Raw genomic sequence first — 45,193 nt, 5'->3', positions numbered from 1 at the left:
TGACACGGCCTCTTCGCGAGCAAGCCCGCTCCCACAGGTTGTATGTCGACTGCAAAAATTGGTGAACGACGCGATCACTGTAGGAGCCGAGCTTGCTCGCGATGAACGAGAGACCACCGCGGGGTATCAGACAGCCAGCGTCATCGTTAACCACCATCGCGAGCATGCTCGCTCCTACAGATGCACGCGATATTCGCCCCCTCGTGAGGCCGAGTGGAGGTTCTGCGGAGTGGGCACCGCGGCAGGGATGCCGCGGTAGCCGCCCCCGGCCATGGATGGCCGATGGCGGCGGGCCCACGGAGCAGGACCGGAACGAGGGCATGCCGAGCCACAGCGAGGCACCGAACGTCAGGGGCACCAGCGCTTTGGTTACTTTCGCGCTCTTCGAAAGTGACCCGCCGTAAGGGCGGAACCATAAGTAGCCGTTACCGCAGAAACGGATATGTCCCCAAACCAGACATCAACCAGATCCAAAAAAACACCTAGACTTCACCAATCCGCCCCCCGAGCAGACACACATGCTCCGTAGTCCGCGTAGTCCAGGATGGTCAGCGCCCCGGCTTCGGTTCGGCGGATTGCTGTTGCTTGCCGGATTTCTGCTGGCCGGGCTCGGCATGGTCCGCGCCGACTGGGATTTCGCACAGATCCTGCAAACCGCCGAAAAACGCTACGGCAACCTCGGCCCGGCGCGAGGGCGGATAGAGGCCTGGAGCCAGATGCTGCAGGGCGAACGCAATGCCCCCGAGCGCGAACAGTTGAATACCGTCAATCGCTTCTTCAATCAGCAACTGAGCTTTCAGGACGACACACGGATCTGGCGTCAGACCGACTACTGGGCCACCCCCGTCGAGGCCTTGGTCAAGGGCGCCGCCGACTGCGAAGACTACGCCCTGGCGAAATATTTCAGCCTGCGCGAGTTGGGGATTCCCAGCGAAAAACTGCGCATCACCTACGTCAAGGCACTGACCCAGAATCAGGCGCACATGGTCTTGACCTTCTATAGCAGCCCCACCGCCGACCCGCTGGTGCTGGACAACCTGATCAGCGACATCCTTCCTGCCTCGCAACGCAAGGATCTGCTGCCGGTGTACGCCTTCAACGCCGAAGGCCTGTACCTGCCGGGTGCCAATGGCGGCAAACGCAGCAGCGACTCGAAAAAGCTGTCGCGCTGGCAGGACGTACTGAAAAAAATGCAGGCCGAAGGCTTCCCCGTCGGCGACGGCTGAAGGCCCGAGCAAGGAGCGTGTCATGAAACTGCGCAATCAGTTGTTCCTCGCCATCTGCCTGTTCCTGGTAGTGGCGTTCAGCGGCAGTTTTTTTGTCAGCCTGGAAAGCTCACGCGAGCAGACCCTCGGTCAGTTGCGCTCCCATGCCCAGGACGCGGCCACCGCACTGGGCCTATCGCTGACCGCACAGGTCGATGACCCGGCGATGATGGAATTGATGGTCAGCTCGATTTTCGACAGTGGCTACTTCAGCAGCATCCGCATCATCGACAACCGCGATCAGCGTGTACTGGTGGAGCGCAATGCGTCGAAGCGGATCGAGGGCGTGCCGGGCTGGTTCATTCGCCTGGTCAACCTGCGCCATGAAGGCGGTGATGCACTGATCATGCGCGGCTGGGAACAGGCAGCGCGGGTCGAGGTTCTGAGCAACCCGCAATTCGCCCTGGCCAAACTCTGGGACAGCACCCTGGGTAGCCTGATCTGGCTGTTGATCTGCGGTCTGCTGAGCGCGGTGTTCGGGGGCTGGCTGCTGCGCCGGCAACTTCGTCCCCTCGACACCCTGGTCAAACAGGCCGAAGCCATCAGCAAGCGCGAGTTCCTGAGCCTGCCGAAACTGCCGCGCACGCCGGAGTTGAAACGCGTGGTGCTGGCGATGAATCAGATGGTCGAGAAGCTCAAGGCGCTGTTCAGCGAAGAAGCGGCGCGCAGCGAGCAATTGCGCGACGAGTCCTACCGGGACAGCCTGACCGGGCTCGCCAATCGACGCTTGCTGGATGAACAGTTGGCCGACCATCTGCTGGTGGCCGAGCACCATGGCGACGGTCACCTGTTGATGCTGCGGCTCAACGACCTGACCGGGCTCAACCAGCGCCTTGGCGGCCAGCGAACCGATGCGCTGATCAGTGCGGTCGGCGAACTGCTCAAGCGCCTGACCGGGCTGCCGGAACGCCGCACCTGGCTGGCGGCGCGCAATCGCGGGGGCGAATTCAGTCTGCTGACGCCGGGGCTGAATGCCGAAGATGCGGCGCGCGTGGCCGCGGAACTGAGCGCCACCCTGGAAAACCTGCGCCAGACCGGCGCCAGCGATTGCCTGCCCGTAGCGCACGTGGGCATCGTCGTCTTTCGTCCGGGTGAACTGGCCAGCGATGTATTGATGCGCCTCGATCAGGCGCTGGCCCAGGCCCGGCTCCAGCCCGAACGCCCCTGGGCACAGCTGAGTCATGAGGACTCTGCAACCCATCATGCCCCACATGATTGGCGCAGCTGGATCGACGACGCCCTGACCCACGACAGGCTGCAGCTGTATTTTCAACCCGTGGTGCAATGCGCCGACACCAGTGAGGTGCTGCATCACAAGGTCCTCGCCCGCCTGCTCGATCCCCAGGGCCAGGCGATTGCCGCCGGACAGTTCCTGCCGTGGATCGAACGCCTGGGCTGGTCCGCCCGCTTCGACCTGGCCATGCTCGAGGCGACTCTCGACTATCTGGCGGTCAATCGCTGGCCGTTGGCGCTGAGCCTGTCTGGCAGCACCTTGCGCGATCAGACGCAGCTGCGGTTGATCCTCGACATGCTCGATTCACTGCCGGAACTGGCGCCGTTGCTGACCCTGGAAATCGACGAACGCCAACTGCCGCCACCCGACGAATTGCAGCGCCTGAGCCACGCCCTGCTCGACACCAACTATCGCCTGGGTCTGCAGCATTTCGGCGGCAGCTTCAGCCAGATCGGCAATCTCACACAACTGGGTCTGGCTTACCTGAAAATCGATGGCGCCTATATCCGGCGTATCGATGAGCAGCGGGATAAACGGCTATTCATCGAGGCGATCTTCAGGGCGACCAACAGCATCGATTTGCCGCTGATCGCGGAAATGGTCGAAACCCAGGGCGAGCTGGAGGTCATCCGGGAGCTGGGGGTGTTCGGGGTGATGGGAAGGTTGATCGGGCCGCCGGAACCCATGTAGCCACGGCACTGCACATCCCCTTATGTAGGAGCTGCCGAAGGCTGCGATCTGATCGTTCCCACGCTCCGCGTGGGAACGATCAATTCGCGAGGGCACGTCAGTGCCGTTCCCAATGCGAACACAGGATGACGCTGCACAGGTTGGTCCGTTCAAACTTCGGATCCTTATAGGCGAGAAAATCATCGTTGAAGGTGCCGAAGGTGCTGCCCGGCCGATGTTTCATTCCTTGGTAAAACGTGTCGATCATCTGGTGAGCAAAATCGGGTTCGCGAGGATAGGCAGCAATCACCGATGTGCGTTGCTCGTCGCTGAACTGCTCGAACCCGCGCCCCGCCACGTCCATCCCGGCGCCGGCCTGCACCAGGGCGATTTCCCCGTGCATGTGTTCGGGAATGCCCGGTGTGGTGTGCAGGGCGATGGCGTTCCAGACCTTGTCCACCTCCGCCTCGCCGATTCCGTGACTGCGCAGGAAATCACGGGCGGCATTCGCGCCGTCCACCTCGAAGCGCAGCTGGCTGTTGCGGTACGCCGACGTCAGGCCGATGTCATGGAACATCGAGGCGACATAGAGCAGCTCCGGATCAAACTTCAGGCCCTTCTGCCGACCGATCAACGCGCCCCAGCAGTAGACCCGGGCCGAGTGGGCAAACAGCAACGGACTTTCGGTGTCGCGAATCAGCTGCGTCGCCTCGCGGGCCAGTTGGCTGTCAGGAAGGGTGATATCGATGTTGGCCATGATGAGCTGTCTCCGCGATAGGCATTCAATACGCTACCGAGCCGAGCACGACGGAAGAAGTGCAAGTTTCAACAAATGAAAATGCATGACATGCATTTAACCGGCATCCATCTGCGCCACATGCCGCGCCGCCTTCGCCAGCAGTTCGCGCAACCACTGGTGCCCGGGGTCATGGCTGTGCCGTTCATGCCAGACCATATGCGCGGGACGCGCCGCTGACGCCCAGGGCAGTTCCGAGAACGCGGCCGTGCCGGCCTGTTGGAAAATCCTCGCGAGGGTGAACGGCACGATCGCGGCCATCTCGGTGCCGGCCAACAGACTGGGAATCGCCAGGAAATGCGGTTGGACCACCTTGATGTCCGGGGTTCGGCCGATCGAACTGAACGCCGCCTTAAGCGCCGCCCGCTCGAACATTTCCGCACGTCGCGACAGCCCGCGCTCGGACAGCAGGCCATCGTCCGTGGTGCCGGTGGAGACCACCAGCAGGCGCAACCGAGTGAGATCCTCGAGGCGGATTTCGCTGCCGGCAAGGGGATGATCCGGGGCGACCAGCAACACATCTCGCGCTTCGAACAGCACCTGTTCGCGCAGTCGATGGGGCACGCTGGCGAACGACCCGAGGGCAATGTCGACCCGTCCGACATCGATCTGCGTGGTCAGGTCGGGTCGGCAGGCGGGCAGTACGGTGACGCTTGCGTGGGGCGCCTGAATCGACACTTCCCGCAGGACGTGGGGCAGCACCACCGAGGAGAGGTAGTCGGTCGCGGCGATGCAGAATTGCCGATCGGTGTTGGCCGGCTCGAATTGTTCATGGCCGAAGGCGCGTTCGATCATGACCAGGGCATCGCGCACCATGGGCGCCATTTCCAGTGCCCGCACGGTGGGTTCCATACCGGTGGCGGTGCGCACGAACAACTCGTCCTTGAGCAAGGTACGCAAGCGGGAAAGTGCATGGCTGACGGCCGACGGGCTGAGGCTGATGACCTCGCCTGCCCGCAGCACATTGCGCTCGCGCATGACCGCGTCAAACACCCGAAGCAGGTTCAGATCGAGATTTTTCATTGCAGGGGCACCGGGAGCGAAAATGGGAAATCGCATGCAGCAAATGCATTTCGACTCTCCAATTCTGCACCTCCCCGACCTTCAAACGAATCCCCCTGTAGGAGCGAGCATGCTCGCGATGGTGGCAAGAACACCGCGGGGCATCAGGCACCCCGCGTTATCGTTGACGTCCATCGCGAGCATGCTCGCTCCTACAGGAAAAGCGTCGGTTACACAGTATCCACCTTCAACGAATGATCATTGAGCATGCCGTTGATGATGGTCGCCGTGTCCGCCCCGGACACCACCCCGCCCGCCCCTGGCGTGACCCCGTAATGGCTGGCCAGGTTGACGCCGGCCAGGTCGATGGTCTGGTTCGGGGCGGCGCCTGCCATGGCGCTGACGTCGATGCTGGTCATCACCGATGCGCCGCTGCCGCTGACGGTGAAGTGCAGGTAGTCATCCAGCGAAGCCGCGGTGCCGTTCTCCCCTTGCAGCAGTTGCGACAGGTCAAGTTTGTCGGTGCCCGGCGTGAAGTCGGTGACCACGTCATGCCCGCTGTTGCCCTTGAGCCACTGGAAGGTGTCGGCGCCGCTGCCGCCGGTCAGGGTGTTGTTGCCCAGGCCGCCGATCAGGAAATCGTCGCCTCCCCCGCCATTGAGCACGTCGTTGCCCAAGCCACCGGTGATGACGTTGCTGTTGTTGTCGCCGGTCAGGTTGTCGTTGAAGTTGGAGCCCACCAGGTTCTCGATCCCCGTCAGGATGTCGGTGCCGGCGCCGAGGGTGTTCTGCGCCGTGGTCACGCCCAGGTTCACCGTCACCCCGGACGTGGCGTGGGCGTAGCTGGCGGTATCGTTGCCGGTACCGCCGTCGAGCAGATCATTACCGATGCCGCTGAACAGCAGGTCATTGCCCGCCCCGCCGTGCAGCTCGTTGTTGCCGGTGCCTGCGGTGAGGATGTCGTTGCCAGCGCCGGCATTGAGGATGTTGTTGCCATCGCCCGCCACTAAGGTGTCGTTGCCGTCGGTCCCGGTAAGTGTGTGGCCGTCCTGGTAGCTGATGGTCACGTTGCCGTTGGCGCTGCCGCCATGGTTGTCGCTGGCGGTGTAGGTGCCGTGGTAGTCCGGGGTGACGTCATGGGCGCCGGCGTAGTTGAGCGTCATCGTCAGCTGGTAGTTTTCAGCCGCGCTGGTATTGGTGCCAGAGGTGTTGACGATATTAGTGATATGGATCTGGTACACACCATCCGCCGTCGCGGTGATGGTCTGGCCATCAGCAATGGCGATCCAGCCGCCACCGTTGATGGAGTACTCCATGGCGATGTGTCCGGGATCCAGATTGTGGTCCAGGTTGAGGGTTTCGCCTTGCTTGAGGTTGACGGTGATCTTGTCCTCATCGTTGGTGTTGGCAGCGTTCACAACCCCCAGATAACCGCCGATCACCAGCACCGCCGTCATGGTGGCGGTGTTGGCGGCGAAAGATCCGCGCACGTTGTCCAGCACCTGATTGGACGGTTTTATGCCGATGCCCGAGAAGTTGATTGCACCGGTGCCGGTGAAGTCAGCGGCCTTGTTGACCCAGCCAGTGTTGAAGGTGGTCGGCGACGCCTTGATCGGATCGCCATCGGCATCCTTGTCGTTGGCCAGCAGTACATCCGCCGGCACCGCCACGTTGCTGGACAGCACGTTGGTGATGATGTGGTCATCGCCCGCCACCGGCGCCGCATTCGGAATGACCTTGACCACCAGGGTGGAACTCGCGAGATCGCCGTCGTTGTCGCTGAGGGTGAAGCCGATGTTTTCGGTGATCAGCACCGACGTGGCTTTCTGCGAGGTGTAGCTGTACTCGCCGGTGTCGAGGTTCACCACCAGGGTGCCCTTGTTGTCGGTGGCGATGCTCAAGGTGTTGTTGACCGTGTTGAAGGTGCCATGGTTGGCGCCGCCGCTGAAGGTCAACGACCCCTGGTTGCTGTTGGCTCTCGGATCGTAGGTGTAGGTGGTGCCATCGACCGTGATGGATTTGATGAAACCGCCATCGGCACCGAAGGTTGCGCCATCGCCCAGCAGCGAACCGGTGACCGGCGCGCCCACCACAGTACCCGACAGTACCGAGTTGAGTTGGTTGAGGTCGGTGACGATCACCGCGTTGGTATTGGTGCCCGTACCGGTGCCGTCATAGGCCAGCGGGTTGAGGTCGCTGCTGCCGACACCCGAGCCCAGGCCGATCGCGTAGTTATTGATCTGCTTGTCGATCAGGAAGTTTTTCCAGGCCGTCTCATCCCCGCCGCCAATCGATCCTTCGTTGGGCTTGCCGTCGGAGAAGAAGTAACCGACGTTCTGCGCCCCCGTCAGCTTGCCGTTGGTATTGAACGCGGTTTGCGCCATCGCCACCGCCGCGTCGTAGTTGGTCCCGCCGCCCGCCGACAGGCCGGCCACGATCGTCTTGGCGGTCGCGACGTCCACCCAGATCGAAGTCTTGTCGGTGGCGTTGCTGCTGAAGGTGACGATCTGCACTTTGACGTCGCCCAGGTCGTCGTACTTGTCGAGCAGTGCGCTGATCGCCTGTTTGGCCAGTTGCAGCCGCGTCAGACCCTGTACGCCGGAAGGGTCGGCCATACTGCCGGACACGTCGATCACCAGCAGCAGGTTGGTGTCGATCTCCACCGCCGCCACCGAGCGCTCCGAAGCCACCGCCTTTGGCACGTCATCGACAATGTTGATCACGATGGTGCTGGTGGTGCTGTTGCCCAGCGCATCGGTGGCCTTGTAGGTGAAGGATTCGCTCAGGGTATTGGCACCATCGTTGGCACCCGGCGAGGTTTTCGGCGCCGAAGTCAGGGTGTAGGTGTAGGTGCCGTTGGGGTTGAGCAGGATCTGTCCGTAGGTGCCGGTGGCGCTGCCGACCAGGGTGTAGCTGATCGCACCGCTGCCGCCGGTCACCGAACCGACCAGGGTTCCGCTGGAGGTTTCGCTGGAGCTGCCCGGGTCGCTGCCGGTCACGGTTCCAGGTGCCAGGTCCTGGCCGTCCTTGGTCAGGTCGAGGGCTTTTTCGTAGACCGTCACATCGGTGTCGGTGACCGCCTTGATACCGCTGTCGGCCACATTGATGGTGATGGTGGTGGTGCTTTCGTCGCCGTCGGCATCGCGCACGGTGTAGGTGAAAGTATCGGTAGCCCCCGCCGGGCTGACCGAGTTCGGGTTGCTGTGATAGACCGCATTACCCGCGGCATCGAGGGTCAGGTAGCCATAGGTGCCATTGATATTGTTGCCCAGGCCGCCGACCGCCGACGTCGAGGTATTGCCGCCAGCGCGCACGCCGATCACGGTCGCCGGGCCATCGGCACCGCTGATGTCGTTACCCAGTACGCTGATGTTGACGGTTCCGCCCTCCGCCACCGAAGAGGTGTCGGCTTTGGCGGTCGGCAAATCGTCAACGATGTTGACGTTGATCTGCCCGCTGGCCGAGCTGCCATCGCCGTCCGTGGCCACCACGTTGAAGTTCTCGGTGATGCTGTTGGCGCCGTTGGCGGTTGGATGCGCTTCGTTGTCCACCAGGGTGTAGCTGTAGCTGACCACGCCCGTGGTCGCGTTGTAGCCGGTGATGGTCAGCGTGCTGCCCAATGGCGTCACGATCGATTGCGGGAAGCCCGCCGCCACACCGCCGGTGACCACGTTGATGCCGCCCACGGTCAGGGTTTGCAGGCCGTCCGGTGCGTTGACGGTGAAGGTGCCGCTCTGAGTCAGCGCCGATGCATTGGGGTTGGTGCCGTCGCTGAGGTTTTTCTCGTAGACGGTGATCTCGCCGCCATACACATCCAGACCGTTAAGCGTGACGCCGTCGTTGTTGTTGTAGACCTTCAGCACCAGGTTGGCGCTGCTGGTGTCGCCGTCGGCATCGGTGAGGGTATAGGTGAAACTTTCGGTACCGCTACCGCCGCCGTGCAGGGCCTTGAAGTCGGCATCGTTGGGGTTGAGGGTGTAGGTGTAAGTGCCGTTGGCATTGAGCACCAGGGTGCCGTAGGTGCCGACGAAGGTCCCCGCGGTGACGGGTCCGCTGCTGGGGCCGGTCGTTACGCGGTCGGCGCCTTGCACGTCGTTGGTCAGCACGTTGCCGTTCAGGGTCAGTTGGGTTTCCGAAGCGGTTGCCGTATTGCTGTCGTTCACCGCCTTGGGCACGTCGTCGACGATGTTGACGTTGATCTGGCCGCTGGCCGAATCGCCGTCGGTGTCGGTCGCGACCACGTTGAAGTTTTCAGTGAGGCTGTTGGCGCCGTTGGCGGTCGGGTGCGCCTCGTTGTCCACCAGGGTGTAGCTGTAGCTGACCACGCCCGTGGTCGCGTTGTAGCCGGTGATGGTCAGGGTGCTGCCCAACGGTGTGGTGATCGATTGCGGGAAGCCGGCTGCCACGCCGCCAGTGACCACATTGATGCCGCCCACTGTCAGGGTTTGCAGGCCATCCGCTGCGGTCACAGTGAAGGTGCCGCTTTGAGTCAGCGCGGGTGTGTTGGGGTTGCTGCCATCGCTGAGGCTCTTCTCGTAGACGGTCAGTTCGCCGCCACACACATCCAGGCCTCTGACGATCACCGGATCATCATTGTTGTGGATGTTCAGCACCAGGTTTGCGGTGCTGGTATCGCCGTCCGCATCGGTGATTGTGTAGGCGAAGGTTTCAGTGCCATTGCCGCCGCCGTGCAGGGCTTTGAAGTCGGCGTCGCTGGTGTTGAGGGTGTAGGTGTAAGTGCCATTGGCATTGAGCACCAACGTGCCGTAGGTGCCGACGAAGGTGCCGGGGGTGATCGGGCCGGCGCTTGGGCCAGTCGGTACGCGATCGGCGCCTTGTACGTCGTTGGTCAGGACGTTGCCGTTGAGAGTGAGCAGGGATTCCGAAGCGGTCGACGCGTTGCTGTCGCTCATCGCCTTGGGCAGATCGTCGACGATGTTCACGTCGAGGCTGCCGTTGGCGGTTGTGCCGTTGTCGTCGACTACGGTGACGGTGAATTGCTCGGACAGGGTGTTGGCGCCGTTGGCCGTTGGATGAGCTTCGTTATCCACCAGGGTGTAGCTGTAACTGACGACACCGGTTGCCGCGTTGAACCCGGTGATGGTCAGCGTGCTGCCCAATGGGGTGGTGATGGATTGCGGGAAGCCTGCGCTCACACCGCCGACCACCACGTTGATGCCACCGATGCTCAGGGTTTCTACGCCATCCGGTGCAGTGATGGTGAAGGTGCCGCTCTTGGTCAGTGCTCCGGCATCAGGGCTGCTGCCGTCGCTGAGGTTTTTCTCGTAGACCGTCAGTTCGCCGCCGTAGACGTTGAGGCCATCGATGTTGATGCCGTCGTCGTTGTTGTGGATGTTCAGCACCAGGTTGGCGGTGCTGGTATCACCGTCGGCATCAGTGAGGATGTAGGTGAAGGTCTCGGTGCCGCTGCCACCGCCGTGCAGCGCCTTGAAGTCGGCGTCGCTGGTGTTGAGGGTGTAGGTGTAGGTGCCATTGGCGTTCAGCACCAGGGTGCCGTAGGTACCGACGAAAGTGCCGGGGGTGATCGGGCCGCTGCTGGGTCCGGTAGCCACGGCATCCGCGCCTTGCACGTCGTTGGTCAGCACATTGCCATTGAGCGTGAGCTGAGTTTCGGACGCGGTGGCCGCATTGGTGTCATTCATCGCCTTGGGCACGTCGTCGACGATATTGACCACGATGGTGCTGGTAACGATGTTGCCCAGCGAATCGGTCGCCTGATAGGTGAAGCTTTCATGCATGACGTTGGGGCCGTCATTGGCATGGGGTGTGGTACTCGGTGGCGTGGTCAGCGTGTAGGTGTAGGTGCCGTTGGGGTTGATCTGGATTTGCCCGTACGCGCCGTTGGCGCTGCCAACCAGCGCATAGGTGATCGCACCGACGGCACCGGTCACCGAGCCGACCAGCGTGCCGCTGGCCGTTTCCGCGGTACTGCCCGGCTGGCTGCCGGTGACAGTGCCCGCCGCCAGGTCCTGGCCGTCCTTGCTCAGGTCCAGCGCTTTTTCGTAGACCGTCACATCGTTGTCGCTGCTGGCTGCCAGGCAGCTGTTGTACACGTCGATGGTGATGGTGGTCGTGCTTTCGTCGCCGTCGGCGTCGCGCACGGTGTAGGTGAAGACGTCGGTGGCGCCGGGGCCGCTCACGGTGTTCGGGTTGCTGTGGTAAACCGCATTGCCCTGGGCATCCAGGGTCAGATAACCGTAGGTGCCGTTGATCTGGCTGTTCAGACCACCGATGGCCGAGGTCGAGGTGTCGGAACCCGCACGCACGCCAACCACGGCGCCACTGGCAGCGGGACCGTCGGCGCCACCGATGTCGTTGTCCAGCACGTTGCCGCTGACGGTGCCGCCTTCCTGCACCGAGTCGGCGTCCGGCCTTGCAGTCGGCAAATCGTCGACGATATTGACGTTGATCTGGCCGGTGGCGGTGCTGCCGTCGGTATCGGTCGCCACCACCGTGAGGTTCTCGGTGAGTGTATTGGCGCCGTTCGCCGTCGGATGCGCCTCGTTGTCCACCAGGGTATAGCTGTAGCTGACGACACCCGTGGTCGCGTTGTAGCCGGTGATGGTCAGGGTGCTGCCCAATGGCGTGGTGATGGTTTGTGGGAAACCGGCAGCCACACCGCCGCTGACCACGGTAATGCCACCCACGGTGAGGGTTTGCAGGCCATCGAGCGCCGTGACGGTGAAGGTGCCGCTCTGGGTGAGCGCCGGTGCGTTGGGACTGGTGCCGTCGCTGAGGTTTTTCTCGTAGACAGTCAGCTCGCCGCCATAGACGTCCAGGCCGTCGAGCGTTACGCCATCGTCGTTGTTGTGGATGTTCAGCACCAGGTTGGCGGTGCTGGTGTCGCCGTCCGCATCGGTGATGGTGTAGGTGAAGGTTTCAGTGCCGTTGCCACCGCCGTGCAGCGCTTTGAAGTCGGCATCGCTGGTGTTCAGGGTGTAGGTGTAAGTGCCGTTGGCGTTCAGCACCAGAGTGCCGTAGGTGCCGACGAAGGTGCCCGGAGTGATCGGGCCGGAATTTTCGCCTACCGTCACGCGGTCAGCGCCCTGCACGTCGTTGGTCAGCACGTTGCCGTTGAGGCTGAGCTGGGTTTCGGAAGCCGTCCCGGCATTGGTGTCATCCACACCTTTTGGCAGGTCGTCGACGATGTTCACGTCCAGGCTGCCGTTGGCGGTGGTGCCGTTATCGTCCACCACCGTGACCGCAAACTGCTCGGACAGAGTATTGGCGCCGTTGGCCGTCGGATGCGCTTCGTTGTCCACCAGGGTGTAGCTGTAACTCACCACTCCGGTCGCCGCATTGAAGCCGGTAATGGTCAGCGTGCTGCCCAGCGGTGTAGTGATCGACTGCGGGAAGCCCGCGCTCACGCCACCGACAACCACGTTGATGCCGCCGATGGTCAGGGTTTCCACGCCATCTGGCGCTGTGATGGTGAATGTGCCGCTCTGGGTCAGGGCACCTGCGTCGGGACTGCTGCCATCGCTGAGGTTTTTCTCGTAAACGTTGAGCTCACCACCCTCGACATTCAAACCATTGATGGTCACGCCATCGTCGTTGTTGTGGATGTTCAGCACCAGGTTGGCGGTGCTGGTGTCGCCATCGGCATCGGTGAGGGTGTAGGTGAAGGTTTCAGTGCCGTTGCCACCGCCGTGCAGCGCTTTGAAATCGGGGTCGCTGGTGTTGAGGGTATAGGTGTAGGTGCCGTTGGCATTGAGCACCAAAGTGCCGTAGGTGCCGACAAAAGTGCCGGGGGTGATCGGACCGGCGTTCTCACCCACAGGAACACGGTCGGCGCCCTGCTCATCGTTGGTCAATACATTGCCGTTCAACGTCAGCTGGGTTTCCGAGGCCGTGCCGTTGAAGTCGTCGATCGCCTTGGGGACGTCATCGGTGATATTGACGTCCAGCGAACCGGTGGTCGTATCGCCGTTGTTGTCGCCCGCCACCACGGTGAAGTGTTCGCTGAGAGTGGTGCCGTCGCCGCTCGAATGGGTTTCACTGCCGTTGAGGGTGTAGCTGTAACTCACCACGCCGGTGGCCGGGTTGTAGCCGGTGATGGTCAGCGTGCTTCCCAGTGGCGTGGTGATCGACTGCGGAAAGCCTGCGGCGACACCGCCGGTGATGACGTTGATCCCGCCGATGCTCAGGCTGTTCAACCCGTCGGGCGCGTTGATGGTGAAGGTGCCGCTCTGGGTCAGGGCCGCAGGGTTGCTCGCCGTACCGTCAGGCAGGTTCGCTTCGTTGAGGTTCAGTTCGCCGCCCTGGACCGACAACCCACCCAGAGTGACCGGGTTGTTCACGACCGGAGGAGGTGGTGGAGGCACAATCACCGGTGCCGTACCGCCATCGTCGGTATTGACCACAGCGTCGTGGCGTTCTTCAGGGAACTCGGGAATGCCGCCGAAGCCGGCGGTAGGAAAGCCGATGGTCGGATCGACCCGACCGCCCACCTCTTCCAGCATCACGAAACTGTGGCCGCCCCCCAGCGCACCGCCCGCAGGTCCGGTCGAGCCTGGCCCCGCCGCCGTGGCTTCGGCGGTCTGCGTCGGGTCGTCACCGGCGGCAATGGCTTTTTGCAGTTGCTCGACATCGCTCAGTTGCGCCTCGCTGGGCGTCACCGATTCATTGGTGTTCAGGTGCGGAGACTCATGGGCCAGCAACTGAGGGGTCATCTGCAGGCTGCTGCCCCGGCCGAGGGTCAGCTCCTGGCCATTTTGCAGGCGCACCGCCACGGCGCCTTCGGCTCCGGTATTGAGCTGATCACCGGCGAACAATCGATCGCCTTCGACCAGGGCGCGACGAGTGCCGTCGGCCGCTACCGCGAACACCTGACCGATGACCTTACTGACGATACCGATGAGCGTAGCCATGTGCATTTCCTCCGCTGCCAACCGCTGTCGGCACCTTTTTTTGTGACGGAGAACATGCGTGTGGATGAACAAGGCGGGTGGCTGGCAGAGCGTTTGCCGGTCAGCGTTTACCTGCGTAAGCCGCTTCCCTGGCGATAATCTCGCCCAGCGTACTGCTCACGGGCGTCATCTACGCCGGTGAAAAATCCTTTGCCATCAATGACATCGGACCTCTCTTCGTGGATGACCGGCCCTGCGAGCGATGCGTAACGGTTGTGAATCACTGGAGTGACAAAAAATTGTCACAACAACCCGCTCCGCGTCCCTCCCCTCCAGCACTTCTCCGCTCCATGTCGATAAGTGGATTGGAACTTTCGCAAAACCCTGATGAGCGCCCTAGAGCTCATAAAACAAGGGCTTCGCAACTGAACAATGTGCTGGATTTTGCAGAGCGCATAAGTTTTTTTCGGCATAACCATTATGAGAAAACCTTCTTAGCTTCTCTCCAGAATGTTCTTAGCTCTGATGTAAAACCCGTGAAACGGTTTTCCTATAAATGTCGTCAATAAATTGGCGACGATAAAGCACCATCAGGACGTCAGGGAGATGCACCATGCGCCGCCTTAACCCCCTCTGTTCCGCAGTTTTACTGGCCATGGCCTGCACCTATCAGGCTCAAGCCATGAACCTGACCGAAGCCATCCAGAGCACTATTGCAACCCACCCGGAACTGGCATCGCGGGTAGACAGCCGTCTGTCGGCTGATGAAGACGTGAAGGTCGCCAAGGGCGGCTTTTATCCGTCGGTCGATTTGAATGCCGCCTACGGGCGCGGCTACAGCGATAACACCAACACCCGGGCGTTCGGCAATCACCACACCTCGATCCTCAATTACACCCAGTCGGAACTGCGGCTGCGGCAGATGCTGTTCGACGGTTTCAACACTGCCAACGAAGTCGAGCGCACCAAAGGCGTGGTCAACTCCCGCGCCTATTACGCTCAAGGCACCGCACAGGACCTGGCCCTGCGCACGATCGAGGTCTATCTCGAAGTCCTCAAGCGCCGCGAACTGGTGACCCTGGCCCAGAACAACCTGCAGGCACACTTGCGGGTCAACGATCAGATCGGTCTGCGTACCGAACGCGGCGTGGGCAGTAACGCCGACGCCGACCAGTCCACCGCTCGTCGAGCCCTGGCGGAAAACAACCTCGATACCGCCCAGGTGGACCTGGCTGACGCCGAGTCGAATTTCGCCGCTGTGGTCGGGCGCCTGCCCGACGAACTGGAAGCCCCGCCTTCGATTCGCGGAGAACTGCCGGCAGGCTTGCATGAAGCCCAGCAGAGCATGGTGGATAACAACCCTTATCTGAAATCCGCCCAGGCCGACGTGCAATCGGCCGAGAGCCAGTACGAAGTGGCCAAGTCGCCGTTCTATCCACGCTTCGACGCCGAAGCTGCGGTGGGCGCGAACAACAATATTCAGGGCGACAAGGGCCATGACAATGAATGGCGGGTCGGTGTGGTGATGAACTACAACCTGTTCCGCGGCGGCAGCGACAAGGCGCGCCTGCAATCGGACGCGCACAAGATCAATCAGGCGATGGACATCCGCAACAATGCCCTGCGCCAGCTAAACGAGAACATCAACCTGGCGTGGAACGCCATGGTCAATGCCAAGAAACAGACGCCGACCGCCCGTGAATACGCCGATACCAGCAAACGCGTACGCATGGCCTACCAGGACCAGTTCGGCCTCGGCCAACGGACCCTGCTCGACCTGCTGGACAGCGAAAACGAACTCTACAACGCCAACCGCCGCTACACCGAAGTACGCTACACCGAGGAATATTCGATGTACCGTGTACTGGCGAACATGGGCCAGTTGCTGAGCAAGCAGCGGGTGGTGCTGCCTGCCGATGCGATTGCCCAGGCCGAGGTGAAGAGCGAAGCTCGTTTGCCTGAGCTCAAATAAAAAGCCCGGTCCGCGTGTAGGAGCTGCCGAAGGCTGCTCCTACACGATGTGGTGCGTTGTTCATCTGTTTCTGTCCTGCCATTTACCGGAGCGTTCAATGTGACCAGCATGGAACCCGGCAACACCGGTGTCGATCCGCGCCTGAGCTTCGATGACCCGCTTCTGGACGGTCTGTTGATCCTCTGCAAACTCCACGGTGCAACCGTCAGCCGCGCCAGCCTCAGCGCCGGGCTGCCCATGGCCAAGCAACGCATGAGCCTGGACCTGCTGCCCCGCGCCGCGGCCCGCGCCGGCTTGCAGGCGCGTCTGCTGCGCCGCGAACTCAAGGACATTTCCCCGCTCAACCTGCCGGTGTTGCTGTTGCTCAACAACGACCGCACCGCGGTGCTCAGGCGTATCGGCGAAGACGGCCGGGTGCTGATCCTGCCCAGCGAAGCCGACGGCGGCGAACAATGGATCAGCCCCGAAGAACTCGCCGAACACTACAGCGGCCAGGCCCTGTTCGCCCGCCCGCGACATGAACTCGAAGATCTGCGCTCGCCGCTGGTGCCACGGGTGCAGGCGTGGTTTCGCGACACCCTGAAGCTGTCGAAATGGCTATACAGCGATGCGATCCTGGCAAGCTTCCTGATCAACCTGCTGGGGTTGATGGTGCCGTTGTTCGTGATGCAGACCTACGATCGCGTCGTACCGAACCAGGCCACGTCGACCCTGTGGGTGCTGACCATCGGCCTGCTGATCGGCACCGGATTCGAGCTGGTGCTGCGAGTGGTGCGCGCGCACCTGCTGGACACCGCCGGCAAGAAAACCGACGTGATCCTTTCCGCGACTTTGTTCGAGCGCATCACCGGCATGGCGATGAAAGCCAAACCGGCGACCATCGGCGGCTTCGCCCAGAGCATCCATGACTTTCAGGGGCTGCGGGAATTTCTCACGGCGGTGACCCTCACCAGCCTGATCGACCTGCCCTTCGCCCTGCTGATGCTGCTGGTGATCGGCTTGCTCGGTGGCTGGCTGGTGGTGATTCCGATCCTGGCGTTTCCGATCACGATCATTTTCGCCATGGTGATTCAGGCGCGGCTGCGCGACACCGTGCAAAAAAGCCTGAGCCTGGGCGCCGAACGTCAGGCCCTGCTGATCGAAACCCTCGGCGGCCTGGAAACCCTCAAGGCCTGCAGCGCCGAAAGCGAACGTCAGCACAAATGGGAAAGCACCCACGGCGCCCTCACCCGCCTGGACAGCCACGCACGCAATCTGGCGGCGTTCGCCACCAACGGCACCCTGTTCATCCAGCAGTTTTCCGGTATGGCGACCATTGTCGCCGGGGTCTACAGCATCATCGCCGGCAACCTCAGCGTCGGCGCCCTGGTGGCGACCTACATGCTCGGCAGCCGGGTCCTGGCACCGCTGGGGCAGATCGCCGGGCTGATCACCCGTTACCAGCAAGCGCAACTGACCATGAAAAGCACCGACGCCCTGATGGCCCTGCCCCAGGAGCGCGATGCCCGCCAGCGGCCGCTGGAGCGCACCCACCTGCAGGGCGCACTGGACGTGGTCGGCGTGACCTTCCGCTACAACGGCCAGAGCGCGGCGGCGCTGGCCAACATCAGTTTCAGCGTCAAACCCGGTGAACGGATCGGCATCATCGGTCGCAGCGGCTCCGGCAAAAGCACCCTGGCGCGCATGGTCATGGGCTTCCTCGAACCCGAGGAAGGCCAATTGCTGCTCGATGGCCTGGACCTGCGGCAAGTGGACGTCGCCGACCTGCGCCATCAGATCGGTTATGTCGCCCACGACCTGCCGCTGCTGGCCGGCAGCCTGCGCGACAACCTGACCCTCGGCGCGCGCTACATCAGCGATTCGCGCATGCTCGAAGTGGCGGAGCTGACCGGCGTTACCGAACTGGCCCGGCAGCACCCGCAAGGCTTCGACCGCCCTGTGGGCGAGCGCGGACAACTGCTCTCCGGCGGCCAGCGCCAGGCTGTGCTGCTGGCCCGTGCCATGTTGCTGGATCCGCCGATCATGCTGCTCGACGAACCCACCAGCGCCATGGACAACAGCAGCGAAGACGTACTGCGGCAAAAACTCCACGGCCTGGTCCAGGGCAAAACCGTGCTGCTGGTCACCCACCGTACTTCGATGCTCAGCCTGGTGGATCGGTTGATCGTGCTGGACAACGGGCGGATCGTCGCGGACGGGCCGAAAGAAGCGGTTATTGATGCACTGCGCAAGGGCCGTGTCGGCTCTGCGGCAGTCTAGGAGTCGGCCATGTCTGCTTCCGAACCGATTACCCCCAAGGGACGCGGCTACTTCGACAGCTTTAGCAAAAGCGCCGAGGCCGAATTCATGCCGGAAACCGCCGGGGCCTCGCTGGAGGATTCGCCGCGCTGGTCGCGGATCACCGTGTGGCTGGCGGCGGCGTTGTTGATCAGCGCGGTGGTCTGGGCCAAATTCGCGGTGCTGCAGGAAGTCACCATGGGCGAAGGCAAGGCGATCCCGTCGAGCAAGGTACAGGTGATCCAGAACCTTGAAGGCGGCATCGTCACCGAGATCTTCGTGCGCGAAGGGCAAATGGTGAACAAGGGCGACACTCTGCTGCGCCTGGATGACACGCGGTACCTGTCAAATAAAGGCGAAAGCGAGGCCGATCGTTATGCCCTCACCGCGCAGGTCGAACGGCTGTCGGCGGAAGCCGAAGGTCGGCCGCTGAAGCTGTCGGATGAAGTGATCGCCAAGGCGCCGCAAGTGGCCGAAGACGAGCGTGCGCTGTACGACCAGAGGCAACGTCGGCTGGCAAGCGAACAACGGACCCTGACCGAACAGCTTCGGCAGAAAACTCAGGAGCTTGCGGAGTTCCGCTCGAAAGCTGGCCAGTACAGTTCAAGCCTGGCGCTGGTCAATCAGGAAATGGGCATGTCCGAACCACTGGTCAAGACCGGCGCCGTTTCGCCGGTGGAGATCCTGCGGCTCAAGCGCAGCGCCGTGGAAATCCGCGGTTCGCTCAACGCTACCAACCTGGCGATCCCGAGGGCGGAATCGGCGATTGCCGAGATCCGCAGCAAGATCGACGAATCGGAACAGACTTTCCGTTCGGAAGCGGCCAAGGAGCTGAACGAGAAACGCACTGACCTGTCGAAAATCACTGCATCGAGCATCGCCATCGACGACCGCGTGACCCGCACCACGGTGGTTTCGCCGGTCAAGGGCATCATCAAGCTGCTCAAGGTCAACACCATCGGCGGCGTGGTGCAGCCGGGTAGTGACATGGTGGAAATCGTGCCGTTCGAGGACAACCTGTTGATCGAGGCCAAGGTACGGCCACAGGACGTCGCGTTCCTGCATCCGGGGCAGAAGGCAATGGTCAAGTTCAGTGCCTATGACTACACGATCTATGGGGGGTTGAGTGCGAAGCTGGAGCTGATTGGGGCGGATACCATCACTGACGACAAGGGCAACAGCTTCTATTTGATTCAGGTGCGTACCGACAAGAATCATTTGGGTGGGGATGCGAAACCGCTGCTGATCATTCCCGGGATGGTGGCGACGGTGGACATTATTACCGGGGAGAAAACGGTGCTGGATTACCTGCTCAAGCCGGTGCTGAAGGCCCGTACCGAGGCGATGCGGGAGAGGTAGTCAGGCCGTTGGATTTGTGTTGATTCATCTGGCCTCTTCGCGGGCAAGCCCGCTCCCACAGTGTCGGTGTCGAACCCAAATTCTGCGACCAACACGAAACCTGTGGGAGCGGGCTTGCCCGCGAAGAGGCCGGCACAGGCAACACCTATTTCGGCCCATGATTACGCTGAAAGGTCTCCTCCCCCATCGCCGCAATCTGCCCCTCGATCAACGCCTCGAACGGCCTCAACAACGGCTCGAACGAGGCCGGCGCTTCCAGCACCTGTAACGCCTGCACGATCGCCTCTATCGTCGACAACGCCCCCGGCCCCGGTGCCTTGCGCAACCGATAGCGGGACACACCGCCCTCGACCAGGGTCACCCTGGGCAATGCCGCCAGCAACGGATTGAGGTGCAGCATCTTGCGCGCCTTGCGCCAGGTGCCGTCCGGGACCACCAGCAGCAATGGCTCATCTGATTCGACATAAGTCTGCATCGGCTGCGCCTCGTCGCCGGGAAACAGCAACCGCGCACGGTATCCCGGCTGATTCAACAACCGGGGCAAATCTTCGAACACCTCGCCGACGATCAACTCGGCGTTGGTCAAACCCAGTGCCGCCAGCCGCGCCGTATTCAGCGCATGATTCACTTCACTGGGATGCTGCAACAGCAACACCCGGGTACGACTGTCGAGGCTGGGGATCAGCGGGCAGAGGCAGTGGCTTTGCGGACGCAGGCAGCGCGAACATTGAATTCTGGACATGGTGCTTTCCTCAAGTCGCCTGGTTCAGCTGCGCTTTGAGCAGATCGCGGAAGGTCTGGATCAGCGGCTCACGGCTGCGACCGCGGCGCACGATCATCGAGAACGGTGCCTGATAACCGAAGGTCGCCGGCAGCAACACACGCAAGTCGCCCTTGTCCGCCCAGGCCTGGGCATAGTGCTCGGGCAAGTAACCGATATAGGCACCGGACAGCACCAGAATCAGCTGCGCTTCCATACTCTCCACCGTCGCCGCGCTGTGCTTGAAGCCGTGGCGCGCCAGCTCGGCCTGGCTCCAGTAGCCGCGACCGACCATGCGCTGTTGGGTGATGACCTGCTCGGGAATGCGCCGCTCATTGAACAGCGGGTGCCGGTTGCTGCAATACAGCCAGTGCTGTTCGCGGTACAGCGGCATGTACACCAGACCGCTCATCCGCGTGGAAAACGCGCCGATGGCCAAGTCCAGGCGGTTGTCCTGGACACCCAGTTGCAGTTCGTAGGGACTCATCACCGACAAGTGCAGGTGTACCGCCGGGTGTTCCTGGCTGTAGGCGCCGATGGCTTCGGCGAACGGCAGGGCCTTGTCGCTGACCGTCGAGTCGATCACCCCCAGGTTCAGCGTGCCGCGCAATTCGCCCTTGAGCGCGGCGGCGTACTGCTCGAATCCTTCCAGCTCACCTAAAAGACGCAGCGTCTCCTGATGGAACAACTCGCCCTTGCTGGTCAGGCTGAAACCGCCCCGCCCGCGATGGCACAGCACCAGGCCCAGGGCCGATTCGAGCTGGCTCATGTAGGTGCTAATGGCCGACGTAGAGAGGTTGAGCTCCTGCTGGGCATTGGCAAATCCCTGATGCCGCACCACGCTGACGAAGATGCGCAATAGTTTCAGGTCGGGTAAAGCGTTGGCCATGCAAGGGCTCCGGATAGGGCTACTTGTGGTGAAGGACTTGCCCTAATGACAGCCCGTCAAAAGTCGAACAGCCGATAAGGTCATTGTGGCGAGGGGGCTTGTCGAAACGTCGCACCGCCCCGTTGGGCTGCGAAGCGGCCCTAAAAGATGGGACTGCTGCGCAGTCCAACGGGGGCGAGCCCCCTCGCCACAGGTTTAGGTGCGGTTTGCGAATGGAGGGAGTCTACCGCCGCCCTCAGCATTAGTTTAGAAAAATCTGAACTAAGTATTTGCCCGTAGCGATTCTTCCCGGCCACTACATTTCGCAGAATCGGTCCAAAGCGGCGCCTGCCTCCGTGAGCGGGCTCGACTGCATAAATAAAACAATGACGATGAGGCCTTTCCCGTGGAAAAGATTCTTCACCAACCACTGGGCGGCAACGAAATGCCGCGCTTCGGCGGCATCGCCACCATGCTGCGACTCCCCCATGTTCCTACTGCTGCCGGTCTGGACGCTGCCTTCGTTGGCGTGCCGCTGGACATCGGTACCTCCCTGCGCCCTGGCACCCGTTTCGGGCCGCGTGACATCCGCACCGAATCGGTGATGATCCGCCCGTACAACATGGCCACCGGCGCTGCTCCGTTCGACTCGCTGTCGGTTGCCGACATCGGCGACGTGGCGATCAACACCTTCAACCTGCTCGACGCCGTACGCATCATCGAAGAAGCCTACGACAACATCCTGGAACACGATGTGATCCCGATGACCCTGGGCGGCGATCACACCATCACCCTGCCGATCCTGCGTGCCATCCATAAAAAGCACGGCAAGGTCGGCCTGGTGCACATCGACGCCCACGCCGATGTGAACGATCACATGTTCGGCGAGAAAATCGCCCACGGCACCACCTTCCGTCGCGCCGTCGAAGAAGGCCTGATCGACCCGGACCGCGTCGTGCAAATCGGTCTGCGCGCCCAGGGCTACACCGCTGACGACTTCAACTGGAGCCGCAACCAGGGCTTCCGCGTGGTCCAGGCCGAAGAGTGCTGGCACAAGTCCCTGGATCCGCTGATGGCCGAAGTTCGCGAGAAAGTCGGCGGCGGTCCGGTGTACCTGAGCTTCGACATCGACGGCATCGACCCGGCCTGGGCGCCTGGCACCGGCACCCCGGAAATCGGCGGCCTGACCACCATTCAGGCGATCGAGATCATTCGCGGCTGCCAAGGCCTCGACCTGATCGGCTGCGATCTGGTAGAAGTCTCGCCCGCTTACGACACCACCGGTAACACCTCGCTGCTGGCCGCCAACCTGCTGTACGAAATGCTCTGCGTACTGCCTGGCGTAGTCCACCGCTGAGGATCGGCCAACGATTTCGCAGCCTGGCTCGGTGAACCCGGCTGCGCTTTCCGCGCTTTCGAACCCTGCCGGTATTGCGTGATACCTGGCACCCGGATGCGCCAGTTCCACAGGCGATGCGACAGATCGCCTGACCCGTAGAAGCGATGCTTGCCCGCGAAGAAGGATGACGCGGTATGCCTGGCAGACTGTGCAAAGCGGTTCGCGGGCAAGCCTTGCTCCTACAGATTGATTTCCTGCCTCACATAAAAAAGACAATCGGAGACCGCCATCATGGCATTGGATTTATTCGTCGTACTCATCTACGCAGCCGCGATGTTGATACTCGGCTACTACGGCATGCGCAAGGCCAAGACCAACGAAGAGTTTCTCGTTGCCGGTCGTAACCTGGGCCCGACGCTGTACATGGGCACCATGGCGGCAACGGTTCTGGGTGGCGCGTCCACCGTCGGCACCGTGCGCCTGGGCTACGTGCATGGCATCTCCGGTTTCTGGCTCTGCGCCGCACTGGGTTGCGGGATCGTGGCGCTGAACCTGTTCCTCGCCAAGCCGCTGCTGAAACTGAAGATCTACACCGTTACCCAGGTGCTGGAAAAACGCTACAACCCGATGGCCCGTTCCGCGAGCGCGGTGATCATGCTGGCCTACGCCCTGATGATCGGCGTGGTCTCGATCCTGGCAATCGGCACCGTGCTGCAAGTGCTGTTCAGCCTGCCGTTCTGGTTGTCGGTACTTGTCGGCGGTGGTGTGGTGGTGATCTACTCGGCCATCGGCGGCATGTGGTCACTGACCCTGACCGACATCGTCCAGTTCATCATCAAGACCGTGGGCCTGATGTTCATCCTGTTGCCGATCTGCATGTACCGCGTGGGCGGCTGGGATGAGCTGGTCACCAAACTGCCGGCGGCGAGCTTCAGCTTCACCACCATCGGTTGGGACACCATCATCACCTACTTCGTGATCTACTTCTTCGGCATCCTGATCGGTCAGGACATCTGGCAACGGGTGTTCACCGTCAAGACCGCCAAAGTCGCGCAATACGCCGGTACCGCTGCCGGTGTCTACTGCATCATCTACGGTCTGGCCTGTGCTTTGATCGGCATGGCCGCTCACGTACTGATCCCGGATCTGGACAACGTCAACAACGCCTTCGCCGCGATCGTGAAACTGTCCCTGCCGGACGGTATCCGTGGCCTGGTGATCGCTGCCGCACTGGCTGCCATGATGTCCACCGCCAGCGCCGGCCTGCTGGCCGCTGCAACCACCCTGAGTGAAGACCTGCTGCCGAAACTGCGTGGCGGCAAGCAGTCGAGCCTGAGCATGAACCGCCTGGTGACCCTGCTGACCGGTCTCGTGGTTCTGGGTATCGCCCTGGTAGTGAACGACGTGATCAGCGCCCTGACCCTGGCTTACAACCTGCTGGTGGGCGGTATGTTGATCCCGCTGATCGGTGCGATTTTCTGGAAACGCGCGACCACCGCCGGCGCCATCGCCAGCATGGGCCTGGGCTTTGCCACTGCCCTGCTGTTCATGGTCAAGGACGGTCTGGATGCCAACACTCCGATCTACTACAGCCTGGCGGTAGGTCTGGTGAGCTTTGTCGTGGTGAGCCTGATGTCCCGCCGCCCTGCGCCGGTGGCGAGCGCCATCTAAGCCGAACATGACAATTTGATGCTTTCTTCGACGGGTGTGGCGTCGGTCGCCACACCCGTTTTTTTTCGCCCGGAGAAAACCTCGATTGACGAGCGGCAGCGCTCACCCCGCTGAAGCCTGCTGTACTCATCTTCAGGAACCCTTCAGGAACTCGCAGGGACGATAAAACCCGACGCACCCGAAGAACCATCATGAAAAAAGCCGCCGTCCGCGCCGCCGTGCACCGCTTCATCAGCCGCCTGCTGGAGAATCAGGAAGACTTCGACGACAACGCCAGCCTGGCGCAGTTGGGATTGGACAAGACGGACATCGAAGAACTGATCTTCCATCTGGAGGATGAGTTCGGTTTGACGGCGTTCACCGCCGAGGAAGACCAGATGCTCAAGACGGCCAGGACGGCGAATGACTTGAGTCGGTTTTTGATGGAGATTGGGCGGCATTGAGTGACTGACTTGTCATCAAGTCATCAAGTCATCGCGGGGAGCGGGCTTTTGTGGCGAGGGGGCTTGTCGAAACGTCGCACCGCCCCGTTGGGCTGCGAAGCAGCCCCAAGACCATTCAATCCGGGTGTATCAGTTAGAAAGCATCAGGCGATTTTACGACTGCTTCGCAGCCGAGCGGGGGCAAGCCCCCTCGCCACAGGCAGCCCATTGCCACAGGCATCGCCCTCAAGAGGCGACGTTACCGGCGGCGCTGCTGACGTCGACGCTGTTCGTCATCGGTGCGAATCGGCACAGGTTGCAGAGGCGGTTCGATCAAACCGAGCGCGACACCCAGGTCATGCAGCCAGTTTTGAATTTTCTCTTTCATGTTGCCCCCTTCAGGGTAATGCCGAGCGACCCAAATTCTTGATCGCTTCGAACTGATAATAGTCCGAAGTCCAGAGCAATGCTCGCCCAAAGTGGCAATGATCTGTTACTGAATCCATCACAATCGGAAACGATTAAATCATGCAATCGCCTTGGTCTGGCGCGGCGCCGACGGAAAGAGCGTCTGCTGCTCCTCGATCCAGGCATTGAGGTTGGCGCCGACCATGCCTTTGCGCCACATCAGCCAGGTCGTCGCACTGGCGAACGCCTCCGGCAGTGGGTGCACCGCCACACTTTCGCGCCCCGGCAGGCTGGCAAGCATCGACTCCGACATCAGCGCCACGCCGGATCCTGCGATCACACAGGCGAGCATGCCCGGATAGGACTCGATCTCGATCGCCCGGCCCATGGCCGCCTGATCGTGGGAAAACCAGGACTCCAGACGCATCCGGTAGGAGCAGCCCTGGCGAAAGGTGAACACCGAACGCCCTTCCACATCCCGCGCGCTCTGCACCGGCGGATGATCGGCCTCGCTGATCAGCACCATGCGCTCCTCGCAAAGCAGCACGCCATCGAGCACCGCCAGCCCCGGCGGGCCGTCTACCAGCGCCGCATCGAGCCGTCCGGTGAGCAAACCTTCGAACAATTCGCCACTGGGGCCGGACTGCACTTGCAGGTTCACCGCCGGATAACGCCGGTGATAACGCGCCAGCAGCGCGGGAAGGTGAATGGCGGCGGTGCTGTACATGGTGCCCAGCACGAAGTCGCCGGCAGGTTGCCCGCCCTGCACCGCCGCATGGGCTTCATCGTGCAGGGCGAACAGCTTGGCGGTGTAGTCCAGCAGGACTTTTCCCGCCGGTGAAAGCTGCAAACGCTGACGCTCGCGAACGAACAGCTCGACACCGAGCTGTTCCTCGAGCTGTTTGAGCCGGGTCGACAGGTTCGACGGTACACGGTGCAGGCGCTCGGCGGCACGGGTGATGGACTCTTCCTGCGCCACCGCCTGAAAGATGCGCAATTGGCTGAATTCCACGCCATTCTCCAAACAAGAACAAGTCACCCACTATTGTTCTTTTACAAAGAATGTCAATCGAATCGGCCAAGCGGCTTCAGGACTGACCCAACGCCTTGCGCAAGCGCCGACGCAGCCACTGCTCGGCACTGACGAAGGTGATGCCCAGCAGCACCAGCACCGCCCCGATGACGAAGTTCAGGCTGAGCTTTTCACCCAGCAACACCACGCCGAAGGTGACGCCGAACAGCGGCGTCATGAAGGAAAACACTGCCAGGTTCGCGGCCAGGTAGCGACGCAGCAGCCAGAACCACACCAGATAGCTGAAGAATGACACCACCACGCCCTGGAACAGCACGCTGGTCAGGGTCACGCCGGTCAGGCTGACGTGGGTTATCTGGCCGCTTAACAGTGCGATCAGCAGCAGGCCGACGAAGCCGACGATCAACTGATAAAACAAGGTCAGAGTCACCGGCGCCTCAGACAGCCGCGAAGCCCGCACCACCACCGTGGTCGCGCCCCAGGCGGCACCGGCCAGTACGCCCAGCGCATCGCCCATCAACATGCGCGGATCGAGGTTGTCCCAGGACACGCCACCGGCAAACGCAATGGCGATGCCAATGAACGCCAGCAGGATCCCCAGCCATTGCAGCGGTCGCAGGCGTTCGCTCGGCAACAGCCAGTGCACGCCCAACGCGGTGAAGATCGGCGCGGTGTAGAGGAACACCGACATGTGCGCGGCCGTGGTCAATTGCAGGCCTTCGGAAATGAAGAAGAACTCCAGACCGAACAACGCGCCGGCCAACAAGCCACCGCGCCAGGTGCCGCCCACCTGATCCCAGCCGCCTTTCCAGCAGATCAGCAGGCCGACCAGAAGCGCGGATATGCCTGAACGCGCGGCCGCCTGCATGACCGGCGCGATATCCGGTGCCGCCCATTTGATCATCACCTGCTGGACGCCCCAGACCAGACACAGAACCAGCATCACCTGCAGGGCAAAACCATCGGCGCTGCGTCGGGTGACGCTCATCGGGAAACCTCTCTTGAACAATCCATGGCAATGACTCGGCAGTAAAAAGCAAAACCCCGGCGCGGGGCCGGGGCGAGAATCATATTGTTACTCGAACTCAGGTCAATTCAATGCGATCGGCATGAATAACGATCTGGCCATTCTTGTACAACGCACCGATGGCCTTCTTGAAGTTGCCCTTGCTGACGCCGAACATGTCGCTGATCACCGTCGGATCGCCCTTGTCGCTGACCGCAAGGCTGCCGTTGTTCTCGCGCAACTTGGCGAGAATCTTGGAATTCAGGCTGGTGGCCGCTTCCTGGCCGACCGGTTGCAGGCTCAGGCTGATCTTGCCATCGCCGCGCACTTCCTTGATGAAGCCTTTCTCTTGCTTGCCGGCGCGCATGAACTTGAAGATTTCGTTCTTGTGGATCAGGCCCCAGTGCTTGTTGTTGATGATCGCCTTGAAGCCCATGTCGGTGGCTTCGGCGACCAGCAGATCGACTTCCTGGCCCGGCGTGTAGCTGGCCGAGGTCTTGTCCAGGTAGCGGTCCAGGCGCGTTGTCGCGGTGATGCGACGGGTGTGCTTGTCGAGATAAACGTGCACCACGGCATATTCGCCGGCCTTCATCTGACGTTTCTCTTCCGAGAATGGCAGCAACAGATCCTTCGGCAGTCCCCAGTCAAGGAACACACCGATACTGTTGACTTCAACTACTTTCAAACTGGCGAATTCACCGACCTGAACTTTCGGTTTTTCGGTAGTTGCGATTAGTTTGTCATCGCTGTCCAGATAAACAAAAACGTTCAGCCAGTCTTCATCTTCGCTGGGAATATCTTTTGGAATATAACGATTGGGCAAAAGAATTTCGCCGTCCGCGCCACCGTCCAGATACAAACCGAAGTTAGTGTGTTTAACCACTTGCAAACTGTTGTAACGCCCGACTAAAGCCATGTCCAATACCCTCATTACGTGGGCGGCATTCTACCCGGTTTTACCGGTTGCGTCGGGCGGCGGAGCATGCCTGACGAGAAATTCCATCCCAGGCCTTCATTTTCGCGAGCTTTGCCGGGGCAACCGGCCGTTCGTCAGACCGTGGCCTGGGTTAGAGGCGCTCGCCGCCAGCCCGCAGACTGAAATTTTCCGGACCACGTTTTTTATTTAAAACAGCGACTTAGGGGAAGTTCGAAAAGTAATTATCCACGCTCTATTCATGTCCGCCTGAATATCACGGGGATATTAACCAAGCAAATTGCAGCTCATTCCTGTACGATACGTGGCCATTTGAATTTCCTGAAGGTTAATGGCCGCCATGCGCGTAAAAGCATCCAAAAGCCCAGTAAAACCAGCTCCTGCCGTCGAAACCAGCGAATCGCTCAACAGCCAGATCGCAGCGTTCCTCAAATCCGGCGGTGAAATCCAGCAAATTGCCAAGGGTGTCAGCGGCCAGACATTCGCCCCGTCCAAGCAGATCAGCCTGGGCAAGAAGTAATCACTTCAGCTTTATCGGGTCCACAGGCGCTTTGACTCTCGAAGCGCTTGGACCGGACGCCAGACCTCTCCTGCACTCCTCGCAACCCCTCCTCTAAAAATCGACGAACGGTATCCGTTACCGGGCATTCGCCGGTATGCTTTCACGCGTCTAAATCAAGCGTTTCAGCTCAAGCTGTGCTCGCTGTTCAAGGGAGTGAAGCGTGCTCAAGCCTTTCGGTTTCCTGTTGCCCCTATACACGCTGCTGGCGTGTTCAGTGGCGCACGGTCAGATTTTCCAGCGCGAACTGGGGGATTTCGATCTCAAACTCGGCACCAGCCCCAGTCGCAGCATGGCCCAGGGCCTGGTCAAGCCATCGGCCACGGGCTCATTCCACGGTGGCCTGGACCTGACTCACGACAGCGGCTTCTATTTCGGCCAATGGTCGCCCAGCGCGGGCATCAACCCCGAACACACCCTCGAAATCGATTCCTACGCCGGTTTTAAACAGCCCTTCGACCAGAATCTGGGTTACGAAATCGGCGTCATCCATTACAACTATCCGCAACTGGACACGCTCGACAGCCAGGAACTCTACGGCGGCCTGACCTTGCTGCGCAGCCGCTTCGGCGCCGCCTTCAGCAACGACCCCGACAAACGCAACAGCACGCTGTTCGCCGACCTAGGTGGCAATGAACCATTCGGCATCGGGATCAGCATGAAATACACCACGCATCGGTTGAACACACCGGTCGCCGTGGACGGTGGCTATGTCAGCAGTTTTACCGATTGGTCGATGAAATTTTCCCGACCGTTCATGGGCATCGATCTCAATCTGATCTACAGCGACTCCAGCCTCAACGGCAGCAGTTGCTCGGCGTATTCCGGGCACAACAGCCAATGCGACGGACTGCTGACCCTGAAGGCCGAACGCAGCTTCTATTGATCGGCTGAACTGCCGGGCTCATTCTGCGTTCAGATGGGAATCAGACTCCGAAACCAGGCTCTCGCAAGGATTCGATCATGTCGCGCTGGTTGAAACACTTAGCCTTTGTACTCACCCTCTCCCTCGCCTTGGGCGCGTGCAGCCGCATGGGCCTGGCCTATCGAAATCTCGACGTGATCATTCCCTGGACGCTCGGCGATTACCTGGACATGAACGGCGAGCAGAAAAGCTGGTTCAACGATCGGCTCAAGGAGCACCTGAGCTGGCACTGCACCACGCAAATGCCCGGTTACCTGGATTGGCTGGACCGCCTGCAAACCATGGTCACGACCAATCAGGTCACCGACGCCGCCCTGCAGGCACGCACTGAGGAAGCCGAACAGGCCATCGCCGAAACCGCCAAGGAGATCACGCCTTCGGCCATCGAATTGCTGCAAGGCCTGAACGACCAGCAGGTGGCGGAAATGAACGAGGCTTTCGTCAAGGATCAGCGCAAACGCCAGGCGCAGTACCTCAAGCCGTCCCTCGATCAGCAGATCAAGGAACGCGGTGAGCGTATGGAGAAACGTCTGGATGACTGGATCGGACCGCTCAATCCGGCGCAGCAGCAGCGCGTCGTGGCGTGGTCGAATGCGCTGGGCGACCAGAACACTCAGTGGCTGGCCAACCGCGTGCATTGGCAGAAGCAGTTCAGCGCGGCGGTGGCGCAGCGTCATGACCCGGGCTTCCCACAGCGAATCGAAACCCTGCTGGTCAACCGCGAGCGCCTGTGGACACCGGAATACAAACAGGCCTTCGCCAAAACCGAAGCCCAGGCGCGCTCGCTGTTCGTGGATCTGATGGCGCAGAGTACGCCGGTGCAGCGTCAGCGCTTGCAGACGAAAATCGAAGGGGTGAAAAAGGACTTCAGCGACCTTAAATGCCTCAAGGCCGCGAAACAGAGTTGAGTCTTGCACAAATCCCCTGTGGGAGCGGGCTTGCTCGCGAATGCGTTGGGTCAGTCAACATTGCTTGGACTGACCCACCGCATTCGCGAGCAAGTCGAATCGTCGCACCGCCGCTCCCACATTTTGATCGGTGTAATCCTCAGGCAATCTGCGCCTTCGAAGCCACCTCATCGAACGTCAGCTCATCCAGCGCATCTTCCTGTTCATCCAGCACCTGCCGCGGATGATCATTACCGGGGATGCTGCTGTCGATCAGACTCAACAAGCGTGAGCCGCGCATCGTCAGAATGTAGTTCGAACCGGTACCGCCCTGCTCTTCAGGGCGCGGCTCGATATACCCCCGCTCCAGCAGCAGCTTTTCATACTCACCGGCCACGGCCTTGAGGTGGTCGAGGTTTTCGGTTTCCTCGCCTTCGGAAGCCTTTTGCGCCGCGTACTGCTCGGCATAGGGCCGTGGGGTGAAGCTGGCTTCACCGTGCTGCACTTCGTGCAGCAAGCGTTCAATCAAATCCCAGTTATAAGTCGTCATCCTGAATCAACCTCCGGTACCCGTGATTGATGGGTCTTCATTGGTTGTGACCGATATGGGCGATAGCCGTTCAGCCTGGTTTCCAGTCGTGACCGACCGGCGGTATGTCGATTTGCTCAGACGTCAAACGACTAGGCTGTGTAATCCGACTCCCAGCTCCACGCAGGAGAAATCGTCATGAACATTCAGAACCATCCCGTCGTGTCGCGGGAAGAATGGCTTGCCGCCCGCAAGCAGCATCTGGCTCACGAAAAAGCCTTCACCAAAGAACGGGACAGACTCAGCGCCGAACGCCGCGCTCTGCCTTGGGTGAAAATCGACAAGGACTATCACTTCCAGGGCCCCAGGGGTGAGCTGAAACTGGTCGATCTGTTTGGCGGGCGCAGCCAGTTGATCATCTATCACTTCATGTTCGCCGAAGGCTGGGAGGAAGGCTGTTCGGGCTGCTCGTTCCTGTCCGACCACATCGACGGCGCCAACCAGCACCTGGCTCATCACGATGTCGCGGTAGTCGCGGTATCCCATGCGCCGTACGAGGAATTCCAGGCGTTCAGGCGGCGTATGGGCTGGCGATTCGATTGGGTGTCATCGGTTGGATGCGATTTCAACTATGACTTTGGCGTCACGGCCCGAGCCGAAGATGTCGCGGCTGGCACGGCGACTTACAACTACGAGAAAACCGATGGTTCGGAGGAAGAACTGCCGGGACTCAGCGTGTTTTACCGCAATGACGCCGGGGAGATTTTCCACACCTATTCCACGTACGCCCGAGGCCTGGACATGCTGGTCGGCGCCTACAACTACCTGGATTTGACGCCGAAGGGGCGCAATGAAGAGGAGATCATGGAGTGGGTGCGGCATCACGATAAGTATGAGCAGGCGCAGAAGTCGGGGTGCTGTCACGGCGGTTAAATCGAGTTCACCGTCCTTCCATTGTGGGAGCGAGCCTGCTCGCGATTGCGGGGTGTCAGGCGACACAAATGCTGTCTGGCAGCCTGCAATCGCGAGCAGGCTCGCTCCCACAGTGGTTTTGAGTGATCGCCGAGGCTGAACTTTTCCCACTAAAAAGCCCTCAACCGGTTACCCCGCCTTAACCGGACCCGAGGCCTGCCCCCATGAAAACCCTGCACACGCTCACCCTCGCCGCCACCCTCGCCTGCGCCCTGCCCGTCTGGGCCTGCACCCCGGAGGAAGCCACCGCCAAGCGCGAACAACTGGCCAAGGAAGTCACTCGTCTGACCGAGCAGAACCCGGCCAAGGCCAAGGAAATCAATGATCAGTTGCAGAAGATGGATCTGGGTACAGCGGCCAAGGATCTGCCGGACAAGTGCCAGCTGATTGACCAGCGCCTCAAGGAGCTGGGCGTGGCCGAGAAGAAAACCGAGAGCTGACACCGAACTACAAGCTGACACCAAACCCAATGTGGGAGCGGGCTTGCTCGCGAAGGCGGCGTGTCAGTAGCGAATATGTAGGCTGACACACCGCTTTCGCGAGCAAGCCCGCTCCCACAGTTTGGATCTTCAGTGAACACGAACCCGCGCCCGGCACAAATCCCCCTGTGGGAGCGAGCCTGCTCGCGATGCGTTCTAAACCTTCAACCCCAACTCCGCAGACAACCTCGCCGTCACACCCTTGATGAGCGGAATCAGCTCAGACATTTTCTCCAGCGGCATGTAAGGCACCGTACTGGCAATACTGATCCCCGCCACGATGCGTCGGCTGGCATCGCGAACGGGTGCGGCTACGCAGCGGATCGACGGTTCGTTGTCTTCCAGGTCGAAGGCATAACCACCAGCCACGTATTCGATCATGCGCTGCTGGAACTGCTCCCAGGATTGCTCCGGGTGTTGTGGCCAGAACTGATTTTTCCCACCCAACGGCAGGCTGACTTCGTACAGCCGTTGCCACTCCTGCGGCGTGTCATCCAGCATCAGCGCCTTGCCGATCCCGGTACGCGCCAGCGGCATGCGATGGCCGACCCGCGAGCGCATTTCAGGGCCGTTGCGCCCCGGATTCTTGTGCAGGTACAGGACCTCGTCGCCTTCACGAATCGCTAGGTGCACAGTGTCGCCGGTCAACGCCGACAGCTCGTCCAGATACGGCCCGGCCAAGGTCACCAGCGGCAACTCTTCCCGGGCCTGAAAGCCCAGTTCGATCAGCTTGGGCCCCAGCAGGTAACCGACTTGCGGCACCACCCGCAGATACCGCTCGTCCACCAGGCAGCTGGCCAGGCGATGGGTGGTGCTGCGCGTGGTGCCGATCAGCCGGGCGATTTCCTTCAGATCGCGGGCGCCGCTGGCCACCGCCTGGACCACACCCAGACCGCGAAGCAGGGTCTGGGTGCCGGTGGGCGCGGCGTCCTTGGCGATTTTTGGGGCGTCTTCCTGCATATCCAGCCTTAGGGTTGAGCGAGTGAACGGGCGGCATTATGGTCGCCCGCGTGCCTGGACTACAACTTGATACGCTCGACCTTGCCCACCAGCAGGATGTAGGAAAGTGCACCGATCAACGCCAGAACCGAGATGTAGGTAATCGCCGGCGCGAAGGAATCACCGCTGGCGAGGAAACCGATGACGATCGGCGTGGCGATAGCTGACAGATTACCGATGAAGTTGAATACCCCGCCGGTCAGCCCGAGCAAGCGTGCCGGTGCCAGGGTCGACACCAGCGACCAGGTGATCGATGCCAGACCGTTGCCGAAGAACGCCAGTGCGAGGAAGGCAATCACCAGCGGCGTCGACTCGACGAAGTTGGCGCCGATGATCGAGGTGGAAATCAGCAGGCCACTGATGATCGGCAGTTTGCGGGCGAAGCCGACCGAGTAACCGCGACGGATCAGGAAGTCGGAGAAGAATCCGGAGCACAGTACGCCGACAAAAGCCGCGAGAAACGGCAGCGACGCCAGCAGGCCAGACTTGATGAAGTCCATGCCGCGGTATTTCACAAGGTAAGTCGGGAACCAGGTCAGGAAGAACCACAGCGTCGAGTTGAGGCAGAACTGGCCGAGGTAGATGCCCCAGAGTTTGCGCTTGGTCAGCACGATCCCCAGGTCGGTCCAGCTGAACTTGGCCTTGACCTTGGCCTGTTCCGACTGGATGTCCACCAGCCCACCGCCCTCGCGGATCAGCTCGATTTCGGCATCGTTGGCGCCCTTGAAATCACGGGGTTCGCGATACACCGCGTACCAGATCACGGCCCAGAGAATGCCCACCGCCCCGGTGACGACAAACACCATGTGCCAGCCGAATTCATGCTGCAGCCAGGCCAGGACCGGCGTCAGGAACGCCAGGCCGACGAACTGCCCGGAAGTGTAGAAACCGATGGCCGTGGCGCGCTCGCGCTCGGGGAACCAGGTGGTGACCACGCGGCTGTTGATCGGATAGGCCGGCGCTTCCAGGGCACCGACCGCCATGCGCAGCACGAACAGCGCGATGAAGCTGCCAGCAAAGCCGAGCATCACCGTGGCGATCGACCACAGCAGCAGTGCGGCGGTGTAGAGGATGCGCGGCGGCACCCGGTCCACCAGCCAGCCACCAGGGATCTGCATGGCGGCGTAGGTCCAGCCGAATGCGGAGAAGATCAGGCCGACGTGAATCGGATCGATGCCCAGGTCGCTGGTCAGCGCGGGGGCTGCGATCGACAGGTTGCTACGGTCCAGGTAGTTGATCACGACTGTGATGAACAGCAGGACCATGATGAAAAACCGCTTGCGGCTGGGTGTCACCAAAGACGCCTGCCCGGTGAGGGTTTGCGGTTGCATGGGGGTGCCTCTTGTTATGTTTATTGAGGTCGATCTAAGACTTGTGCGCTGATCTCCAATCCATGGAGATCCAGTGTGGGAGCGGGCTTGCTCGCGAAAGCGGTGTGTCAGCCTACATATCCTTTACTGACCCACCGCATTCGCGAGCAAGCCCGCTCCCACAGGGGATTTGTGGTGATTAGTGGAAACTCACCACTCCGCAAAACTGCCATCGGCATGGCGCCAGATCGGGTTGCGCCAGCGGTGGCCGACGGCGGCGCGTTCGATCACGTATTCCTCGTTGATCTCGATGCCCAGGCCCGGCCCGTTGGGGATCTTCACCATGCCCTGGTCGTAATCGAACACCCGAGGATCTTTCACGTAGTCGAGCAGGTCGTTGCTCTCGTTGTAGTGAATGCCCAGGCTCTGCTCTTGGATGAACGCGTTGTAGCAGGCCGCGTCCAGTTGCAGGCACGCCGCCAGGGCGATCGGGCCCAGCGGGCAATGCAGGGCCAGCGCCACGTCGTAGGCTTCGGCCATGTTGGCGATCTTGCGGGTCTCGGTGATGCCGCCGGCGTGGGACGCATCCGGCTGGATGATGTCGACGTAGCCTTCGCTGAGCACGCGCTTGAAATCCCAGCGCGAGAACAGACGCTCGCCCAAGGCGATCGGGGTGCTGGTCAGCGGCGCCAGTTCCTTGAGCGCTTCATAGTTTTCGCTGAGTACCGGCTCTTCGATGAACATCAGTTTGTACGGATCGAGTTCCTTCATCAGCACCTTGGCCATGGGCTTGTGCACCCGGCCATGGAAGTCCACGCCGATGCCGACGTTCGGGCCGACCGCGTCACGTACGGCAGCGACGTTGGCCAGGGCCAGGTCGACTTTTTCGAAGGTATCGAGGAACTGCAACTCTTCGGTGCCGTTCATTTTCACTGCGGTGAAACCACGGCTGACCGCTTCTTTCGCTGCCCGCGCGGTGTCCGCCGGACGATCGCCACCGATCCACGAATAGACGCGGATCTTGTCCCGCACCTGGCCACCCAGCAGATCGCTGACCGACACGCCCAGCGCCTTGCCCTTGATGTCCCACAGGGCCTGGTCGATGCCGGCCAGGGCGCTCATGTGGATCGCGCCGCCACGGTAGAAACCGCCGCGGTAGAGCACGGTCCAGATGTCTTCGATGTTGCGCGGGTCCTTGCCGATCAGGTAGTCGGACAATTCTTCGACGGCGGCGGCAACGGTGTGGGCGCGGCCCTCGACCACGGGTTCGCCCCAGCCAGTGACGCCCTCGTCGGTTTCGACTTTGAGGAAGCACCAGCGCGGCGGAACGATGAAGGTGGTCAGTTTGGTGATTTTCATCTGCTTGTCTCTCTTGTTAGATGCGGCGCGCACGGCGCCGGAAAAGTCTTAGCGAAGGGCTTTCCAGGCAGCGACATAGGCCTCGGCATTGGTCGCGACCTGCTCGGGCGTCATGCCCGGTTTGAACAGACCGGAACCGAGGCCGAATCCTTTGACGCCAGCGTCGATGAACACCTGCATGTTGTCCGGGGTGATGCCGCCCACCGGCGCCAGAATGGTTCCCGCCGGCAGCACCGCCAGCCAGGCCTTGGCGACGGCCGGGCCCATCTGTTCGGCGGGGAACATCTTCAGGATGTCCGCGCCTTCGGCCAGGGCCGCGAACGCCTCGGTGGGCGTTGCGACACCCGGCGACAGGGCCAGGCCCGCCGCTTTCGCCGCACGCAGTACCTTGGCGTCGCAGTGGGGCATGACGATCACCTGACCGCCCGCCGCCTTCACCTGCTCGACCTGCTCCGGCGTCAGCACGGTGCCTGCACCGATCAGGCAATCGGCGGGCAAGGTATCGCGCAGGATGCGGATGCTGTCGTAGGGCTCGGGGGAATTGAGCGGCACTTCGATGACGCGAAATCCGGCGGCGTACAGGACCTCGCCGATGGCCGCGGCCTCTTGCGGGCGCAGGCCGCGCAGGATGGCGATCAGACCGTTTTGCGCCAGTGCTTGCTTGAGCATCTCAGGACTCCAGTCAGGTTTAACGGGAAAGGTTGGCGGCGATCAGCCCGGCGGCGACCGCCAGCTGCCACAGACCACGTTCGGTGGCCTGCTCGGCCAGGGTCACTTGGGTAAATCCGCAGGCATCCAGCGCCCGGCTGTAGCGACCGCACAGCTGGGCGTTGCCGATCAGGACGATCGACGGCAAGTGCACGCTGTTGCGGCGCTGGCGTTGAGCGTTGGCCAGGGCCGAAAGCTCGTGGCCGATCAGCAGGCCGGACAGGTAGTCGGTTTGCTGGGCGCCATTGAGTTCGCCGGTCAGGCCCAGGGTGCGGGCGCTGAACAGGGTCGACAGCACGCCGATGTCGCCGTCCGCCGACAATGCCACCTGCACGCCGCGATCGAAGGCCTGACCGTCGAACGAGCCGCCGCGCTGCTGGGTGCGGCCGAGGATGCTGTGTTCACTGAGCACGGCGAAGACTTCGCCGGTCATGAAGGTATCGAAGTGCACGATGCAGCCATCGGCCACCTCCACCCACTTCGAATGGCTGCCCGGCAGACCGATCAGCAGGTCGGTGTTCGCCTCGTGCGCCAGGCTTTGCAGCACGCCGAGCACTTGGGTTTCTTCGCCGCGCATGACGTTGGGCAGACGCGAACGCTGGATCACCCCCGGCACGATGTGCACGTCGACACCGCGCAGGCTGCGCACGGTTTGCAGGGAGGTTCCGAGGTTGGCGACGTTCGCCGGGGTGTCGCGGTAGGTCGCTTCGCGCCAGCCCTGGGCGCTGCCGACCATGCCGCAGGCGATCACCGGCAGATCCGGTTGGGCATCGAGCCAGTCACCACAGGCCTCGTCGAAAGCCAGTTCAAAACCGTCGGCGCATTCGCGGCCGTTGATGATTCGCGGCGCCTTGGGCAACTGCATGATCCCCGAGGCCAGCGAACGCTGTTCGAGCACCTGGCCGCCTTCGGCAAGTTTGTAAGCACGTAATGAGGTCGTCCCCCAATCGAGCGCGATCAATTGCGCCTGCATCGCTTCACCTGTTCTGGTTTTTGGCAGTGAGTGAGCAGGACTATAAACCCGGGAGCGGGGAAATCTCAATATATAAATATCAATCCCATATATTGAGATGAAAACAAAAAAAGATCGCAGCCTTCGGCAGCTCCTACAGGGGTTTGTGTAGGAGCTGCCTAAGGCTGCGATCTGTTAAGCGGTGATCAGTTACCTTCAGCGAACTCGCGCAACACCTTGCCATCCATGCGATAGCGCACCCACTCCTCCTGCGGCTGCGCGCCCAGGGATTTGTAGAAGTCGATGGCCGGGGTGTTCCACTCCAAAACGCTCCACTCAAAACGCCCGCAGTCGTTGGCGCAGGCGATTTTCGCCAGGTGCCGCAGCAGGGTCTTGCCCGCGCCGCCGCCGCGTTGTTCGGGGGTGATGTAGAGATCTTCCAGGTACAGGCAGTTGCTGCCCAGCCACGTGGAATAGCTGAAGAAGAACACGGCAAAACCGATGGCCACGCCGTCGCGCAGACAGATCAGGCCATGGGCGGTGGCGCCTTCGCTGAACAGGCTGCGCTCGATGTCGGCGACGCTGGCGATGACTTCATGGCGGGCACGTTCGTAGTCGGCCAGTTCAGTGATGAACGCGAGAATTTGCGGAGCATCGCTGGGGGTTGCCGGGCGGATTTCGATCGTCATGGACGTGCCTTGTCGGAAAATGGAAAACGCCATACTAAGGCTGCGCATTACCTGTGGCGAGGGGATTTATCCCCGTTGGGCTGCGAAGCGGCCCCCCAAAAAAAAATGGGACTGCTGCGCAGTCCAACGGGGATAAATCCCCTCACCACAGACAAGCCCCCTCGCCACAGAAGCCCCCTCGCCACAAGGAATATTGGGATCATTCCGCCCGGGGCTAACCTTGGCATCGCGAACCTCAGACCTAACATCCGCACCCAGCGTGGTAGATAGACACCCTGCGCATTCATCAGGTCAAGGAACCGCTTCATGTCTACCGCAACACCTCCCGTTTCCGGCAAGTTGTTCGGCCTGTTCTGCCTGGCCAGTTACCTGCTGTCGCTGTCCTACGGATCGACGTTTCTGCTGTCGCTGCTGATCGGTTCGCGCGGCGGCAACGAGCACGATGCCGGCAGTGTGATTTCCGCGGCGATGCTCAGCACCTTCGTGGCGGTGATCTTCTCCGGTCATCTGTGCGACCTGCTTGGCGCGGCGCGTTCGGTGGCGTTGTTCGGCGTGCTGCTGGTGGCCGCCAGCCTGGGCTTTGCACTGACACCTGGCTTCGGCCATCTGCTGCTGTTCTTCGGTCTGCTGCTGGGCATGGGCTGGGGCGTGTTCTACACCCTCGGGCCGATCATCGTCGCGAGTCTGGTCAGCCCCGCGCAGCGCGCCAAATACTTCGCCCTGCTCTCGGGCAGCATGATGACCGGGATCGGCAGCGGGCCGTTGCTCGGTCGCGCGGCGAGCGCCCTGGGTTATCCGGTGACCGCAGCGTTTTACCTGGCTGCAGCGGCCAGCCTGATCGGTGTGCTGCTGTTCTGGCGACTGGACCGCCAGCTGAAAATCGCCTCGACGCAATCCACGGCGGTCTCGCGAATTTCCTGGCAGGCGGCGAGCCAGGTACTGAAATCCCGGGCGGTGTTCCCGATCATCATGGTCGGCCTCGGCGGTTGCGTGTTCGGCGGTCTGTCGAGCTTCCAGACCAGCTACGCCGCTGCGCGCTCGCTGGACTATTCGCTGTTCTTCCTGGGCTTCATGAGCGCGGCGATCAGCAGCCGTATGCTGATCGCCGGCATCGTGGTCAAACGCGATCCGTTGCGCGCATCGTGCCTGTTGTCGGGGCTGATGATGGGTTCGATCCTGATGTTCGGTTTCGGAGTCGACGGCGGTTTCAGCTACGTGCTCGCGGCAGTGATGCTCGGGGTCGGTTACGGGCTGACCTACTCGGTGATCAACGGCCTGGCCGCCAACGAAGCGCCGAGCGGCACCACCGCGCAATCGCTGCTGCTGTTCAGCCTGTCGTACTTCATCGGCGTCTTCGGCTTTCCGCTGCTGGCCGGGAAAATCATCGTCGAGCACGGCATGGCGACGCTGTTGCTGACTGTGCTGGCGGTTGCGGCTTTGAACTGGTCGATCACTCTCGGTCGCCTGATCTGGTGCCGGGTAAAGACAGACCGGACACTGCAACACGCCTGAACCGTTCGTCGACCATCAGGCACCAATTAGAAGCGAGGGCGGACCAACGTCAGGTAAGGACTCTAAATCAATGGAGAGAACACCATGATCACGTCCCGGCTGACCGCCCTCGCCTTCGCGGCACTGTTGTCCCCTCTCGCCATCGCGGCGACGACCGCCTCCGGCACCGGCCCGACCAACCCGGTCGAAAGCCCCAAGGCTCCCGCCATCCAGAGCGCCCCCGGCATGAACACCAACGGCGCCGAAATGGATAACAGCCTGCCGCCGTCCACCGGCACCGACCCTCGCACCCAAGGCAACGATAGCGGACGCCAGGGCGGGCTCAACTCGCCGGGCACTGCCACACCAGACAACGCCGGCCCCGGCATCGGCTCGAAAACCACCACCGGTGGCTCGGGCTCCGAAGGCGGCGCAAGCCAATAACACACTTCGCCGGAAAGACCTGTCCATCACCATGAGAGGTAACCATGAACGTCGATAAAAACCTGGAGAAAGAAGTCCTGACCCGCCTGTTGCACGCCCACCCGAACGGTTTGGGCAAGGAGGTCCTGGACAATTACCGGGGGGAGAAAGTCGTGGCCAGCACCCTCGCCACCCTGCAAGACCGCGGACTGATCCAGCACGGCAATGTGCTGTGCAACGAAGCCGGCGAACACTCGCTGAACCTGCCGATCAAACTCAGCGCCGCCGGCGTCGAGGCGGCTCGCAAGCTGGACGTTTGAATACATCCGACACGCAGGAGAAACCCATGCCTCGTGGAAGCAGGAGTTGATTGAGGCGTTGCGCAAGGCTGGTTGACTGTCAGGATTTTCTTTGTGTTTGAGGGCCTCTTCGCGAGCAAGCCCGCTCCCACATTGGATCTGTGAACGACACAAATCCCCTGTGGGAGCGGGCTTGCTCGCGAATGCGGCCGATCAGGCGATGGATGCCCGACTGATCAACGCATCAACCTCAGCAGCCCCCGGCGCAGTAGCCGGCCCCCACCGAGTCACCGCCAATGCCGCCGCCGCATTCGCCCGCCGCGCTGCCTCAAAGGCCGGCAAACCCTGCGCCAACCCCGCGACAAACACCCCGGCATGCGCATCGCCAGCACCATTGCTGTCCACCGCCTCCACCTTGAACCCCGGCACATGCCGACGCTCGGAGCCCTGGCTGATCCAGCACCCCTGCGGCCCGTCGCGCACCACCATCAAAACCTTGGCAGGAAGAAGCCCGGCCAGCAGATCCAGCGCCCCGGCGATATCCGGCGCCCCGGTCACCCGCAGCGCCTCGACGCTGTTGCTGGTCCACAGATCGATCCGCGGCAGCAGCGCCTGTAGCAGCGGCGCATCAGGCGAATCCACCAGCGGGCCCGGGTCGAACACCACCTTGACCTGCCTCGGCAACGCCAGCACCCAGTCCACCAGCGCCTGCCCCTTGCCGGTCAGCAGCAGGCTGTAGCCGCTGACATACACGTAGTCGCCCGCCTCCACCTTCACATCAGCGAGATCCTCGGCCGTCAGGTCGCCTTCGGCGCCGATGTAGGACACGAAACTGCGCTCGGCCGAAGCGTCGGTGATCGCCACGCACAACCCGGTATCCCGCTCGGCGCGACCGGCGAGACCGATGCGGATGCCTTCGGCGTTCATCGCCTCGCGGGCCAGGTCGCCGAAGCGTCCGCTGCCGTGGCGTCCCAGGTAGACCACGGGCAAGCCGTTACGCGCCGCAGCAGCCATCACATTGAAACCGCCACCGGCTTCGAAACTGGCCGACTGCGCCAGCACATCGCCGCCCGCTTGCGGCAACTGATCCACCGCCATGACCAGGTCGATGATGACCTGGCCGGTGTGCAACATCTTAGGCATGAGCATTCTCGTTCAGCGCAGCGCGACGATCCCTGGCGCCACCGAGTACAAAGTAAATCCCGCCGGCCACGACGAAGGTCACGATCCAGCCGAGGCCGTTGTGCCCCAGCCACGAGTCGGACAGGAAGCCCTTGAACCAGACGTTTTCCGCCGTGGTGCCGATGGTGGTGAAGCTGAAACCCAGTACGATCGCCAGCGCCCAGGCGCCGAACGCGCGCCACTCCACACCGCCCTGATACCAGTAGGCGCTGCTCGGACTGACGTCCAGCAGGTCCTTGGGGCTGTAGTAGTGACGGTGAATCAGGTCGACCACGAAGATCCCGACCCAGGCGGTGATCGGCACCGCCAGCAGGGAAATGAAGGTGATGAACGGGCCGTAAAAGCTATCGGCGATCAGCATGAAGTAGATGGAACCGGCGAAGATCGCGACGATGTCCACCACCACCGCGTACACGCGCTTGACCTTCAGACCCAGGGTCAAGGTGGTCAGGCCGGCGGAGTACACCGACAGGTTGTTCGACAGCAGCAGGCCGCCGAACGCGGTGATCAGGTACGGCACGGCCATCCAGGTCGGCAGCATGTCGCGGATGGCGATGATCGGATCGGTGGCCTGGGCCAGGTCGTTATTGCCTACCGACAGCAGACCGCCGAGGGTGATCAACAGCACCAGCGGAATGCCCGCACCGAACGCCGCCGACGCCACCAGGCGCACGGCTTTCACGCTGCGATGCTGATAGCGCGACATGTCCGCACCAGCGTTGGCCCAGCCGATGCCGGTGCCGGCAGCCATGGTGCCAATGCCGATGATCATCGCGCTCATTGGCGCGGGCGTGGCGTTGAACACCGCGCTCCAGTCGATGGTCGCGCAGAGGAAGCCGCCCACCAAAATGTTCAGCGCACCGAACACGTAGGTCGCCCACTTCTGGATCACCAGCAAGGTGGCGTGGCCGAGGCCCGAGACCGACAGGGTCAGCAACACGAAGATGGCGATGAAGGTGAGGGTCAGCAGCGGCGCGCTTTTCGCTTCCACCGGCGAACCGAACAGGATCGAGCACAGCGACAGCAGCACGAAGGCTGCTGTGGTGGTGTTGACGGTTTCCCAGCCCAGGCGCGACATCAGCGAGACCAGGGTCGGGCCGATGTTGCCGCGCATGCCGAAGATCGCGCGGGACAGGGTCAGGCTCGGCGCGCGGCCACGGCGACCGGCGATGGAGATGATCCCGACCACCGCGAAAGAGCCGGCAGCCCCGAGAATGGCGACGATGATCGCCTGCCAGATCGCCAGCCCGCGAAAGGCCACCAGGGTCGCGCCCAGCGGCAGGCCGAGGATGGAAATGTTGGCGGCGAACCAGACCCAGAACAGCTGCAGCGGATGCCCGTTGCACTCGGCCTCCGGCACCGGTTCGATGCCGCGTGTTTCCAGCTGCCCGGCGTTCTGCCCGGCGTTCGATGAACTCATGAAAAATGCTCCTGTTGCCATTCTTGTTCTTCGCCCTCTGCAGGAGCGAGCTTGCTCGCGATGGAGGCCCGGACGACGCGGGCATTCAGACAGCCAGCGTTATCGTTGACGACCATCGCGAGCAGGCTCGCTCCCACAGGGGATATGCATTCCAGACATGTGGGAGCGAGCCTGCTCGCGATAGCGTCAATCCTGTCAACGCAGAGCTAGAAGCCCTTTTACCAAAGGCTCCAACTCCAGATCATTGACGGCCTTGACCTTGTCGATCATCGCCAACGGCCAGATCTCCAGACCCAGGCAGGCCCCCAGCATCGCCCCGAGAATCGCCGCGATGGTATCGGTGTCGCCGCCCAGGCTCGCCGCCATGCAAAGCGCGTCGAAAGCGGTCATCTCACCGATGGCCACCTGCTGGGCCAGGGCAAACGACACCACCACCGACTCCTGCGAAGCCACCGAAGTGCCGATCACGTCGTACAGCAAATCGGCGAGCGCCGCCTTGTCGCTGTCGACGCTGATGGTCTGTGCCCAACCGATGCGCGAAGCGATGCGTCCACCGGCAACCCAGTGGCCGTGGCTCTGCGCCTGTTGGGCGATGTGCTGGCCGAGGCTCAGCGCCTCGCCCAGGGCCATGCCGTTGATACCGGCGGAAATCACCGCCGCCACCGCCGCCGCGCTGGAGATGCCCAGCGTGGTGTTGTGGGTGACCTGGCAGGCTTGAATCACCGCCTCGATGAAACGCTGCGGATCGCTCACGTCCGCGGAAATCCCGACTGGGGTGATGCGCATCGCCGCGCCGTTGGTAGTGCCGTAGCGCCCGGCCTCCTCGGGCGAATGACCGGCGAGGATCATCTCGATCGCACGTTTGGTCGAAGGCCCGAGCAGGTCCTGCGAGCCCTTGGCCTGCATCTGCGCTTCCCACTCGATCAAACGCTGGGCGAGTTGCGCAGGTTCGATCCGGCCTTTGCCATCGACCAGCAACTGGCCGACCAGGATTGCCTGTTCGGTGTCGTCGGTGATCGAGCCCTTGGGCATGTTGGCGGCAATCGGCTGCAGGGGACCGGCGTCCTGCAGGTCCTTGATTTCACCGAAGCGCGCCTTGATGTCGTCGCGGCTCAGGGATTGGGTCGGCATGCCCAAGGCGTCGCCCAAGGCCAGGCCATAGAACGCGCCCAGGGCACGGTTGAGCGCAGTCATTTCGGGTTTCCAAATTGCAGGTGCATGCGGAAATGCACGGGGTCGAGCAGGCTTTCCACTTGCTCCATGAAGCGGTTCTGCCGGTCGTAGGTGGTACGCAAGGCCTTGAGGAACACCGTGCCCGCCGGACGTCCCAGCAGTTCGGCGTCTTCGGCGCTCAGGGGTTCGGCGCCGATCCATTGATCGCCGCGCTCACCGATGTAGCCGTAGGCGGCCAGGGTGATGGTCAGGGAGTTGTCGATCAAACCGACCCGCGGCAAGCCTTCCAGGCCACCGGTTGCGGGCATCAATGAGCGTTCGAGGGAAACCAGCGTGCCGTCGTTGGAGCGGCGTCGGCGGTCCAGTGTGATGAATTGGTCGGTGCCAAAACGCGACAGCAGGTCGGGACGCGTCACCGCCTCCAGCCGCAGCACCTCGGTATTGACCAGCGATCCGTTGTCGGCCAGGGCCTGGGCCCAGCCGTTGCGCTGGTCGAGCACCACACCGTCGAACGTGACGATGGACCCTACCCCGCTTTGCGTCGCGATGTAGTTGCGCCGTTTCAACTCGGCCAGCGCTTCACGCAAAGTACCTCGGCTGACTTTGAATTCCTGAGCCAACTGATGCTCGCCCGGCAAATGAAACCCGTCCTCCAGAAGGCCGCTTTCAATACGCCGGATGAGCTCATCGACCACCCTTTTTTTCTTGTCGAATCGAACCTGTCTAATCATGTACAAATTGAACATGAAACCAATTGTTTCGAGCAAGAAGTATTTGTGGGGAGATGACGGAAGGGAGGCTGGAAGGTGACCGCTGCGCGGTCAATCGCGAGCAGGCTCGCTCCCACAATGATCCGGGTCACACACAAAATCATGTGTGCAGAACAGATCCCCTGTGGGAGCGAGCCTGTTCGCGATGGCGTCGCTACATTCAAAATCGCCTTCGCGGGCAA

At 61.8% G+C, this 45,193-nt stretch carries 36 protein-coding genes; 16 read left to right on the top strand and 20 right to left on the bottom strand.

Annotation, left to right across the window (positions count from 1 at the left end; genetic code table 11):
- Nucleotides 1-518: 518 nt before the first annotated feature.
- Entirely contained in the window at nucleotides 519-1,226 is a 708-nt protein-coding gene (gene lapG / locus K9857_RS12645) for a cysteine protease LapG (protein WP_224536189.1), read from the top strand.
- Between the two features lie 22 nt (nucleotides 1,227-1,248).
- Entirely contained in the window at nucleotides 1,249-3,189 is a 1,941-nt protein-coding gene (lapD, locus tag K9857_RS12640; RefSeq protein ID WP_224536188.1) for a cyclic di-GMP receptor LapD, read from the top strand.
- A gap of 97 nt (nucleotides 3,190-3,286) precedes the next feature.
- On the opposite strand, the gene K9857_RS12635 is transcribed toward lapD, so the two are convergent.
- From K9857_RS12635 to K9857_RS12625, 3 genes are all read right to left on the bottom strand, one after another.
- Entirely contained in the window at nucleotides 3,287-3,925 is a 639-nt protein-coding gene (locus K9857_RS12635) for an HD domain-containing protein (RefSeq protein ID WP_224536186.1), read from the bottom strand.
- A gap of 96 nt (nucleotides 3,926-4,021) precedes the next feature.
- The gene (locus K9857_RS12630; protein WP_224536184.1) at nucleotides 4,022-4,987 is read right to left on the bottom strand and encodes a LysR family transcriptional regulator; all 966 of its coding nucleotides are present in this window, start codon (nucleotides 4,985-4,987) and stop codon (nucleotides 4,022-4,024) included.
- 209 nt (nucleotides 4,988-5,196) lie between these two features.
- The gene (locus K9857_RS12625; protein ID WP_224536182.1) at nucleotides 5,197-13,857 is read right to left on the bottom strand and encodes a retention module-containing protein; all 8,661 of its coding nucleotides are present in this window, start codon (nucleotides 13,855-13,857) and stop codon (nucleotides 5,197-5,199) included.
- Between the two features lie 592 nt (nucleotides 13,858-14,449).
- Between K9857_RS12625 and K9857_RS12620 the strand changes: the two genes are divergently transcribed.
- The 3 genes from K9857_RS12620 to K9857_RS12610 all read left to right on the top strand — a co-directional run bounded on the left by K9857_RS12620 (nucleotide 14,450) and on the right by K9857_RS12610 (nucleotide 19,444).
- Entirely contained in the window at nucleotides 14,450-15,808 is a 1,359-nt protein-coding gene (locus K9857_RS12620; protein ID WP_224536180.1) for a TolC family outer membrane protein, read from the top strand.
- Nucleotides 15,809-15,907: 99 nt separating this feature from the next.
- Nucleotides 15,908-18,067 (top strand): type I secretion system permease/ATPase, encoded by a 2,160-nt coding sequence (locus K9857_RS12615; protein ID WP_224536178.1) that lies wholly within the window; start codon nucleotides 15,908-15,910, stop codon nucleotides 18,065-18,067.
- Between the two features lie 9 nt (nucleotides 18,068-18,076).
- Nucleotides 18,077-19,444, top strand: a complete 1,368-nt coding sequence (locus tag K9857_RS12610; protein ID WP_224536176.1) for an HlyD family type I secretion periplasmic adaptor subunit — start codon at nucleotides 18,077-18,079, stop codon at nucleotides 19,442-19,444.
- Between the two features lie 145 nt (nucleotides 19,445-19,589).
- Here K9857_RS12610 and K9857_RS12605 read toward each other — a convergent pair whose 3' ends face one another.
- The gene (locus K9857_RS12605; RefSeq protein ID WP_224536175.1) at nucleotides 19,590-20,186 is read right to left on the bottom strand and encodes a tRNA-uridine aminocarboxypropyltransferase; all 597 of its coding nucleotides are present in this window, start codon (nucleotides 20,184-20,186) and stop codon (nucleotides 19,590-19,592) included.
- 10 nt (nucleotides 20,187-20,196) lie between these two features.
- The gene (locus K9857_RS12600; RefSeq protein WP_224536173.1) at nucleotides 20,197-21,093 is read right to left on the bottom strand and encodes a LysR family transcriptional regulator; all 897 of its coding nucleotides are present in this window, start codon (nucleotides 21,091-21,093) and stop codon (nucleotides 20,197-20,199) included.
- Between the two features lie 385 nt (nucleotides 21,094-21,478).
- Here K9857_RS12600 and speB point away from each other — a divergent pair, with 385 nt between their 5' ends.
- From speB to K9857_RS12585, 3 genes are all read left to right on the top strand, one after another.
- Nucleotides 21,479-22,429, top strand: a complete 951-nt coding sequence (gene speB / locus K9857_RS12595) for an agmatinase (protein ID WP_224536172.1) — start codon at nucleotides 21,479-21,481, stop codon at nucleotides 22,427-22,429.
- Nucleotides 22,430-22,702: 273 nt separating this feature from the next.
- Nucleotides 22,703-24,082: a sodium:solute symporter gene (locus K9857_RS12590; RefSeq protein ID WP_224536170.1), complete on the top strand. Its 1,380-nt coding sequence runs from the start codon at nucleotides 22,703-22,705 to the stop codon at nucleotides 24,080-24,082.
- 191 nt (nucleotides 24,083-24,273) lie between these two features.
- The gene (locus tag K9857_RS12585) at nucleotides 24,274-24,525 is read left to right on the top strand and encodes a phosphopantetheine-binding protein (RefSeq protein WP_224536169.1); all 252 of its coding nucleotides are present in this window, start codon (nucleotides 24,274-24,276) and stop codon (nucleotides 24,523-24,525) included.
- A gap of 238 nt (nucleotides 24,526-24,763) precedes the next feature.
- Here the strand turns inward: K9857_RS12585 and K9857_RS30280 are convergent, their stop codons facing one another.
- The 4 genes from K9857_RS30280 to K9857_RS12570 form a co-directional block, all read right to left on the bottom strand.
- A complete protein-coding gene (locus K9857_RS30280) occupies nucleotides 24,764-24,892 on the bottom strand; it encodes a PA1414 family protein (protein WP_007914492.1) in 129 nt (42 codons plus the stop codon).
- Nucleotides 24,893-25,030: 138 nt separating this feature from the next.
- Complete coding sequence (gene ptrR / locus K9857_RS12580) at nucleotides 25,031-25,924, bottom strand: putrescine utilization regulator PtrR (protein WP_224536167.1); 894 nt, start codon at nucleotides 25,922-25,924, stop codon at nucleotides 25,031-25,033.
- A gap of 76 nt (nucleotides 25,925-26,000) precedes the next feature.
- A complete protein-coding gene (locus K9857_RS12575) occupies nucleotides 26,001-26,933 on the bottom strand; it encodes a DMT family transporter (protein ID WP_224536165.1) in 933 nt (310 codons plus the stop codon).
- A gap of 97 nt (nucleotides 26,934-27,030) precedes the next feature.
- Nucleotides 27,031-27,867, bottom strand: a complete 837-nt coding sequence (locus K9857_RS12570; protein ID WP_224536163.1) for a S1 RNA-binding domain-containing protein — start codon at nucleotides 27,865-27,867, stop codon at nucleotides 27,031-27,033.
- 349 nt (nucleotides 27,868-28,216) lie between these two features.
- Here K9857_RS12570 and K9857_RS12565 point away from each other — a divergent pair, with 349 nt between their 5' ends.
- The 3 genes from K9857_RS12565 to K9857_RS12555 all read left to right on the top strand — a co-directional run bounded on the left by K9857_RS12565 (nucleotide 28,217) and on the right by K9857_RS12555 (nucleotide 30,277).
- Entirely contained in the window at nucleotides 28,217-28,405 is a 189-nt protein-coding gene (locus K9857_RS12565; RefSeq protein WP_224536161.1) for a hypothetical protein, read from the top strand.
- A gap of 202 nt (nucleotides 28,406-28,607) precedes the next feature.
- On the top strand, nucleotides 28,608-29,330 hold the full coding sequence (locus tag K9857_RS12560; protein ID WP_224536159.1) for a TorF family putative porin: 723 nt from the start codon (nucleotides 28,608-28,610) through the stop codon (nucleotides 29,328-29,330).
- A gap of 77 nt (nucleotides 29,331-29,407) precedes the next feature.
- Complete coding sequence (locus K9857_RS12555; protein WP_224536157.1) at nucleotides 29,408-30,277, top strand: DUF6279 family lipoprotein; 870 nt, start codon at nucleotides 29,408-29,410, stop codon at nucleotides 30,275-30,277.
- A gap of 139 nt (nucleotides 30,278-30,416) precedes the next feature.
- Here K9857_RS12555 and K9857_RS12550 read toward each other — a convergent pair whose 3' ends face one another.
- Complete coding sequence (locus K9857_RS12550; RefSeq protein WP_224536156.1) at nucleotides 30,417-30,806, bottom strand: transcriptional regulator; 390 nt, start codon at nucleotides 30,804-30,806, stop codon at nucleotides 30,417-30,419.
- 177 nt (nucleotides 30,807-30,983) lie between these two features.
- On the opposite strand from K9857_RS12550, the gene K9857_RS12545 reads away from it, so the two are divergent.
- Both K9857_RS12545 and K9857_RS12540 read left to right on the top strand, forming a co-directional pair.
- The gene (locus K9857_RS12545) at nucleotides 30,984-31,718 is read left to right on the top strand and encodes a DUF899 domain-containing protein (protein WP_224536154.1); all 735 of its coding nucleotides are present in this window, start codon (nucleotides 30,984-30,986) and stop codon (nucleotides 31,716-31,718) included.
- A gap of 203 nt (nucleotides 31,719-31,921) precedes the next feature.
- Nucleotides 31,922-32,197 (top strand): hypothetical protein, encoded by a 276-nt coding sequence (locus K9857_RS12540; RefSeq protein WP_224536152.1) that lies wholly within the window; start codon nucleotides 31,922-31,924, stop codon nucleotides 32,195-32,197.
- Between the two features lie 195 nt (nucleotides 32,198-32,392).
- Here the strand turns inward: K9857_RS12540 and K9857_RS12535 are convergent, their stop codons facing one another.
- The 6 genes from K9857_RS12535 to K9857_RS12510 all read right to left on the bottom strand — a co-directional run bounded on the left by K9857_RS12535 (nucleotide 32,393) and on the right by K9857_RS12510 (nucleotide 38,253).
- Nucleotides 32,393-33,196, bottom strand: coding sequence for an IclR family transcriptional regulator (locus tag K9857_RS12535; RefSeq protein ID WP_224536150.1), 804 nt, complete (start codon nucleotides 33,194-33,196; stop codon nucleotides 32,393-32,395).
- 59 nt (nucleotides 33,197-33,255) lie between these two features.
- Nucleotides 33,256-34,566 carry an MFS transporter gene (locus K9857_RS12530; protein ID WP_224536148.1) on the bottom strand — a complete coding sequence of 437 codons (1,311 nt, stop codon included), beginning with the start codon at nucleotides 34,564-34,566 and terminating at the stop codon, nucleotides 33,256-33,258.
- A gap of 189 nt (nucleotides 34,567-34,755) precedes the next feature.
- Entirely contained in the window at nucleotides 34,756-35,904 is a 1,149-nt protein-coding gene (gene dgoD / locus K9857_RS12525) for a galactonate dehydratase (RefSeq protein WP_224536146.1), read from the bottom strand.
- A gap of 48 nt (nucleotides 35,905-35,952) precedes the next feature.
- The gene (locus K9857_RS12520; RefSeq protein WP_224536144.1) at nucleotides 35,953-36,573 is read right to left on the bottom strand and encodes a 2-dehydro-3-deoxy-6-phosphogalactonate aldolase; all 621 of its coding nucleotides are present in this window, start codon (nucleotides 36,571-36,573) and stop codon (nucleotides 35,953-35,955) included.
- Between the two features lie 19 nt (nucleotides 36,574-36,592).
- Entirely contained in the window at nucleotides 36,593-37,585 is a 993-nt protein-coding gene (locus tag K9857_RS12515) for a 2-dehydro-3-deoxygalactonokinase (RefSeq protein ID WP_224536142.1), read from the bottom strand.
- A gap of 185 nt (nucleotides 37,586-37,770) precedes the next feature.
- Nucleotides 37,771-38,253, bottom strand: coding sequence for a GNAT family N-acetyltransferase (locus tag K9857_RS12510; protein WP_224536139.1), 483 nt, complete (start codon nucleotides 38,251-38,253; stop codon nucleotides 37,771-37,773).
- 306 nt (nucleotides 38,254-38,559) lie between these two features.
- Between K9857_RS12510 and K9857_RS12505 the strand changes: the two genes are divergently transcribed.
- From K9857_RS12505 to K9857_RS12495, 3 genes are all read left to right on the top strand, one after another.
- Nucleotides 38,560-39,765, top strand: coding sequence for an MFS transporter (locus tag K9857_RS12505; RefSeq protein ID WP_224536137.1), 1,206 nt, complete (start codon nucleotides 38,560-38,562; stop codon nucleotides 39,763-39,765).
- 84 nt (nucleotides 39,766-39,849) lie between these two features.
- Nucleotides 39,850-40,188, top strand: coding sequence for a hypothetical protein (locus K9857_RS12500; RefSeq protein ID WP_224536135.1), 339 nt, complete (start codon nucleotides 39,850-39,852; stop codon nucleotides 40,186-40,188).
- 44 nt (nucleotides 40,189-40,232) lie between these two features.
- A complete protein-coding gene (locus tag K9857_RS12495; protein ID WP_224536134.1) occupies nucleotides 40,233-40,487 on the top strand; it encodes a hypothetical protein in 255 nt (84 codons plus the stop codon).
- Between the two features lie 192 nt (nucleotides 40,488-40,679).
- On the opposite strand, the gene K9857_RS12490 is transcribed toward K9857_RS12495, so the two are convergent.
- From K9857_RS12490 to K9857_RS12475, 4 genes are all read right to left on the bottom strand, one after another.
- The gene (locus tag K9857_RS12490) at nucleotides 40,680-41,609 is read right to left on the bottom strand and encodes a PfkB family carbohydrate kinase (protein WP_224536132.1); all 930 of its coding nucleotides are present in this window, start codon (nucleotides 41,607-41,609) and stop codon (nucleotides 40,680-40,682) included.
- A complete protein-coding gene (locus tag K9857_RS12485; RefSeq protein WP_224536129.1) occupies nucleotides 41,602-43,068 on the bottom strand; it encodes a purine-cytosine permease family protein in 1,467 nt (488 codons plus the stop codon). Before K9857_RS12485 ends, K9857_RS12490 begins: the two co-directional genes overlap by 8 nt.
- A gap of 195 nt (nucleotides 43,069-43,263) precedes the next feature.
- Nucleotides 43,264-44,262 carry an ADP-ribosylglycohydrolase family protein gene (locus tag K9857_RS12480; RefSeq protein ID WP_224536127.1) on the bottom strand — a complete coding sequence of 333 codons (999 nt, stop codon included), beginning with the start codon at nucleotides 44,260-44,262 and terminating at the stop codon, nucleotides 43,264-43,266.
- A complete protein-coding gene (locus K9857_RS12475; protein ID WP_175376267.1) occupies nucleotides 44,259-44,972 on the bottom strand; it encodes a GntR family transcriptional regulator in 714 nt (237 codons plus the stop codon). Before K9857_RS12475 ends, K9857_RS12480 begins: the two co-directional genes overlap by 4 nt.
- Nucleotides 44,973-45,193: the final 221 nt, after the last annotated feature.

The sequence above is a fragment of the Pseudomonas sp. REP124 genome (genome assembly GCF_020164475.1).
Lineage (GTDB): Bacteria > Pseudomonadota > Gammaproteobacteria > Pseudomonadales > Pseudomonadaceae > Aquipseudomonas.
Note: the sequence above shows the minus strand (reverse complement) of the source record. Positions and strands in the feature narration are given on the sequence as shown.

Coding starts and splice junctions, on each gene's coding strand:
- K9857_RS12635 (WP_224536186.1), bottom strand. CDS start 3,925: ATGGCCAACATCGATATCACCCTTCCTGACAGCCAACTGGCCCGCGAG.
- K9857_RS12490 (WP_224536132.1), bottom strand. CDS start 41,609: ATGCCTAAGATGTTGCACACCGGCCAGGTCATCATCGACCTGGTCATG.
- K9857_RS12570 (WP_224536163.1), bottom strand. CDS start 27,867: ATGGCTTTAGTCGGGCGTTACAACAGTTTGCAAGTGGTTAAACACACT.
- K9857_RS12475 (WP_175376267.1), bottom strand. CDS start 44,972: ATGATTAGACAGGTTCGATTCGACAAGAAAAAAAGGGTGGTCGATGAG.
- K9857_RS12590 (WP_224536170.1), top strand. CDS start 22,703: ATGGCATTGGATTTATTCGTCGTACTCATCTACGCAGCCGCGATGTTG.
- K9857_RS12500 (WP_224536135.1), top strand. CDS start 39,850: ATGATCACGTCCCGGCTGACCGCCCTCGCCTTCGCGGCACTGTTGTCC.
- K9857_RS12530 (WP_224536148.1), bottom strand. CDS start 34,566: ATGCAACCGCAAACCCTCACCGGGCAGGCGTCTTTGGTGACACCCAGC.
- K9857_RS12510 (WP_224536139.1), bottom strand. CDS start 38,253: ATGACGATCGAAATCCGCCCGGCAACCCCCAGCGATGCTCCGCAAATT.
- dgoD (WP_224536146.1), bottom strand. CDS start 35,904: ATGAAAATCACCAAACTGACCACCTTCATCGTTCCGCCGCGCTGGTGC.
- K9857_RS12545 (WP_224536154.1), top strand. CDS start 30,984: ATGAACATTCAGAACCATCCCGTCGTGTCGCGGGAAGAATGGCTTGCC.
- K9857_RS12575 (WP_224536165.1), bottom strand. CDS start 26,933: ATGAGCGTCACCCGACGCAGCGCCGATGGTTTTGCCCTGCAGGTGATG.
- K9857_RS12480 (WP_224536127.1), bottom strand. CDS start 44,262: ATGACTGCGCTCAACCGTGCCCTGGGCGCGTTCTATGGCCTGGCCTTG.
- K9857_RS12625 (WP_224536182.1), bottom strand. CDS start 13,857: ATGGCTACGCTCATCGGTATCGTCAGTAAGGTCATCGGTCAGGTGTTC.
- K9857_RS12515 (WP_224536142.1), bottom strand. CDS start 37,585: ATGCAGGCGCAATTGATCGCGCTCGATTGGGGGACGACCTCATTACGT.
- K9857_RS12505 (WP_224536137.1), top strand. CDS start 38,560: ATGTCTACCGCAACACCTCCCGTTTCCGGCAAGTTGTTCGGCCTGTTC.
- K9857_RS12620 (WP_224536180.1), top strand. CDS start 14,450: ATGCGCCGCCTTAACCCCCTCTGTTCCGCAGTTTTACTGGCCATGGCC.
- K9857_RS30280 (WP_007914492.1), bottom strand. CDS start 24,892: ATGAAAGAGAAAATTCAAAACTGGCTGCATGACCTGGGTGTCGCGCTC.
- K9857_RS12485 (WP_224536129.1), bottom strand. CDS start 43,068: ATGAGTTCATCGAACGCCGGGCAGAACGCCGGGCAGCTGGAAACACGC.
- K9857_RS12585 (WP_224536169.1), top strand. CDS start 24,274: ATGAAAAAAGCCGCCGTCCGCGCCGCCGTGCACCGCTTCATCAGCCGC.
- K9857_RS12550 (WP_224536156.1), bottom strand. CDS start 30,806: ATGACGACTTATAACTGGGATTTGATTGAACGCTTGCTGCACGAAGTG.
- lapD (WP_224536188.1), top strand. CDS start 1,249: ATGAAACTGCGCAATCAGTTGTTCCTCGCCATCTGCCTGTTCCTGGTA.
- K9857_RS12565 (WP_224536161.1), top strand. CDS start 28,217: ATGGCCGCCATGCGCGTAAAAGCATCCAAAAGCCCAGTAAAACCAGCT.
- K9857_RS12555 (WP_224536157.1), top strand. CDS start 29,408: ATGTCGCGCTGGTTGAAACACTTAGCCTTTGTACTCACCCTCTCCCTC.
- K9857_RS12600 (WP_224536173.1), bottom strand. CDS start 21,093: ATGGCCAACGCTTTACCCGACCTGAAACTATTGCGCATCTTCGTCAGC.
- K9857_RS12535 (WP_224536150.1), bottom strand. CDS start 33,196: ATGCAGGAAGACGCCCCAAAAATCGCCAAGGACGCCGCGCCCACCGGC.
- K9857_RS12605 (WP_224536175.1), bottom strand. CDS start 20,186: ATGTCCAGAATTCAATGTTCGCGCTGCCTGCGTCCGCAAAGCCACTGC.
- lapG (WP_224536189.1), top strand. CDS start 519: ATGCTCCGTAGTCCGCGTAGTCCAGGATGGTCAGCGCCCCGGCTTCGG.
- K9857_RS12520 (WP_224536144.1), bottom strand. CDS start 36,573: ATGCTCAAGCAAGCACTGGCGCAAAACGGTCTGATCGCCATCCTGCGC.
- K9857_RS12610 (WP_224536176.1), top strand. CDS start 18,077: ATGTCTGCTTCCGAACCGATTACCCCCAAGGGACGCGGCTACTTCGAC.
- K9857_RS12540 (WP_224536152.1), top strand. CDS start 31,922: ATGAAAACCCTGCACACGCTCACCCTCGCCGCCACCCTCGCCTGCGCC.
- K9857_RS12630 (WP_224536184.1), bottom strand. CDS start 4,987: ATGAAAAATCTCGATCTGAACCTGCTTCGGGTGTTTGACGCGGTCATG.
- K9857_RS12495 (WP_224536134.1), top strand. CDS start 40,233: ATGAACGTCGATAAAAACCTGGAGAAAGAAGTCCTGACCCGCCTGTTG.